At 62.7% G+C, this 57,671-nt stretch carries 45 protein-coding genes and 1 tRNA gene (1 of these 46 running past the window's edge); 22 read left to right on the forward strand and 24 right to left on the reverse strand.

The annotated features are described in order from the left end of the window. A partial coding sequence (locus ABI660_RS04075; protein ID WP_348065218.1) for an alkaline phosphatase D family protein occupies positions 1 to 920 on the forward strand: 920 nt, incomplete at its 5' end. A gap of 202 nt (positions 921 to 1,122) precedes the next feature. Here ABI660_RS04075 and ABI660_RS04080 read toward each other — a convergent pair. Continuing rightward, positions 1,123 to 2,058: a 2-dehydropantoate 2-reductase gene (locus ABI660_RS04080; RefSeq protein WP_348065220.1), complete on the reverse strand. Its 936-nt coding sequence runs from the start codon at positions 2,056 to 2,058 to the stop codon at positions 1,123 to 1,125. 160 nt (positions 2,059 to 2,218) lie between these two features. After that, complete coding sequence (locus ABI660_RS04085) at positions 2,219 to 3,400, reverse strand: PHB depolymerase family esterase (protein ID WP_348065222.1); 1,182 nt, start codon at positions 3,398 to 3,400, stop codon at positions 2,219 to 2,221. A 264-nt stretch (positions 3,401 to 3,664) separates the two neighbouring features. Here ABI660_RS04085 and ABI660_RS04090 point away from each other — a divergent pair, with 264 nt between their 5' ends. The 3 genes from ABI660_RS04090 to ABI660_RS04100 all read left to right on the forward strand — a co-directional run bounded on the left by ABI660_RS04090 (position 3,665) and on the right by ABI660_RS04100 (position 6,041). After that, positions 3,665 to 4,639: a rhodanese-related sulfurtransferase gene (locus ABI660_RS04090; RefSeq protein ID WP_348065224.1), complete on the forward strand. Its 975-nt coding sequence runs from the start codon at positions 3,665 to 3,667 to the stop codon at positions 4,637 to 4,639. After that, positions 4,639 to 5,289: a glutathione S-transferase gene (locus ABI660_RS04095; protein ID WP_348065226.1), complete on the forward strand. Its 651-nt coding sequence runs from the start codon at positions 4,639 to 4,641 to the stop codon at positions 5,287 to 5,289. The genes ABI660_RS04090 and ABI660_RS04095 overlap by 1 nt, the downstream gene beginning before the upstream one ends. A gap of 236 nt (positions 5,290 to 5,525) precedes the next feature. Beyond that, positions 5,526 to 6,041, forward strand: coding sequence for a hypothetical protein (locus ABI660_RS04100; RefSeq protein ID WP_348065228.1), 516 nt, complete (start codon positions 5,526 to 5,528; stop codon positions 6,039 to 6,041). Between the two features lie 77 nt (positions 6,042 to 6,118). Here ABI660_RS04100 and sbcB read toward each other — a convergent pair whose 3' ends face one another. From sbcB to icd, 4 genes are all read right to left on the reverse strand, one after another. Further along, complete coding sequence (gene sbcB / locus ABI660_RS04105) at positions 6,119 to 7,588, reverse strand: exodeoxyribonuclease I (RefSeq protein WP_348065230.1); 1,470 nt, start codon at positions 7,586 to 7,588, stop codon at positions 6,119 to 6,121. Positions 7,589 to 7,746: 158 nt separating this feature from the next. After that, entirely contained in the window at positions 7,747 to 10,083 is a 2,337-nt protein-coding gene (gene clpA, locus ABI660_RS04110) for an ATP-dependent Clp protease ATP-binding subunit ClpA (RefSeq protein WP_348065232.1), read from the reverse strand. Between the two features lie 82 nt (positions 10,084 to 10,165). Further along, positions 10,166 to 10,534 (reverse strand): ATP-dependent Clp protease adapter ClpS, encoded by a 369-nt coding sequence (gene clpS / locus ABI660_RS04115; RefSeq protein WP_348065234.1) that lies wholly within the window; start codon positions 10,532 to 10,534, stop codon positions 10,166 to 10,168. Between the two features lie 216 nt (positions 10,535 to 10,750). Beyond that, a complete protein-coding gene (icd, locus tag ABI660_RS04120; protein ID WP_348065236.1) occupies positions 10,751 to 12,004 on the reverse strand; it encodes an NADP-dependent isocitrate dehydrogenase in 1,254 nt (417 codons plus the stop codon). A gap of 205 nt (positions 12,005 to 12,209) precedes the next feature. On the opposite strand from icd, the gene ABI660_RS04125 reads away from it, so the two are divergent. Next, complete coding sequence (locus ABI660_RS04125) at positions 12,210 to 12,536, forward strand: cell envelope biogenesis protein TolA (RefSeq protein WP_348065238.1); 327 nt, start codon at positions 12,210 to 12,212, stop codon at positions 12,534 to 12,536. Positions 12,537 to 12,656: 120 nt separating this feature from the next. Further along, the gene (locus ABI660_RS04130) at positions 12,657 to 13,142 is read left to right on the forward strand and encodes a DUF192 domain-containing protein (RefSeq protein WP_348065239.1); all 486 of its coding nucleotides are present in this window, start codon (positions 12,657 to 12,659) and stop codon (positions 13,140 to 13,142) included. 65 nt (positions 13,143 to 13,207) lie between these two features. Here ABI660_RS04130 and ABI660_RS04135 read toward each other — a convergent pair whose 3' ends face one another. Both ABI660_RS04135 and xseA read right to left on the reverse strand, forming a co-directional pair. After that, complete coding sequence (locus ABI660_RS04135) at positions 13,208 to 13,789, reverse strand: Fe-Mn family superoxide dismutase (RefSeq protein WP_348065241.1); 582 nt, start codon at positions 13,787 to 13,789, stop codon at positions 13,208 to 13,210. A gap of 57 nt (positions 13,790 to 13,846) precedes the next feature. Next, entirely contained in the window at positions 13,847 to 15,142 is a 1,296-nt protein-coding gene (gene xseA, locus ABI660_RS04140) for an exodeoxyribonuclease VII large subunit (RefSeq protein WP_348065243.1), read from the reverse strand. Positions 15,143 to 15,483: 341 nt separating this feature from the next. On the opposite strand from xseA, the gene ABI660_RS04145 reads away from it, so the two are divergent. The 6 genes from ABI660_RS04145 to adk all read left to right on the forward strand — a co-directional run bounded on the left by ABI660_RS04145 (position 15,484) and on the right by adk (position 19,302). Continuing rightward, positions 15,484 to 16,125 carry a MotA/TolQ/ExbB proton channel family protein gene (locus tag ABI660_RS04145; RefSeq protein ID WP_348065245.1) on the forward strand — a complete coding sequence of 214 codons (642 nt, stop codon included), beginning with the start codon at positions 15,484 to 15,486 and terminating at the stop codon, positions 16,123 to 16,125. Then, complete coding sequence (locus ABI660_RS04150) at positions 16,122 to 16,550, forward strand: biopolymer transporter ExbD (protein ID WP_348065247.1); 429 nt, start codon at positions 16,122 to 16,124, stop codon at positions 16,548 to 16,550. The genes ABI660_RS04145 and ABI660_RS04150 overlap by 4 nt, the downstream gene beginning before the upstream one ends. Before the next feature lie 2 nt (positions 16,551 to 16,552). Continuing rightward, positions 16,553 to 17,593: a tetraacyldisaccharide 4'-kinase gene (lpxK, locus tag ABI660_RS04155; protein ID WP_348065249.1), complete on the forward strand. Its 1,041-nt coding sequence runs from the start codon at positions 16,553 to 16,555 to the stop codon at positions 17,591 to 17,593. After that, complete coding sequence (locus tag ABI660_RS04160; protein ID WP_348065251.1) at positions 17,574 to 17,756, forward strand: Trm112 family protein; 183 nt, start codon at positions 17,574 to 17,576, stop codon at positions 17,754 to 17,756. The genes lpxK and ABI660_RS04160 overlap by 20 nt, the downstream gene beginning before the upstream one ends. 13 nt (positions 17,757 to 17,769) lie before the next feature. Beyond that, on the forward strand, positions 17,770 to 18,537 hold the full coding sequence (gene kdsB, locus ABI660_RS04165; protein ID WP_348065252.1) for a 3-deoxy-manno-octulosonate cytidylyltransferase: 768 nt from the start codon (positions 17,770 to 17,772) through the stop codon (positions 18,535 to 18,537). A 108-nt stretch (positions 18,538 to 18,645) separates the two neighbouring features. Beyond that, the gene (adk, locus tag ABI660_RS04170; protein WP_348065254.1) at positions 18,646 to 19,302 is read left to right on the forward strand and encodes an adenylate kinase; all 657 of its coding nucleotides are present in this window, start codon (positions 18,646 to 18,648) and stop codon (positions 19,300 to 19,302) included. Between the two features lie 64 nt (positions 19,303 to 19,366). Here the strand turns inward: adk and ABI660_RS04175 are convergent, their stop codons facing one another. From ABI660_RS04175 to ABI660_RS04185, 3 genes are read right to left on the reverse strand one after another with little or no spacing between them, the layout of a single operon-like run. Then, positions 19,367 to 19,846 carry a DUF6152 family protein gene (locus tag ABI660_RS04175; protein ID WP_348065256.1) on the reverse strand — a complete coding sequence of 160 codons (480 nt, stop codon included), beginning with the start codon at positions 19,844 to 19,846 and terminating at the stop codon, positions 19,367 to 19,369. 31 nt (positions 19,847 to 19,877) lie between these two features. Further along, entirely contained in the window at positions 19,878 to 20,297 is a 420-nt protein-coding gene (locus ABI660_RS04180) for a hypothetical protein (protein ID WP_348065257.1), read from the reverse strand. Between the two features lie 3 nt (positions 20,298 to 20,300). After that, complete coding sequence (locus ABI660_RS04185) at positions 20,301 to 21,254, reverse strand: asparaginase (RefSeq protein ID WP_348065259.1); 954 nt, start codon at positions 21,252 to 21,254, stop codon at positions 20,301 to 20,303. A 135-nt stretch (positions 21,255 to 21,389) separates the two neighbouring features. On the opposite strand from ABI660_RS04185, the gene lexA reads away from it, so the two are divergent. From lexA to ABI660_RS04200, 3 genes are all read left to right on the forward strand, one after another. Then, on the forward strand, positions 21,390 to 22,082 hold the full coding sequence (gene lexA / locus ABI660_RS04190) for a transcriptional repressor LexA (protein ID WP_348065261.1): 693 nt from the start codon (positions 21,390 to 21,392) through the stop codon (positions 22,080 to 22,082). Between the two features lie 436 nt (positions 22,083 to 22,518). Beyond that, on the forward strand, positions 22,519 to 22,659 hold the full coding sequence (locus ABI660_RS04195) for a hypothetical protein (protein ID WP_348065263.1): 141 nt from the start codon (positions 22,519 to 22,521) through the stop codon (positions 22,657 to 22,659). 181 nt (positions 22,660 to 22,840) lie between these two features. Beyond that, positions 22,841 to 23,848 (forward strand): D-2-hydroxyacid dehydrogenase family protein, encoded by a 1,008-nt coding sequence (locus tag ABI660_RS04200; RefSeq protein ID WP_348065265.1) that lies wholly within the window; start codon positions 22,841 to 22,843, stop codon positions 23,846 to 23,848. Positions 23,849 to 24,005: 157 nt separating this feature from the next. Here the strand turns inward: ABI660_RS04200 and ABI660_RS04205 are convergent, their stop codons facing one another. Beyond that, entirely contained in the window at positions 24,006 to 26,024 is a 2,019-nt protein-coding gene (locus ABI660_RS04205; RefSeq protein ID WP_348065267.1) for a hypothetical protein, read from the reverse strand. A 181-nt stretch (positions 26,025 to 26,205) separates the two neighbouring features. Beyond that, on the reverse strand, positions 26,206 to 27,954 hold the full coding sequence (locus ABI660_RS04210; protein WP_348065269.1) for a hypothetical protein: 1,749 nt from the start codon (positions 27,952 to 27,954) through the stop codon (positions 26,206 to 26,208). A 256-nt stretch (positions 27,955 to 28,210) separates the two neighbouring features. Between ABI660_RS04210 and ABI660_RS04215 the strand changes: the two genes are divergently transcribed. From ABI660_RS04215 to ABI660_RS04235, 5 genes are all read left to right on the forward strand, one after another. Then, positions 28,211 to 29,731 carry a 3-hydroxyacyl-CoA dehydrogenase gene (locus ABI660_RS04215; RefSeq protein WP_348065271.1) on the forward strand — a complete coding sequence of 507 codons (1,521 nt, stop codon included), beginning with the start codon at positions 28,211 to 28,213 and terminating at the stop codon, positions 29,729 to 29,731. Positions 29,732 to 29,884: 153 nt separating this feature from the next. Continuing rightward, complete coding sequence (locus tag ABI660_RS04220) at positions 29,885 to 30,664, forward strand: enoyl-CoA hydratase (RefSeq protein ID WP_348065273.1); 780 nt, start codon at positions 29,885 to 29,887, stop codon at positions 30,662 to 30,664. 131 nt (positions 30,665 to 30,795) lie between these two features. Continuing rightward, positions 30,796 to 31,521, forward strand: a complete 726-nt coding sequence (locus ABI660_RS04225; RefSeq protein ID WP_348065275.1) for a Crp/Fnr family transcriptional regulator — start codon at positions 30,796 to 30,798, stop codon at positions 31,519 to 31,521. A 4-nt stretch (positions 31,522 to 31,525) separates the two neighbouring features. Beyond that, positions 31,526 to 32,626: a phosphotransferase gene (locus tag ABI660_RS04230; protein ID WP_348065277.1), complete on the forward strand. Its 1,101-nt coding sequence runs from the start codon at positions 31,526 to 31,528 to the stop codon at positions 32,624 to 32,626. Between the two features lie 46 nt (positions 32,627 to 32,672). Then, entirely contained in the window at positions 32,673 to 33,932 is a 1,260-nt protein-coding gene (locus tag ABI660_RS04235; protein ID WP_348065279.1) for an acyl-CoA dehydrogenase family protein, read from the forward strand. Between the two features lie 93 nt (positions 33,933 to 34,025). Here the strand turns inward: ABI660_RS04235 and ABI660_RS04240 are convergent, their stop codons facing one another. Then, positions 34,026 to 34,709 (reverse strand): hypothetical protein, encoded by a 684-nt coding sequence (locus ABI660_RS04240; protein ID WP_348065281.1) that lies wholly within the window; start codon positions 34,707 to 34,709, stop codon positions 34,026 to 34,028. Between the two features lie 302 nt (positions 34,710 to 35,011). Here ABI660_RS04240 and ABI660_RS04245 point away from each other — a divergent pair. Then, positions 35,012 to 35,088, forward strand: a tRNA-Pro gene (locus ABI660_RS04245). A gap of 255 nt (positions 35,089 to 35,343) precedes the next feature. On the opposite strand, the gene ABI660_RS04250 is transcribed toward ABI660_RS04245, so the two are convergent. The 6 genes from ABI660_RS04250 to ABI660_RS04275 form a co-directional block, all read right to left on the reverse strand. Further along, positions 35,344 to 35,832: a hypothetical protein gene (locus tag ABI660_RS04250; protein WP_348065283.1), complete on the reverse strand. Its 489-nt coding sequence runs from the start codon at positions 35,830 to 35,832 to the stop codon at positions 35,344 to 35,346. Next, on the reverse strand, positions 35,829 to 36,311 hold the full coding sequence (locus ABI660_RS04255) for a M15 family metallopeptidase (protein ID WP_348065285.1): 483 nt from the start codon (positions 36,309 to 36,311) through the stop codon (positions 35,829 to 35,831). Before ABI660_RS04255 ends, ABI660_RS04250 begins: the two co-directional genes overlap by 4 nt. After that, positions 36,308 to 36,592 carry a hypothetical protein gene (locus ABI660_RS04260; protein WP_348065287.1) on the reverse strand — a complete coding sequence of 95 codons (285 nt, stop codon included), beginning with the start codon at positions 36,590 to 36,592 and terminating at the stop codon, positions 36,308 to 36,310. Before ABI660_RS04260 ends, ABI660_RS04255 begins: the two co-directional genes overlap by 4 nt. Continuing rightward, positions 36,589 to 36,963 carry a hypothetical protein gene (locus tag ABI660_RS04265; protein ID WP_348065289.1) on the reverse strand — a complete coding sequence of 125 codons (375 nt, stop codon included), beginning with the start codon at positions 36,961 to 36,963 and terminating at the stop codon, positions 36,589 to 36,591. Before ABI660_RS04265 ends, ABI660_RS04260 begins: the two co-directional genes overlap by 4 nt. Before the next feature lie 89 nt (positions 36,964 to 37,052). Beyond that, complete coding sequence (locus ABI660_RS04270; protein WP_348065291.1) at positions 37,053 to 52,427, reverse strand: PLxRFG domain-containing protein; 15,375 nt, start codon at positions 52,425 to 52,427, stop codon at positions 37,053 to 37,055. A gap of 7 nt (positions 52,428 to 52,434) precedes the next feature. Beyond that, entirely contained in the window at positions 52,435 to 54,195 is a 1,761-nt protein-coding gene (locus ABI660_RS04275; protein WP_348065293.1) for a hypothetical protein, read from the reverse strand. A gap of 145 nt (positions 54,196 to 54,340) precedes the next feature. Here ABI660_RS04275 and ABI660_RS04280 point away from each other — a divergent pair, with 145 nt between their 5' ends. Continuing rightward, on the forward strand, positions 54,341 to 54,613 hold the full coding sequence (locus ABI660_RS04280) for a hypothetical protein (protein ID WP_348065294.1): 273 nt from the start codon (positions 54,341 to 54,343) through the stop codon (positions 54,611 to 54,613). Here ABI660_RS04280 and ABI660_RS04285 read toward each other — a convergent pair. The 4 genes in view from ABI660_RS04285 to ABI660_RS04300 are tightly spaced (at most 55 nt apart) and all read right to left on the reverse strand, a layout consistent with a single transcriptional unit that may run on beyond the window. Beyond that, entirely contained in the window at positions 54,610 to 55,992 is a 1,383-nt protein-coding gene (locus ABI660_RS04285) for a methyltransferase domain-containing protein (RefSeq protein ID WP_348065296.1), read from the reverse strand. The two genes, ABI660_RS04280 and ABI660_RS04285, sit on opposite strands and share 4 nt — an antisense overlap. Continuing rightward, positions 55,992 to 56,867, reverse strand: a complete 876-nt coding sequence (locus ABI660_RS04290; RefSeq protein WP_348065298.1) for a hypothetical protein — start codon at positions 56,865 to 56,867, stop codon at positions 55,992 to 55,994. Before ABI660_RS04290 ends, ABI660_RS04285 begins: the two co-directional genes overlap by 1 nt. A gap of 55 nt (positions 56,868 to 56,922) precedes the next feature. Then, positions 56,923 to 57,516: a hypothetical protein gene (locus tag ABI660_RS04295; protein ID WP_348065300.1), complete on the reverse strand. Its 594-nt coding sequence runs from the start codon at positions 57,514 to 57,516 to the stop codon at positions 56,923 to 56,925. 46 nt (positions 57,517 to 57,562) lie between these two features. Further along, positions 57,563 to 57,671, reverse strand: the 3' portion of a protein-coding gene (locus ABI660_RS04300) for a hypothetical protein (RefSeq protein ID WP_348065302.1). 92 nt of this gene lie beyond the right edge of the window; 109 of the gene's 201 nt are visible here — the last part of the coding sequence; its start codon lies off the right edge, out of view; it ends in the stop codon at positions 57,563 to 57,565.

The raw sequence follows: 57,671 nt of genomic DNA on the forward strand, positions 1-57,671 counted from the left end.
AGTACCGTGGCCGCTATCGCTACAACCTGATGGACGCCAATGTGCGCCGCATGGCAGCTGAAGTGCCGCAAATCTGGCAATGGGATGACCACGAGGTGGTCAACAACTGGTCTGACTCCAAAGACCTCGGTGCCGACAAACGTTACACCGAAAAAAATATGCCCTTGCTGGTGGCGCGCGCCACCCGGGCTTTTCATGAATTTGCGCCCCTGCGCCGTACCGCCGACATTGAGAGCGAGCGTGTGTACCGCCATTTGCCCCAAGGCCCCCTGCTGGACATGTTTGTGGTCGACATGCGCAGCTATCGGGGCCCCAACACCCATAACCTGCAAACCAGCGAGACTGAAGAAAGCGCCTTCATGGGTCGCCCTCAGATCGCCTGGTTGCTGGACGGCCTCAAACGCTCCACATCGGTCTGGAAAGTGATCGCCGCCGACATGCCCATCAGCCTGCATGTGGCCGATGGCAATGACGCCGACGGGCGCGATCGCTGGGAAGCCAGCGCCAACGGCGATGACGGCGCGCCCATGGGCCGCGAAATCGAAATTGCGCGCCTGCTGCGTGAGATCAAGCGCGCTGGCATCAAAAATGTGGTGTGGCTGACTGCCGATGTGCACTACACCGCTGCGCATTATTTTGACCCGGCCAAGGCCCGGTTCAGTGATTTTTCGCCTTTTTGGGAGTTTGTGTCCGGCCCGCTCAACGCCGGTGGTTTTGGGCCCAACAAAACCGACGCCTCCTTCGGCATGCAGGTGATGTACCAGAAAGCCCCGAACGAAGTGAATGCGCCGCCCACCAACGGCATGCAGTTTTTTGGTCAGGTGGACATTGATGCAAAAACCAGAGCCATGACGGTCACTTTGAAAGATCTGGCCGGCGCATCGCTTTACACCAGAACACTGGCTCCGCAGCGCGCCTGACCCGATGAAACACCGGGCCGCCTCAAGCCAGGGCGGCACAGTCGGCATGACCTCTCCAGGGCGTGGGGGGTCAGCAACTATTGAGACTTCCATAAATCAAGCAGGCAAGGTACGACCGTTCGCCCTGAGCCTGTCGAAGGGCTTCGACGGGCTCAGCCCGAACGGTGCGGCGTCATGAATGACGAAAACACCAACAGGTGCTTCACTTGCCTTCCAGCAGCTTTACCAAAGCCCACAGCACCCGGTTCGCCGGCACGGCCACATCCAGCGCTTCGCCGCGCTTGACGATCAGGCCATTGAGGTAATCAATCTCGCTGCGCTTGCCGCGTGCCAAGTCCTGCGCGGTTGATGAAAACTGGCTGGGCATGCTGGCGGCGAGCTTGTCGACCGCCAGGTGCATGTCACCCTGCACCTGCACGCCTTCGGCCTCTGCCACAGCCAGACATTCGGCCACCACGTCGCGCATCAGGTCTTGCACGCCCTCGCCGGCCACGGTTTTGCCATAGGGCAACTGGGTGATGGCCGAGACGGCGTTGTAGGCGCAGTTGAGAATCAGCTTCGCCCACAAAGCGCCGCGCACGTTGTCGGAGATCTCCGTCGGCACACCGGCGGCGATCAGCGCCTGCGCCACGGTCTGGCTGGCCGGGGACGGCTCGATCACCAGCTCGCCACGGCCGTGGTGTTTGACGTGGCCCGGGCCGGCCATTTCGGTGGCGACGTACACCACCGCAGCGGCCAGGGCATGCTGCGGCAGCACTGTGCGCAACCGGTCCGCGTTGTCCACGCCGTTTTGCAGGCACAGCACCAGCGCACTTGGCGCCAGGTACGGCCGGATCAGGGCGCCGGCGGATTCGGTGTCGGTGGATTTCACGCAAAACAGCACCAGGTCGGCGTCCTGCACGGCAGCGGGTTCGCTGCTGGCGGCCAGACGCACGTATTCGTCGAAGCTCCGGGTTTCCATGTGCAGGCCGTCGCGTTTGATGGCCGCCACATGCTGGGGCCGGGCGATCAGCGCCACGTCATGACCGGTGCGCGCCAGCATGCCGCCGTAATAAGAACCGACGGCACCTGCGCCCATGACGGCAACCCGGAGTCTGCTTTTGGCGGCTTGTTCTTCGGTGGACGGGATGGTGGCCATGCCAAGACTTTCGTGTGGTGACGGGAAAACGTATTCTAGGGAGGGCGCTGCTTTTTTGCCGGCGCGGAGAGGCCAGCAGCCGAAAAACGCATCAAAACAGGCCCCAGCCCTTGCCAATCGTGCGCAAGCAGCTATTGAAACCGTAGCAGACAAACCGCCACTAGGAAATTGCGGTGGGCACTTTTTGCCTGTTCTCGGAAGGCGTTTTCTCTGCCTTGACAGCGAGCCTTCGGTGGCGCGAGAAAAATGTCCACATCATCAGCGATGCGTCAGGGCCTTCCGGCGCGCTGAAAGACGCGTTGCCGTCCCCACCGCTCCAGGCATGGCCCAGACCGGCAATCTCGCAGGTCACGAGCTGTGGCTTTCGGCCGGCGTAGAGGCTTGTGCGCTGGTAGGCGTGGCGCGGACTGCGTCCCCCGGTACGCGCCGGGTAGCTGCGCAGCACCGGCTCGGCCTCGCCGAGAAATGGCGCGTTGAGGGTTTTCAACTGCTCCGACAGCTGGTCGGCGTTGACGCGCCGGACCACCGTGTCGCGCTCGCCATGCAGCACGATGGCAGGCAGGCCAGGGAACGGCGGCTGCGAGCGCAGCAATGCCTGGGCTGCGTCAATATGCGCATGGCTGGTGCCGTGCTGCATGGCCCGGTAGGCGCTCATGGCGGAGTCGGTGGTGCCGAACACCGGCGCCGAGTGCAGGCCCACCGCAGCAATCCTGTCGGGGTAATGCAGGGCCACCAGGGTGGCCATGGCAGCGCCGGCTGACAAGCCGGCCAGGTAGGTCCGCGAGGTGTCGAGCCCATGTTTGCCCTGAACATGCGCAATCATGTCGGCGATCAGCCGCACATCGCCTTGGCCCTGCTGCGTGGGCCGCTTGTACCAGTGCCAGCAGCGGTGCGCGTCGGCCGTGGTGGACTGCTGGGGATAGAGCACGGCGAAGCCCTTGCGCTCGGCCAGCTGGTTCATGCGGGTGGCGGCGGCAAACTCGGTGGCCGTCTGCTGGCAGCCGTGCAGCATGACCACCAGCGGCCAGGGTGCGGGGCTGGGACCGGCCGGCAGGTAAAGCCAGTACAGCATGCGCCGCGCGGGGGCGAGTTGGGCGGTGCCCGGCACTGAAAAATGCGCCTGCTTCCATCGCGCGGGTAAGCCCGACGCAGGACGTACCGGCCGCAAAGGCGGCTTGCGCAGGATCTGGCCGGCCTGGGCTTTGGCCGTTTTCACGGGCCGCGCGTGGCGCACTGCGGGTTGGGGCAACAGGCTCTGGAACAGCCTGCGGCCCTGCGCCTCCTGGGCCTTGCCCATGCGGCGCAGGCTCTTGAGCCAGAGGCTGCTGAGGCTCTTGTTCATCTTGCGGGACAAACGATGCTAGGAGGTGATGTCATCGGGTCAGGGGGTGTCGCGAAAGAAACTGAAACGCCATCTTTGCGCTTGTGATTAGTAAGCATACATTCATTTTGCTGCGACGCAGCAAAATGCTTTTGCCTTCCATCTTCCCTTGTGGACCGGCCGTCGTCAGGGCGTTTGATGCCGCGCAGCCTTCGTGCATGTGCCAGCCGTTACGATGGAGGGTCTGGTGCATTGCGCACCGTTTTTGCCCACTTTCCCCCAGCCATGCCCGATTTCCTGACCGCTGCCCTGTACAAATTTGTCGCCCTGCCGGACTTTGCCGACCTGCAGGCACCGCTGCAGGCTTTTTGCGAGGCGCAGGACGTGCGCGGCACGCTGCTGCTGGCCGGGGAAGGCATCAACGGCACGATTGCCGGGCCTGACGAAGGGGTGCAGGCGGTGCTGGCGCATCTTCGGCAAGACCCACGCCTGGCCGACCTGGCGCACAAGGAGTCGCGTGCCCACAAATTGCCCTTCTATCGCATGAAGGTGCGGCTCAAGCGCGAAATCGTCACGCTTGGCGTGCCCGGGATCAATCCGAACGAGATGGCCGGCCAGTATGTCAAACCGCAGGACTGGAACACGCTGATTGCCGAGCCCGGCGTGGTGGTGGTGGACACCCGCAACGACTACGAGGTGGGCATTGGCAGCTTCGAGGGCGCGGTCAACCCCCACACCAAAAGTTTTTCGGAGCTGCCTGCCTGGGTGGAAGCGCAGTCCGCCCCGGGCGGCCTGCTGGCCGAAAAGGATGGTAAGAAGCCGAAGGTGGCGATGTTTTGCACAGGCGGTATACGCTGCGAAAAATCCACCGCCTTCATGCGCACCCGGGGTTTTGACGAGGTCTACCACCTTGAAGGCGGCATCCTCAAATACCTGGAGACCGTGCCTGAGACCGACAGCCTCTGGAAAGGCGAGTGTTTTGTGTTTGACGAGCGCGTTTCAGTTGTGCATGGTCTGGCCACCGGCCACTATGGTCTGTGCCGCGCTTGCCGCGACCCGATCAGCGAAGCCGACATGGCTTCGCCGTTGTACGTGCCCGGCGTGAGCTGCCCGGCCTGCCACGACAAGAAAACCGAAGAACAGAAACGCGGCTTCATCGAGCGCCAGCGCCAAGTGGACTACGCGAATCGGCGCCGCCAGCCGCACATCGGCGCCAAGCTGCCCTCGTCGTCAAACGCAGAAGACAACGAAAGCTCCTGATGGGCGCCCTGCCCGTTCTGTATTCATTCCGGCGCTGCCCTTATGCGATGCGCGCACGGCTGGCGCTGAGCGCCAGTGGCCAGCCGGTAGAACACCGCGAAGTCGTGCTTCGAGCCAAACCCGCCGAAATGCTGGCCGCCTCGCCTAAGGGCACGGTGCCGGTGCTGGTGCTGCCCGGCGGCGAGGTGATTGACGAAAGCCTGGACATCATGCGCTGGGCGCTGGCCCGCAACGATCCCGCGCGGTGGCTGTCACCGCCGGGCGTGTCGTCCGAAGAAATCAATGCGCTGATCGCTGGGAACGACGGCGACTTCAAGCAGCACCTGGACCGCTACAAGTACCCGAACCGCTACCCGCAGGAATCCAGCGGCGATGATGCTGGATTTGCCCTGAAGCACCGCAGCGGCGCGGCAAGCTGGCTGGCGCAACTCGATGCGCGCCTGACGCAAGACTGGCTGTTCGGCGCTCAGGCCTGCCTCGCCGATATGGCCGTTCTTCCCTTCATCCGCCAATTTGCGCACACCGATGCCGACTGGTTTGCCGCCCAGCCCTGGCTGCGGCTGCAAGGCTGGCTCGCGGCCTTCGAGGAAAGCGCGCTGTACGCGGACGTGATGGAGAAATATGCCCCTTGGCGACCAGCGACATGTTGAGGTGCCGCACGCCACAACCCGCGCCGATAAGGCATCAAATCGGCCTCCAGCCCACGTCGAAACTGCGTAAACAGCTATTAAATACATAGCAGCTGACGGTAAGTACCGGTCGCCCCGTGATGTAAAGTGGAGGCCAGTCGCAAACTGACACTGCCGCATGAGCCGGAAGCCGCGCCTCGCTGGTAGCTGCCACCTGTTGCTAGTGTGCCGGGAAGCCATAGTATTGAAAGACCCAGATGGTTTCGCTAAATTTTCTTTTAAAGCTTGTGGTGATCGGCGGCTTTGTATCTTCGGTAGCACTCCATGCCAGCGAGAAAACCATGCAAGCCTGTATCCGTTCCAGCGCCGGTTCCGATCTGTGGAAATGCCTTGACCGGGAAAACGGAGTTCTGAAAAAAGAACAACGCAGACTGCTGTCGACCCTAAATACTGAACTGACAGCTTGTCGAATAAATTGGGTCGGCTATCACCCTGAAAGAGCTCTGGTTGAGCTGAAGCTTGCGCAAAAAAATTGGGACGCTTTCGCGATCCATGATTGCAGCTACGGTACAGAAACCTTCGGCCAGGGAAGTGCGGCTGGAAGCTCAGCCTTGCAGTGCCACATGGCCCACCTGCGAACGCGCAATGCGCGGCTGTCCCAGATACTGCAAGAGGTTCTTTCGACTCGACAGATGCTGATCGATTGGGATCGAGAACAACAATATCTCAATCAACAAAATCATCAGAAATTCGTGGAGTGTCCTGGCAAATGATTTTTGATCGTGGCAGGCAACAACCTGGAATCGTTGGATGTCCGCGCATCGGCGGCGCTGTGGCCAGCGCGCGTTAGCTAGACCTCCGGCGCCACGGTCTCCGCATACTCGTACAGCGCACCCAGCACCGCTTCCCCACGCTCATCCGCTGTTTCCGACAACACATCAAGCTGGGCCAGAAACGCATCCACATTGCGCGCCCCGCCCTCGCCTTCGAGCAGCCGCGCCGCGCGGTGCGCCTCCCAGCGCTCGGCGTCTTCGGGTGACAGCGTTTCGGGAAAGTTGCGCGCGCGGTAGCGAAACACCAGCTCCTCCAGCCTGTCGTCGTCGAAGCCCGTGCGGCTGTGTGCGAGTTCTGCCGGCGGCAGGCTGCGCAGCTTGTTGAGCCGGCGCCTGTCGTCGTTGTTGATGAAGCCGCCGTACAGGTCTTCGTCAACGTCGGGGATGCCCTCTTTGGGCCGCGCAAAGACTTCGGGCCAGATGGCACTCATGTCTGGCAGGCTGGCGGCTTTTTCGGCGTTGCGCAACGCGGCTTCGATGTCCACACCCCACTTGGCGGCCATTTCCGGGCTCAGGGTGGCCAGCTTGTGCACGACCATGGGCGACTTGTTCAGATGTACCGACTTGATGGGCAGCCGCGTCTTCCCTTCGGGCAAGTCAGCGCTTTTGCTGAACAGGCGCTGGCGCAGGGTTGCCACGTCGAGCAGGGGCAGCTCGCCCGGATCCTGCGCCAAGTCCCAGGCCAGCAGTTCGTTTTTGTTCGAGGGGTGCATGGTCAGCGGCCACATCACAGCCAGGCAACCGCGCTCGGGCGGGAACATGCCCGACACATGCAAAAACGGCTGCGCGGTCTGCGGGCTGGTGGGCAGGCCGAGCTCTGCGGCCACGCGGTCCTTCTTGTGTAGCCCCAGGCAGAAGTCGAACAGTTTGGGCTGGGCCGTGCGGATCAAGCGGGCCAGCGCAATCGTGGCGCGCACGTCGGACAGCGCATCGTGCGCTGCCTCGTGCAGCAGGCCATTGGCACGCGCCAGGTCTTCGAGCTTGAAGCTGGGGCGCAGCGCGCCGGCCTCGTCGGGCCGGCGCTCGTCCGGCTTCATCGGCCATTCAATGCCTTCGGGCCGCAAGGCATAGGCCATGCGCACCACGTCGAGCAGGTCCCAACGGCCGCAGCCGTTTTGCCACTCGCGCGCATAGGGGTCCATCAGGTTGCGCCAGAACAGGTGGCGCGTGACCTCGTCGTCGAAGCGGATGGTGTTGTAGCCCACGCCTATGGTGCCGGGCTCGCCCAGCACGGCTTCGATGCGGGCGGCGAATACATGCTCGGGCAGGCCGCGCTCCAGGCATAGCTGCGGAGTGATGCCGGTGACCAGGCAGGAGGACGGGTCAGGCAAATAGTCTCTGGCTGGCTGGCAGTAAACCATCAGCGGCTCGCCGATTTCGTTGAGTTCCGCGTCGGTGCGAACGCCGGCAAATTGCGCCGGTCGGTCGCGGCGCGTGTTCAGGCCGAAGGTTTCGTAGTCGTGCCAGAGAAAGGTGTGGGTTGCCATTGGTGAGGCCTGTCAGCCAGGTTTATGCATTAAATATGCCTCCAGCCCTTACCGGTCGGGCGCAAGCAGCTATGATTTCAGGAGCAAATCAAAAAGACAAAAAAAAGGCCGGTAGCGCGATGCTACCGGCCTTTTTGCCGAACGCCTGAATCCGGCGTTCAGTCGGCAGTCGCTTCTTCGGCCTCGGGTTTGGCCCGGCCTTCCTTCTTCGGCAGCGGCTGGATGTCGAGCTGCACTTCGCCGGTTTCCACGCCTTTGTCGTCGGTGGTGACTTTCATGTCCACCGTAAGACGACCGCCGTCGATCAGACGGCCAAACAGCAGTTCGTCGGCCAGTGCGCGGCGGATGGTGTCCTGGATCAGGCGCTGCATTGGCCGTGCGCCCATCAGCGGATCGAAGCCCTTCTTGCCGAGGTACTTGCGCAGCGTGTCGGTGAAGGTGACGTCCACCTTCTTCTCGGCCAGCTGCGTTTCGAGCTGCAGCAGGAACTTGTCGACCACGCGCAGGATGACGGTTTCGTCGAGTGCCTTGAAGCTCACGACCGCGTCAAGCCGGTTGCGGAACTCTGGCGTGAACAGGCGCTTGATATCGGCCATTTCGTCGCCCGCCTCGCGCGGGTTGGTGAAGCCAATGGTCGCCTTGTTCATGGTCTCGGCGCCCGCATTGGTCGTCATGACGATGATCACGTTGCGGAAGTCGGCCTTGCGCCCGTTGTTGTCCGTCAAGGTGCCGTGGTCCATGACCTGCAGCAGCACGTTGAAGATGTCCGGGTGTGCTTTCTCGATCTCGTCCAGCAGCAGCACCGCATGCGGCTTCTTGGTGATGGCTTCGGTCAGAAGGCCACCCTGGTCGAAACCAACGTAACCCGGAGGCGCGCCAATCAACCGGCTCACCGCATGGCGCTCCATGTACTCCGACATGTCGAAGCGGATCAGCTCGATGCCCATGATGTAGGCCAGTTGCTTGGCCGCCTCGGTCTTGCCGACACCCGTGGGGCCGGAAAACAGGAAGGAGCCAATCGGCTTGTCGTCCTTGCCCAGGCCCGAACGCGCCATCTTCACGGCGGACGCGAGCACGTCGAGCGCCTTGTCCTGGCCGAACACCACGCTCTTCAAATCGCGCTCCAGCGTCTTGAGCTTGCCGCGGTCGTCGTTGGACACATTGGCGGGTGGAATGCGCGCGATCTTGGCGACGATCTCCTCGACCTCGGCCTTGGTGATGGTTTTCTTGCGCTTGGACGGCGGCAAGATGCGTTGGGCAGCGCCGGCCTCGTCGATCACGTCAATCGCCTTGTCCGGCAGATGGCGGTCGTTGATGTACTTGGCGCTGAGCTCGGCCGCAGCCTGCAGGGCCGCCACCGCGTATTTGACGCTGTGGTGCTCTTCAAAACGCGACTTCAGGCCCTTGAGGATTTCCACGGTTTCCTGCACGGTCGGCTCGACCACGTCGACCTTCTGGAAGCGGCGTGACAGGGCTGCGTCTTTTTCGAAGATGCCGCGGTACTCGGTGAAGGTGGTGGCGCCAATGCATTTCAACTGCCCCGAGCTGAGCGCGGGTTTGAGCAGATTGGATGCGTCCAGCGTGCCGCCGGATGCGGCACCGGCACCGATCAGGGTGTGGATTTCGTCGATGAACAAAATGCCGTTGGGCTTGTCTTTCAGTGCCTTGAGCACGCCTTTGAGGCGCTGCTCGAAGTCACCGCGGTACTTGGTGCCGGCCAGCAAGGCGCCCATGTCCAGTGAATAGACCTGCGCTTCGGCCAAGATCTCCGGCACGTCTTTTTGCGTGATGCGCCAGGCCAGGCCCTCGGCAATCGCGGTCTTGCCCACGCCGGCTTCGCCCACCAGCAGCGGGTTGTTCTTGCGGCGGCGGCAAAGTATCTGGATGACGCGCTCGACTTCGTAGTGGCGACCGATCAGCGGATCGATCTTGCCGTCCTTGGCGAGTTGGTTCAGGTTCTGGGTGTACTGCTCCAGCGGTGAAGCTTTTTCGTTCTTCTCGCCGCCCTCTTCGTTCTCGGCTGCGCTCTCGCCAGCCTTGGTCGGCTCGGGCGGATCGCTTTTCTTGATGCCGTGCGCGATGAAATTCACCACGTCCAGGCGTGTCACGCCCTGCTGGTGCAGGTAATACACGGCATGCGAGTCTTTCTCGCCGAAGATGGCGACCAGCACATTCGCACCGGTGACTTCCTTCTTGCCATTGCCGGTGGACTGCACATGCATGATGGCGCGCTGGATCACGCGCTGGAAACCCAGCGTGGGCTGCGTGTCCACATCGTCGCTGCCGGCGACCTGCGGCGTGTTGTCCTTGATGAAATTGGCCAGCGCCTTGCGCAGGTCATCGATGTTGGCAGAGCATGCGCGCAGCACTTCGGCGGCGCTGGGGTTGTCAAGCAAAGCGAGCAACAGGTGTTCCACGGTGATGAACTCGTGGCGCTGTTGCCGGGCCTCGACGAAGGCCATGTGCAAGCTGACTTCTAGTTCCTGGGCAATCATTGCATTTCCTTTCGGCTTGCGGCTGGGGTATCTGATGTGATCATTGTGTAACTCTTCAAGCCGATATGGGCTGTTTTTTCCATTATTCAATGGGCTCGCACACACACTGCAGCGGATGGCCGTTCTTTCGCGCTGCTTCCGTGACCTGGTCCACCTTGGTGGTCGCCACGTCCTTGGAAAACACGCCGCACACGCCTTTGCCGTCCAGATGGATCTTCAGCATGATCTGCGTCGCGGTTTCCCTGTCCTTGTTGAAAAATTCCTGGATCACCACCACCACAAACTCCATGGGCGTGTAGTCGTCGTTCAGCAGCACGACCTGGTACATCTGCGGGGGCACGGTCTTCTGTGGTCGGCGCTCAAGGACGACCGAATCACCCCCATTGGCATCTTCGGGCTTGAAGACCGGTGCCTTGGGTGTTGCGGGAGTCTTGGGAGGTTTGCTGGCCATGGAATTCATTCTAGCGACCGGAATTGTCCAGTGCGCCTGACAGGGAAATTGGTGGCGGGAACGCGACAATCAAACGCGCGCAATTGACTTTTCGAAGGCAAGCCGAAAGCCCATGAAAAAACCGCCTCGGCCGAAGCCTGGGGCGGTTTTGCAGCTTTTTCTGCCTGTTTTTCCGGCAGTCCGGCAAGGTGCCGGCCAAAGCGGCCGGCGGACAGCTTACATGTGGTCGATCATCACCTGGCCAAAACCGGAACAGCTGACCTGGGTCGCACCCTCCATCAGGCGGGCAAAGTCATAGGTGACCTTCTTCGATTCGATCGATTTTTCCATCGAGCTGATGATCAGGTCGGCAGCCTTGGTCCAGCCCATGTGGCGCAGCATCATTTCGGCCGACAGGATTTCGGAACCGGGGTTCACATAGTCCTTGCCAGCGTATTTCGGTGCCGTGCCGTGCGTGGCTTCGAACATCGCGATGGTGTCGCTCAGGTTGGCGCCCGGTGCAATGCCGATGCCGCCCACCTGTGCCGCCAGCGCATCGGAAACATAGTCGCCATTCAGGTTCAGCGTGGCGATCACCGAGTATTCGGCTGGACGCAACAGGATCTGCTGCAGGAAAGCGTCGGCGATGGAGTCCTTGACGGTGATTTCCTTGCCGGTTTTCGGGTTCTTGAACTTCATCCACGGACCGCCGTCGATCAGCTCTGCACCGAATTCCTTGGCCGCCAGGGCATAAGCCCAGTCACGGAAGCCGCCTTCGGTGAACTTCATGATATTGCCCTTGTGGACAATCGTCAGGCTGGGTTTGTCATTGTCGATGGTGTACTGGATGGCCTTGCGCACCAGACGCTCCGTGCCTTCGCGCGAAACCGGCTTGATGCCTATGCCCGAGGTGTTGGGGAAGCGGATTTTCTTGACGCCCATCTCGTCCTGCAGGAACTTGATGAGCTTTTTGGCCTTGTCGGACTCGGCTTCGAACTCGATGCCGGCGTAGATGTCTTCCGAGTTCTCGCGGAAAATCACCATGTTGGTCTTGTGCGGCTCTTTCACGGGCGAAGGCACGCCGGCGAAGTACTGGATGGGGCGCAGGCAGACGTACAGGTCGAGTTCCTGACGCAGGGCAACGTTCAGCGAACGGATGCCGCCACCGACTGGCGTGGTCAGCGGGCCCTTGATGGAGACCACATAGTCCTTGACCGCATGCAGTGTTTCTTCAGGCAGCCAGACGTCGGGGCCGTAGACCTTGGTCGATTTTTCACCGGCATAAACTTCCATCCAGTGGATCTTTTTCTTGCCGCCGTAGGCTTTGGCCACAGCCGCATCGACCACCTTGAGCATGACCGGCGTGATGTCCGCCCCGGTACCGTCGCCTTCAATGAACGGAATGACCGGCTCGTCCGGGACATTCAGTGAATTGTCGGCATTGACAGTGATTTTTTGACCCTGGGCGGGCACCTTGATGTGCTGGTACATGTAGGAAAGTCTCCGGTAAGCGCTGGAAATTGCAGGGAAACTGCGGGGCGCGGGTTAGGTGATAACCCCTAAATTCTAGCCGCAAAACCTTCCGCGGAACTTTTAAGGGCCTGCATGTCAACCGTTTGCAAACCGGCTCCGTTACGGTGAGGCCTCTGAAAATTTCAGGGCCCTTTTCCAATAACGTCATTCACAGGAAATTCACATGAACAAAGTCATCGCTGCCTTGATCGCTGGTCTTTTCGCTGCTGGTGCTTTTGCACAGGCCGCAGCTCCTGCCACACCGGCTACCCCCGCAACCCCTGCTGTGACCGCTGCACCGGCAGCCGCACCAGCCATGAGCAAGGCTGACAAAGCCGCTGCCGCCAAAGCCGCCAAGGAAGAGAAAGCCGCCAAAGCCAAGGCTGCCAAAGAAGAAAAAGCAGCCAAGGCCAAAGCCGCCAAGGAAGAAAAGGCCGCCAAGGCCAAGGCTGCCAAAGAAGCCAAAGCGGCCAAAAAAGCTGCAGCAAAAACCGCAGCCAAAAAGGCCTGAGAAAGCGCCTGGGCCGGGAAGACATTTCCGGCCTTCCGGCTTTCCCACCCATGCCCGCATCGCGGGCATTTTTCATGGCTGTCGTTTATGCTGTCGGCCTGACCCATCTCCGGTGACCTCATGCCTCTACCACCTGATTCCGCCAAGCCGCGCAAGCGCGGACTGATGTACCTGTTGTCCAGCCTGGCGCTGGTGGCCAGTTGCGCCTTGGCGCAAGATGCGCCGCAAACCAATCTGCCCCGCGCCAAGCTGTCGGCAGGCATGCACCAGATCGACGCGCAGCTGGCATTGACACCCGAGCAGCGGCAGATCGGCCTGATGTTCCGGAAGGAAATGTCGCAGACCGAAGGCATGCTGTTTGTGTTCGAGCAGCCTGCGCAGCAGTGCTTCTGGATGAAAAACACCCTGCTGCCGCTGACCGCGGCTTTTGTCGCCGACGACGGCACCATCGTGAACCTGGCCGACATGAAGCCGCAGACCACAGACTCGCACTGCTCGGAAAAACCGGTGCGTTATGTGCTGGAAATGAATGCCGGCTGGTTTGCGAAGAAAGGCATCAAGGCCGGCAGCCGGCTGTCAGGCCAGCCCTTTGGCAAAACACCCTGAACGCGGTCTGCGGGCCACCAAAAAAAAGCCGACATGACGTCGGCTTTTTTTGTGCGCGTTCGAACTTATGCGAAGTTGGACTCGGCAAAAGACCAGTTCACCAGGTTGGACAGGAAGGTCTCGACAAACTTGGGACGCAGGTTGCGGTAGTCGATGTAGTAGGCATGTTCCCAGACGTCCACCGTCAGTAGCGCCTTGTCAGCGGTAGTCAGCGGTGTGCCGGCGGGGCCGGTGTTGACGATGTCAACCGAACCGTCGGCCTTCTTCACCAGCCAGGTCCAGCCCGAGCCGAAATTACCGACAGCCGACTTCACAAACGCTTCCTTGAAAGCCGCATAGGAGCCGAACTTGGCGTTGATGGCCGCGGCCAGCGCGCCTGATGGCTCACCGCCGCCGGCGGGCTTCATGCAGTTCCAGAAAAAGGTGTGGTTCCAGATCTGCGCAGCGTTGTTGTACACACCGCCGCTTGATTTCTTGATGATCTCTTCGAGCGTCATGGCCTCGAACTCGGTGCCCTTTTGCAGGTTGTTGAGGTTGACCACATAGGCGTTGTGGTGCTTGCCATGGTGGTACTCGAAAGCCTCCTGGCTGTAGTGCGGTGCCAGCGCATCAATGGGGTACGGGAGTGGGGGGAGCTTGTGTTCCATGTTTTTTTCCTCGTGAGGTGTTGTTGATAAAACGAAGGGCAACGGGCATTGTAAAAACTAAATCAACCGCGGTGCGGAAACGGTCAAATCGACCTCGCCGTCGGCAAGGGTAGCGCGCAGGGCCTGGCCGGGCCGGGTGGCGCGCACGCTAGTGATGGCCTGGCCCTGCATGTCTGCCAGCCAGGTGTACCCGCGCTGCAAAACAAGCTTCGGGTCCAGCGGCACCAGCCGCAGCCCGGCGCGTTCCAGCCTTCGCTGCTGCTGCTGCATCGCCCCGAACAGGGCTTGCGGATAGGCCTGCGTGAGGCCCTTCAGATGGCTTCTTTCGTGCTGAATGCCGGACTGCAACGCATGCCGCAGGCGCTGGGCCTGGCCGGCCAACCGGGCTTGCTGGCGCGTCACGAGGTGTGACGGCCGGCTCACGCGCGACGCGGCCCAGTCCAGCCGCTGGTTGTGAGCCTGCAGTTGCCGCTCAACACCATCCTGCATGCGGCCTAGCGCCAGTTCCAGGGCGCCCAGCCAGGCGGCCTGCGGCTGGGCGCACATTTCTGCGGCAGCTGTTGGCGTAGGTGCGCGCAGGTCGGCACAAAAATCGGCGATGGTGAAATCGGTCTCATGGCCCACCCCGCAGACCACGGGCATGGGCGACGCCACGATCAGGCGTGCCAGTTCCTCATCGTTGAAGGACCAGAGGTCTTCCATGGCGCCGCCGCCACGCACCAGCAGGAGCACGTCCACTTCGGCGCGCTGGCCGGCCAGGCGCAGGGCCTGGCGCAGCTCTTGCGGCGCCTGTGCGCCCTGCACAGTGGCCGGGTAAATAACGACGGGAACGTGCGGCACCCGGCGCCGCAGGGCCGTCACCACATCATGCAGTGCCGCAGCGCCGAGCGAGGTCACGACACCGATGGCACGGGGCAACAGCGGCAAGGGCCGCTTGCGGCCGGCTTCGAACAGGCCTTCGGTCTCCAGCTTGGCTTTGAGCAGCAAGAACTGCTCGAACAGCTTGCCCTGCCCGGCCTGCTGCATGGACTCGACCACCATCTGCAGCTCGCCGCGCGGCTCATAAACGCCCAGCCGGCCGCGCACCTCAACCAGTTGTCCGTCGCGCGGCGAAAAATCCAGCAGGCCAGCGGCGCGCCGGAACATCGCGCAGCGAATCTGGCCCTGTTCATCCTTCAGCGAAAAATAGCAATGCCCGCTCGCCGCCCGCGAAAACCCGCTGACCTCGCCCTGCACCGCAACCGGGTTGAAGCGGGCTTCCAGACTGTCGGCAATCGCACGCAACAGCGATCCGACCGGCCAGACCCGCACACCCGGTGAAACCCTGTCGGCCGTCCGGGAGGGTTCAAACACGGTCAAACCCCTTGATTTGCCGGGGGCAATACTCCACAGAGGCGCATGCTTGCAGGGTCAAACCCGTGGTTTGCCGGGAAGGCTTAGATAAATTCGTGTAACCCATTGATTTAAAACAACTTTATTCTGCTCATTTTTTCATCGTTTTGTCACAGTGCCCATTTGGCGCGGCCCGGCGGCCTGTCGCCCGCCACTTACTAACAAAGTTATCCACAAGATCTGTGAGTTAGGTCCTACAACTTACACGGTGCGCAAAAGGCGCTACTTCACAGCGGCATCCCAAGCCAGCCCCGCCGGGTGGGCCATAATCCACAGCACCTATTTGCCCGGGAGACCGTTCCTTGTTTTCGATCATACAAGCCGCAGGCTGGCCCATCTGGCCCTTGATTGCCTGCTCCATCCTTGCGCTGGCGCTGGTCATCGAGCGGTTTGCCAGCCTGAAAACCGCCAAAATTGCCCCGCCAAAGCTGCTGGACGAGGCCATCACCGTCTCGCGCAGCACGGTTCCGGCGCCCGACGTGGTGTCCCACCTGGAGCGGAATTCCCTGCTCGGCCAGGTGCTGGCCAGTGGTTTTCGCGCGCTGAACACCAACCCGCGCATCAGCGAGGACGACCTGCGTTCCACGCTGGAAGGTGCAGGCCGGCGCGCCGCCCACACGCTGGAGCGTTACCTGGCTGCGCTGGCCACCATTGCCTCGGCCGCTCCCTTGCTGGGCCTGCTGGGCACCGTCATCGGCATGATCGAGATTTTTGGCTCCCAAGCCGGCAGCGGCGGCGTGACCAACGCGGCCGGCGGCAACCCCGCACAACTGGCACAGGGCATTTCGATTGCGCTGTACAACACGGCCTTCGGCCTGATCGTGGCGATTCCCTCGTTGATCTTCTGGCGCTACTTCCGCGCGCGGGTAGACGGCTACCTGCTGACCATGGAAATTGCCGCCGAGCGTTTTGTGCGGCACCTCAACACCTTGCGCAAATCATGAGATTTCACGGCCCTTCGCGGGATGAGCCCGAGATCAACCTGATTCCCTTCATCGATGTCCTGTTGGTGGTGCTGATTTTCCTGATGCTGTCGACCACCTACAGCAAGTTCACCGAACTGCAGATCAAACTGCCTGTGGCCGACGCCGACCAGCAGCGCGACTATCCCAAGGAAGTGATCGTCGCCGTCAGCAGTGACGGCCGCTACATGGTCAGCAAGATGCCCGTTCCGGGGCGCAGCATCGAGGCGCTGAGCGCCGCCATCACGCAGGCAGCCAAGGCCGGCAAGGACAGCGTCATCATCATCAGCGCCGATGCCAGCGCCACGCACCAGTCGGTGATCACCGTGATGGAAGCGGCCCGGCGCAGCGGCCTGACGCAGATCACCTTTGCCACCCAGAGCGCGGCGCAGGCCGGCTCCCGGTAAAGGTGTCGCAGCGGCTGCAGCAGGCCTGGCTGCGGCGCGGCGTGCTGGCGCGCCTGCTCTGGCCCGTGGCCAAACTTCATGAGCTATTGGTGGAGCTGCGCAGGCAGGCCTTCCGGGCCGGCTATTTCAAATCCGCGCGCGTATCCGTTCCCGTGATCGTTGTCGGCAACGTGGTAGCCGGCGGCGCCGGCAAGACGCCGGTCGTCATTGCCCTGGTGCGGCATCTGCAGGCACGCGGCATACGCGCCGGTGTGGTGTCGCGCGGTTATGGGCGTGCCGGCCAGCACTGCCTGGAAGTCCTGCCGGGCACGCCGGTGGCCGAATCGGGGGATGAGCCGGCCCTGATCCGGCGCGCAACGCAGGCACCTGTTTTTGTTGCTGCCAGGCGCGCCGAGGCTGCGCGCGCCCTGCTCGCTGCGCATCCCGGCATACAGGCCATCATCTGTGACGACGGCCTGCAGCATTACGCAATACAGCGTGACATCGAGATTGCGGTGTTCGACGAGCGCGGTGTGGGCAATGGCTGGCTGCTGCCCGCCGGCCCCCTGCGTGAACCCTGGCCGGCCCGCCGAAAGCGCGGTGTGCGCGCCGGCGGCCGCGGCATCGACCTGGTGCTGCACACCGGCGAACACGCGGCCTTTGCCGGTTTCGGCTCGACACGGCGCCTGGCCGACCATGCGCTACGCGCCGACGGCAGCCGCGTGCCGCTGGAGAGCCTGGCCGGCCAGCCGCTGCTGGCACTGGCCGGCATTGCCAGGCCCGAGGCTTTTTTTGCGATGCTCAGGGCCTGCGGCCTGCAACTGGCGGAAACCCGGGCGCTCCCCGATCACTATGATTTTGATAGCTATCCGCGCACGGCGGATAAGGGCTACACCGTGATTTGCACCGAAAAAGACGCGGTCAAGCTGTTTCCCAGGCAAAGCAATGTACTGGCCGTGCCGCTGGAGTTTTCGCCAGATGCGGCATTTTTCACCGCCTTCGACGCCTTGCTGGCACCCCTGCTTTCTCCATTAACATCCTCCCATGGACACCAAACTGCTTGAACTGCTGGTCTGCCCCGTGACCAAGGGCCCGCTGGGCTATGACCGCGAAAAACAGGAGCTGGTCTCGCGCAGCGCACGCCTGGCCTACCCCATCCGCGACGGCTTGCCGGTGATGCTCGAGAGCGAGGCCCGCACCCTCACGGACGAGGAACTCGGCCTGTGAGACTGCGCCCGGCATGAGCTTTACCGTCCTCATTCCCGCGCGCCTCGCGTCCACCCGCCTGCCCAACAAACCGCTGGCCGACATCGCGGGCGTGCCCATGGTGGTTCGCGTGGCCCAGCGCGCGCTGCAAAGCGGCGCGGCACGCGCCGTGGTGGCGGCAGACAGCGCCCGGATCGTCGAAGCCTGCGCGGCTTTTGATGTGGCCGCAGTGCTGACGCGGCCCGACCACCCGAGCGGCAGCGACCGGCTGGCCGAGGCCTGCGAGCTGCTGGGCTTGGGCGACACGGACTGTGTGGTCAATGTGCAGGGGGACGAACCGCTCATGGCGCCGGCACTGATCGACGCAGTGGCCGCCCTGCTCATGCAGCGCAGCGACTGCGCCATGAGCACGGCCGCCCACGCCATCGACAGCGTGGAAGAACTGCTCAATCCGAATGTGGTCAAGGTGGTGCTCGACGCGCGCAGCACCGCGCTGTATTTCAGCCGCTCGCCGATTCCGGCCGCACGTGATTTTGCCGGCCAAGCCTGGTGGCGGGCGGATCGGGCAGCCGGTGCGCCGCCGCCGCCTTTGCGCCACGTGGGCATTTACGGCTACCGCGTCGGTTTCCTGCGGCAGTTTCCCACGCTGCCGCAGGCGCCGCTGGAGCAGCTCGAGCAGCTCGAGCAGTTGCGCGCGCTCTGGCACGGGCACCGCATTGCGGTCCATGTCACCACGCAGGCGCCGGGTCCCGGTGTCGATACGCCCGAAGACCTGGAGCGCGTGCGACAGCTGTTTGCGTAAGCTGCGCGCAGGGGGACGCGTGCTATCCTTCGACTCAAAATAATGTGAGGCTGGGGCCGGCGTCAGGCCACCAGTCCGCTGCCGAATTCATAAAATCCAAGGACATCCATGAGACTGATTTTGTTGGGCGCACCGGGCGCTGGCAAGGGGACACAGGCAACCTTCATCTGCCAGAAATACGGCATCCCCCAGATTTCCACCGGCGACATGCTGCGTGCCGCCGTCAAGGCCGGCACGCCCCTGGGTGTCGAGGCCAAAAAGGTCATGGATGCCGGCGCGCTGGTCAGCGACGACCTGATCATCAACCTGGTCAAGGAGCGCATTGCCCAGCCTGACTGCGCCCAGGGTTTTCTGTTCGATGGTTTTCCGCGCACCATTCCGCAGGCCGATGCCATGAAAGCGGCCGGTGTGAAGCTCGACTATGTGCTGGAGATCGACGTGCCTTTCGAAGCCATCATCGAGCGCATGAGCGGGCGCCGCTCGCACCCCGCGTCGGGCCGCACCTACCACGTCAAGTTCAACCCGTCCAAGGTCGAAGGCAAGGACGACGTGACCGGCGAGCCCTTGATCCAGCGCGAGGATGACAAGGAAGAAACCGTGCGCAAACGGCTCGAGGTCTACAGCGCGCAGACACGCCCGCTGGTGGACTACTACTCGAACTGGGCCAAGGCCACGCCGGATGCGGCACCCAAATACCGTGCCATCAGCGGCATGGGCAGTGTGGACGACATCACTACACGGGCGTTCAAGGCCCTGTCGAGCTGAGCGCTGCACGGGCACATGCCCCGACAAAAAAGCCGTCTGCCAGACGGTTTTTTTTTGTGCCAACTCAGGCCGGGCTGGACCTCAAACCGTACGCCTTGCCGCCAACAAACAGGTATTCGGCACGCAGCACCGCTTCGCCCTTCTCGCCCGCAAAGGTAAAGCCCAGCACCGACGCCTGGGTGCCGGGCCTGATCTCGGCAACCTTCCAGGCCTGCAGCCGCGTCAGGGGAGCCAGCTCGATTTCCCAGCGCTTGTCCTTGCGCTTGGGCAACACGGCTTTGGCCAGCAGGGCCTTGCCGTCCACCGGCGCGGTTTGTGCCGGCAAGGCACGCTGCGTCAGATCGGCTGGCAGCTTCAAGCCGTCCGGCAACTCGAGCTCAAGTTCAACATGCGGGTTCTGCCAGCGGGACTGGGTCACCCGGCCTTCGAGGTAAATGGGCCGGTCCTGATCGAAGCCGCTCCAGCCATGATGGGCCCGTACAAAAGGTGCCAGACTGGTGGCGGAGACGGCCAGCGTGGCTTTGACCAGATCACGTCGTTTCATGCATCAGCTCCTTGCTGCGTTGCCAAGATGGTCAGAGGTAAGCAATCCAGCGGCCGCACGCCAGCACGGCCAGCCAGATCAGGGTGGAAGCCATCATCTGCACCCGTGCAAAAACATCCAGCTTGGCAAGCGAGCCGCGTCCGTGGAACCACGCTGCATTACACGCTGCCGCCAATAACAGCAGCATCTTCAGGGTGAAAGCGCGGTTGGCCAGCAGCTCGGCCGGCTGGGATGCAAACATCAGTAGACCCGATGCAGCAGCAATGCTGAATCCGGTGAGAGCAAGGCCCAGGCTCAGGCGAGCCAGCTCTTTCACCGGCAAAGCCGCGCCCCAGCCGAACACCCGCAGTTCCAGCAGCACCAGGTTGCCCAGCAACAGCGCGATGCCGCCGATATGGACCATCTCCAGCGCGGGATAGGCCCACAGATGAGACTTCAGCGCGACAAACATGCGTCAGCCGATCAGCTGAAGCAGCATGTCCACGCGCGCCTTCACCGGGCTCAGGCCCTGCGAATCAGGGATGGCATCGCCGGCTTTGGGCAGAACCCGGCCCTCCAGACAGCGTGTGGCACGAACCACCCGCACGCCCGCGGCCTGCGCCTGCAGCAGGGCCGCTTCCAGCGCATGGTGCAGCGTGCCGTTGCCGGTCCCCGCCACCACCAGGCCCTGCACACCGCCGGCCACCAGCGCCTGGACCACGGCAGCGCCGGCGCCGGCGTAATTCATGACGATCTCGACGCGCGGCCAGTTTTTTCCAGCATCGTCAGATGCTATGTTTTTAATAGCTGACAGAGCATGTACAGAAAGGGCTTCCGGCCAATTTCTCAACAAGCGCAAGCGCCCCTCCTCGACATACCCCACCGGCCCGGCGTCGCCCGAGCTGAAGGCATCGAGCCGGTAGGTGTGCACCTTTTGGACGTCCCGCGCACTGTGGATGACACCAGCGCACACTGCCAGCACGCCGCGTGCGCCGGGATGCGAGGCAACGGCCACAGCGTCCAGCATGTTTTGCGGGCCATCAGGCGCCAGCGCCGTGGCCGGGCGCATGGCGCAAGTCAGCACCACGGGTTTGTCGGGGTTCAGCAGCGCCTGCAAAAACCAGGCGGTTTCCTCCAGCGTGTCCGTGCCGTGCGTGATGACCAGGCCCTGCACATCGGCCTGCGCCAGAAAATGCTTCATCCGCGCAGCCAGCCGGGCCCACACCGCAAAACTCATGTCCTTGCTGTCTACCTGGGCCACCTGTTCAGTGACCAGCTCACAGGCAGTGCCCGCAAAGGCCGGAACGGCGGCCACCAACTGGTCAATGCCCACTTGCGCTGCCGTGTAGCCCGTATGGTCGGAGGCGCTGGCGGCCGTACCCGCAATGGTGCCGCCGGTCCCGAGAATGACGATTTTTTTCTTTTTCATAAACGCTCGCTCTTGCCTCTTGCATTCTTTAAAAAACTGGATGAAAATACAGTTACTGGATATTAAGACAGCTCGCCAGGATTCCACCTCCCATTCTGGACGATGGAACACCCTGTTTTGCAAGGAGTCCCCGCCATGAGCAGCTTCAATGATTTTTCCGAAATGCCCAAACTCACTGCACGCCAGCAGCAAATTCTTGAACTGATTCAAAGCGCCATCGCCCGCACCGGTGCACCCCCGACGCGTGCTGAAATTGCCAATGAACTCGGTTTCAAGTCCGCCAACGCCGCCGAGGAGCATCTGCAGGCATTGGCCCGCAAAGGTGTGATCGAACTCGTCAGCGGCACCTCGCGCGGCATACGCCTGCGCAGTGACACCCTGCGCTCCATCAACGAATCCCGCATCAAACAGTTTTCCCTGCCGTTGCAAAGCCTGGCCCAACTCGCCCTGCCTCTGGTGGGGCGGGTTGCTGCTGGCAGCCCCATTCTCGCGCAGGAGCATGTGGACCATACCTACTATTTCGAAAGCAGCCTGTTCCAGCGCCAGCCCGACTACCTGCTCAAGGTGCGCGGCATGAGCATGCGTGATGCCGGCATCATGGACGGTGACCTGCTGGCCGTGCAGCAAGCCAAAGAAGCCAAAAACGGGCAGATTGTGGTGGCGCGCCTGGGTGACGAAGTCACCGTCAAGCGTTTTCGCCGGAGCAAGAACCTGATCGAACTCCTGCCTGAAAACCCGGACTTCAAAATCATCGTGGTAGAGCCCGGCGAGCCCTTCGAAATCGAGGGTCTGGCCGTTGGCCTGATCCGCAACACCATGCTGATGTAGCCCCACTGGGCGGCCCGTGGGCATGGGCCACCTCCCTCTTTCCGCGCAGCAGGTGGCGGGCGTTTGGTCGCGTGGACCAACACCCTGGTGCAGCGGATGTTCCGATGTGTTTGCAATCCTGCCTGTGTTTACCTCTACTCCAGGAGTTCTCATGGGAATCGCTGTTTTTTCACGTTCGCCTCTTCGGCCCCTTCGTTCACCGGAGCTTCGTTCATCGCTTTTGTCCGTGCTGCTATCGCCCCTACAGGCAATCGCCTCTTTCCTGCGGCCGGCACCGCCAGCAGTCGCCCTTCCCGCCTTTGTCGCCACCGCCCGACGCCCGGCCGCAGACCGCGCCGAAAATGCTACAAAAACAATAGCTTCCGGTGCCCGACATGCAACGGCTGCAAGCCAAAAACCTTGTCAAACCCTGGCTAAGGCCACATCCCCTCGCCGCTTGAAGATCGTTCGTGAACTGGAGGCCGGCGTCAACCCCTCATGTGCCGGCCGCATGGTTATCTCGGGCCGCATGGCCGATGTCTGTGCCGAGCTGGATCGCATGGCGCAAAGAGAAGCGGCCCTCCACGCCGCCTGCTAACGCAAGAGTACGACGCGGGGTTCGCCGCCGAGACGGCGCACCGGCGAGTTTTGCTGCTGTCCTGGCTTTCCTTGCGGCAGCCCGTGACAACCCAAGGCGGCAGCGTCCTTTCCAGGGCAAGTTCTTGGCCGCCACGCCCCTTGCGTCTCGTCGGCAGAGAACTTGCAGGCACAATATCGGCATGAATATTGTGATTCTGGACGACTACCAGGACGCGGTGCGCAAGCTGCCCTGCGCCGCCAAGCTCGATGCCTACCAAGCCAAGGTCTATACCAACACCGTGAAAGGCATTGGCCAGCTCTCGGTCCGGCTCAAGGATGCCGACGTGATTGTGCTGATCCGCGAACGCACACACCTGCAGCGCCAACTGATCGAAAAACTGCCCAAGCTCAAGATGATTGCGCAGACCGGCCGCGTGGGCAGCCATATCGATGTCGGTGCCTGTACCGAGCGCGGCATTGTCGTGGCTGAAGGCGTGGGATCACCGACAGCGCCGGCAGAGCTCACCTGGGCCCTCGTCATGGCCGCCACGCGCCGCATTCCGCACTATGTCTCGCACCTCAAACATGGCGCATGGCAGCAGGCAGGCCTGAAAAACGCCTCGATGCCGGCCAACTTCGGCATCGGCTCGGTACTCAAGGGCAAGACCCTGGGCATCTGGAGCTACGGCAAGATCGGCCAGATCGTCGCCGGTTACGGCCGGGCTTTCGGCATGCGGGTGCTGGTCTGGGGCAGCCAGGCCTCACGTGCCCGCGCGCAGGCCGACGGTTATGAGGTTGCCTCGTCGAAGGCAGAGTTTTTCGAAGACAGCGATGTGCTGAGCCTGCACCTGCGGCTGCACGATGACACCCGGGGCGCCGTCACACTGGACGACCTGCTGCGCATGAAGCCTACGTCCGTGCTGGTCAATACTTCACGCGCCGAACTGATCGAGCCCGAGGCACTGATCGCGGGGCTGAACCGCGGTCGCCCGGGGCTGGCGGCCATCGATGTGTTCGAGTCAGAACCCATCCTGCAGGGCCACGCGTTGTTGCGTCTGGAGAACTGCATCTGCACACCGCACATCGGTTATGTCGAGCAGGAAAGCTACGAAATGTACTTTGGCGCGGCCTTTGACAACGTCGTCAACTTCATCAAGGGCACGCCCACCAACATCGTCAATCCCGGCGCATTGCAGGTGCGGCGCTAGTGCAGTGTTGCATGCTTGATGGAACGAATAAAAGCGATGGATTTTGGGTCAGGGCAAGGCGTAAACCACAGCGATACCCAAGGTATCGCGCGGATTTGCAACGCTACCATGGCGCAAAAGACGCGCTTTTATGTTCCAGATAGCGTGCAACACTGCACTAGCGTTTGCGTCGGCTTGGCGTCAGACGCAGCGCACCAGGCACTGGCTGTAGTGAAGACCCGGACAGGTCAAAGTCAATCAGGTTGCCCTCTTGCGCCACTGCGGCATCTGCTACTACCTTTTCCTGCTGCGGAAGTAGCAGCGACACCGGCTCAGCCGGCAGCGTGACGTGGGCTTCGATCAGACCAGCACCCAGGGTACTCAGGTCAATATCGAGGACCGGCAGGCGCTGACCAGACGCCGACGAAACCCGCGGCAAGATCATCCTGCCAGCGGCCCGACCTGTTCCGCTGCTGCCGCGTGAATCTGCCGGCGCGACCATCGACGACGAAGGCAGATCGAAATCCAGCAGGCTTTCGCTGGGGGCGGGCTGCGTCTGGACGATTTCCTTGGCGATACCGTAGAGAAAAAGCAGTTCACGGTAGGCTTCGAGGCCAAACGGTTCAGCCTGCGCTCCCAGCTTGCGGAAAACCAATTCCTCGATCACCTGCAGCGCCCCGGGGGTCGGCCAGAGCGACACAATGCGCGACAGCACCGCCTCGTAGGACTCCAGGCCCAGGCTGGCCCCGGTGTACGCTTCAAAAGGAGGAATGTCGGCATTGAACAGGCGGTTGAATTCCCCGCGCAGCTCGTCAAAATCGGCGCGGCGCTTCAACTGGTGGTACAGGCCGAACAAATCCAGGTAAACCAGCGCACTGGTCTGAACGTCTTCGCCAATATGGTTGCGCAGCACTTCCACCGCTTGGTCATGGCGCCCCACGGACATGAAAAATTCAGCCTGATGCTGGACATCGAAAAGCTCCTCGGCTTTGACCGAGCGCGGCGTGTGGGGCATGCTCAGGGCGAAGTCCCCCCGGTCGCGACGCGACAGCGGCGGTGTCAACGTGCGGGACGGCTTGCGTGGGGTCGGCCCGACCGAGACTCTGCCACCCGAATACATCTGACTGTCCTGCGACGTCCCATAAAGCAGGTCGCTGTCCGCACGAAGGCTGTCTTCCCCTGGCCTGACAGGGCCTCCCATGCCGCTGGCGAGCCAGTCCATTTCAGCCGGATTTTTCCTGCGCCACCAGGGCTTGGCTGGTCCTTCCGAAGCATGCCCGGCAGGCCGCCGCTTCGCCAGGTAAAAGGCGGCTGCAACTGCCAGCGCCAATGCAAGGGCGACCGCATAGGTCCAACCCATCGCGTCGCGCTGCTGCCGGAGCTGCCCCTTGAGCTGGACCAGCGTCTCCCGGTTGGCCTTGGTGTCCACGCTCAGGCGTCGCAAGTCCGCTTCCATCGAACTCATCTTTTCCGCGTCCCGGAGCACGTCCTCCGGCTCAGCCGTCAGCGCCTTCCACATTGCAGCAGCCAGCGCGCGCTGGCTCGTGCTGGCTGGAGGTGGGCTTGGCAGTTCGCGGGAAATCCTGAGTTGCGGCGGCAGTTCCAATGTGAGGTCCAGCGGCTCCAGCGTGAGCCGTGCCAACGGTTTCGCTGGGGCGCGTGGCAAAGCCTTCGCGGCGGCTGGCATGGCAGCATCTGTCCTTCGGACCGGTTGCGCCAGGCGTTGTGGCATTGCCGGTCGAACCTTTTTTTCCGCGATTGACGGAAGGGCTTCACTGGCCGGCGGGCTAGCTGCGAGCCGTGCGGGCAGCGCGGGCGTGGTCATCTGTTGCGGCGCAGGATCCGCCAGCAACACATAACGTCTTTCCGTGCTGGTAGCGCAGCCGGCGCGCACATGCAGCGTGACCACCGGCTCGTCCACCACAGCGCTTGACCGGATGCGAATCAGGCTATCCCCATCTGGACCCACCTTTTCGAGGGAAACACGAACCCGGGAGTTTTCCACCCGGCTGTCCGAGTAGAAAACATCGGCGCGTACACACGTCGCCGGAAGCAATTCAGCATCGTCGAGCACCACGCGAATGGCAACATCCAGCGGTCGTCCCAGCAAGGCTAACCCCTCGCTGCGTCCCAGCGACAAGGCCATGCCGGCCGAACTTGCACTCGCCAGCAGCAGTGCCAGAAACAAGCGTGACACGGTCAAAAAATGAAGGGGAAAGTATGCATATTTACATTTTGACACATTGCATTGAATGCGAGGTGCAAGCCGGACGACGACTGGCCTGCAAAGCTTAATGAAACTAAAAAAAGCCAGGGAGGCCAGCCGGCCCCCGCCTCCATCAGCGTTCAGCGCAGACAGTGATCGGCCTGGTCGGCTTTCAGGAGCTGGATTTGTCGAAGTCATCGGGCCGATAGCCCGTGTCGTAGTCGTCAAAATCGACCAGCGAATCCAACCCGGTAGGTTTGGCGGAATCCGAAGGTCTGGACAACGGTGCGACAGCGGAAACTGCGTTCGCACGCGCGCTATCCCTCTGCCTGGCCGCATGGAGCAACTCGGCAAGGCTGGAAGCCGTGCCGGCACGCTCAGCTTCCGTCCGCCCCCCCGGGTCCCGCCCCGTCGACGACGCCCTGGTGGCGCGCGTGGCGCCGCCAGCAGGCAGGTTGGCGCCGTCGGTGAGCTTGCTCAGGTCGATATCCACCCCCAGTCGCGGCGAAGACCTGGGTTGCATGGCCAGCTCCGGCCACTGGGTGTCTCCGCTTGCCGTGTAACCGGAATCAAGCTCAATGACGTCACGCACCATGGCGTACAACAGCAGCAATTCCCGGTATTCCTCCAGCGCCAGCACCTCTGCAGCATCCCCGGGTTCCCGGAACAGCGCATCTTCAATGACTTTGAAAACCTGCCGCGTTGGCCATACGGCCTGAATCCGCAGCAAAACAGCGCCGTAGGTGGCCCCGCCGGTAGGGGCTGGCACGTATTGGCCAAAAGGTGCTATCCGGGTATTGAACACGCGGTTGAAGTCATCGCGCAGGGCCTCGTAGTCCTGTTCATTGCCCGCCTGGTGGTACAGGTCCAGCAGATCCAGGTAGACCAGGGCACTGGTCTTGACGTTGTTGACCAGGTGCTTGCGAAGCAACCCGATGGCTTGGGCCTGCTGTCCCTGTGAACTGAAAAAGTCCACCTGCTGCTGAAGGTCAAACAGCTCCGGCACCTTCACCGTGCGCGGCACGAATGGCACGCTGACCGAAAAACGGGGCCGGTCACGCGGCGGCAGAGACGAAACCGACTCAGCCGCCGGGCTGCGCGAAGCGCGCTTGAGGCTATCGAACAATGATTCGTTGGTGTCAAGGTCGCCAGCCCTGCTTGTCCCGAACGCGGGCATGAGTGTCGATGGGCCGGGGTCGGGGCCTAGTCCCCCTGGCCCGGATGCACCGCTGGAGGGCTCTATCCGCGAGATGGCACGCAGGTAGGAAATGAAGAGCACGCCGACGATTGCAATGGACAAAAGCGCAGCCAGGCCATACACAAGGATCTTGTCGTAACGTCCGCCGTCGACTTTTTCCAGCTGGACCCTGCTTTCGGCCAGGGCGGCCTGGTTTCTCTGCAAATCGGCACGCAGCTGGCGAAGCTCGGCTTCAAGGGACTGGACTTTTTCGGCACCCAATTCCGGCGCCGGCTGGGCATCGGGCGCAGGGAGTGAGGGCGTTCCCGTTGCCGCCAACGCTGCGGCCCGCGGACTGGATGCCGCCAGCACCACATACCGCCGCGAGGTTTTCTGCTGGCATCCGGCACTCAGATGAACCGTTACCACCGGGCCTTCGACGGGTGCAGCAGCGCGAACATGGACCAGCCAGTCCTGCGCACTGGAGGATTTTTCCATTGTCGCGTGCACGCTGTTTTTGGCCAATGACCGGTCCGCGTAAAAGACGTCCGCATCCAGGCAAAGGGCCTGCGGATTGTCTCCAGCTTCAAGCACCACCTGCATGCTCAGGTCCAGCGGCTGGCCCAGGACGGCGGAACGGGTGTTGGGTCCCAGCGTCACCGCCAGCGAGCTTGCAGCCGCGCACAGCCATAAACCGCCCACCAGAATGTGGCGGCTCCCGAGGAGGTGTAAAAAGATATTCACTGGGCAATTCTGGCACTGCCGGCACAAACCGGGCGAAGCTGCCGAGGCGTCCTGAGATGAAAAAGAGTCACTGCGCATGCTCCCGCAAAGTCTTTGGGATAGGTCCGGCTACCCCACAACAAATCTGCCGCACCCCTCTGGGTAACCGACGAAGAAGTCTAACGCCAGCGACCGGAGCGCGCAAACGCCCGCCACTGCGAGCGCCCTGAAAGCAGGACCCGGGAGCTCCGTCTGGCCTGCGGGATAATCCCTGTCCATGAAACCACTCTACAAAACTGTTGGCCTTGTTGGCACCGGCGCCATGGGCCGGGGTATCGCACAAATCGCAGTTCAGGCGGGCAGCGCCGTCAAGCTGTTTGACACCCAGGAAGGAGCCACTGGCAAGGCACAGGAAGCGCTGGGAGAGCAGTGGGACAAGCTGGTGGGCAAAGGCCGGCTGGACGCTGCACTGGCCGCCGACCACAAAACACGCTTGCTGCGCGCCGACACACTGGACGACCTGGCCGATTGCGACCTCGTGATCGAGGCTGTTGCAGAACGGCTGGATGTGAAGAAATCACTGTTTTTGTCCCTGGAAGGTGTTGTTTCCGGGCAAACAATTCTTGCCACCAATACCTCCTCGCTGTCCGTCACGGCCATCGCTGCCGGGCTGAGGCATCCGGAGCGTTTTGCCGGCTACCATTTCTTCAATCCCGTCCCTTTGATGAAAGTGGTCGAGGTCATCGCCGGTATCAAGACGGAGGCTGCGACCTGCAACGCCCTGGCCGAGTACGCGCGGCAGATGGGCCACACGCCAGTGCAGGCCCAGGACACCCCGGGCTTCATCGTGAACCACGCAGGGCGCGCGTATGGCACCGAGGCCCTGCGCATTGTCAGTGAAGGCATCGCCGATTTCGCCACCATAGACCGCATTCTCAGAGACCAGGCCGGTTTCAAGCTGGGGCCTTTCGAACTGATGGACCTGACGGCCCTCGACGTGTCGCATCCGGTGATGGAATCGGTCTACCACCAGTATTACGAGGAACCGCGCTATCGCCCCAGCGCGATCACCGCGCAGCGCCTGGCCGGCGGCCTGCTGGGCCGCAAGACCGGCGAAGGGTTTTACCGTTATGCCGATGGCGCCGCGCAAACGCCTGCCGAGCCAGCGGCTCCCGCTGTGGCCGAGATGCCACCGGTCTGGGTCTCGCCGCGCGCCGCGCGCCGCTCGGAACTGCTGCAGCTGCTGAAAAATCTCGGCGCCAGCATCGAAACCGGTGCCTCGCCGTCGATGAACGCGCTGGTGCTGGTTGCCCCCCTGGGCTTTGACATCACCACAGTGGCCGTGGTCGAGCGGCTCGACCCGGCACGCACCGTGGGCATTGACATGCTGATCGACGACGCCGCAACCAAGCGCCGCGTGCTGGCCACCAACCCTGCCACCCGCAGCGACATGCGTGACGCCGCGCATGCGCTGTTCGCGCGCGACGGCAAGGCCGTGAGCGTGGTGCGCGACAGCGGCGGCTTCGTCACCCAGCGGGTGGTCGCAGCCATCGTCAACATCGCCAGCGACATCTGCCAGCAGGGCATCTGCAGCCCGAAAGACCTGGAAACCGCGGTGACGCTCGGGCTGGGCTACCCGCTAGGCCCGCTCGCCATGGGTGACCGTTATGGCCCCACGAACATCCTGGAAGTGCTGTTCAACATGCAGACCGTGTACGGCGACCCGCGCTACCGCCCTTCCCCCTGGCTGCGCCGCCGCGGTGCCATCGGCCTGAGCTTGATGCACGAAGAAGATTGAAACACCCCCGTCGGATGCTCACCGCGTGTAGCACCTTCCCCCCTCAAGGGGGCGACGCCTGCGGCCTGGCGAAGCCAGTTCCGCGGCGTCTGCTTGCAGCAGAACCGCTCAGTGCGGCCCTTGTGGCCAGTTCACCCTCTCGAAAGAATTGACATGGCAGGCGCAATCAAAAGTACCAGTGAGGGCCAGACCCTTATCCTGACGATCAGCAATCCTGAATTCAGGAACGCGCTTGGGCCCGAGATTTATGCCCAGGGAGTGGAAGCGCTGAACGCTGCCGAAAACAACCCTGAAATCCGCAGTGTGGTCATCACCGGCGAAGGGGCCACATTTTGCGCCGGCGGGAACCTGCGCCGCCTGCAGGAAAATCGGGCGCTGCCGCCCGAGGTGCAGGCCCAGAGCATCAATGGCCTGCACAGCTGGATGGATTCGATACGCACCTTTCCGAAACCGGTGATAGCAGCGGTCGAAGGTGCTGCCGCCGGGGCCGGTTTTTCGCTGGCACTCGCCTGCGACTTCGTGGTCGCGGCCGAAAATGCCGTGTTTGTGATGGCCTACAGCAGTGTGGCTCTGTCGCCGGACGGCGGCGGCAGCTGGGCGCTCAGCCGCGCCCTGCCGCGCGCCCTGGTTACCGAACTGCTCATGTGCGGTGAACGCATAGGCACCCCACGCCTGCATGCGCTGGGCCTGGTCAACCGCAACGTGACCGCCGGTGACGCGCTCCACGAAGCGCTCAAGCTGGCCGACACGCTCAATGCGCGCGCGCCCAACGCGCTGGCCAGCATCAAGGAACTCATCAACGACGCGCAGGCCAATACCCTGAGCCAGCAAATGGACGCCGAACGCGCGCATTTTGTGCGCAACCTGCATCACCCCAATGGCGGCGAAGGTATCGCGGCGTTTCTCGACAAGCGCCCTCCCGCCTACGATTGAAGCAGGCGGCACGCGCCGCGCCTGCCTTCCGGCCACGTCTGAGCTGGGGACACCGATGCGACAGCCGGGCGCGCGCCGTGCCGTCGCTGGCGCGACAATAGAAGTCTTGTGAGTCACTCAAAAGACAGGCTATGGACGATCCCATTCTTACGATAGACGAAAGAGAGGCCATCAACGCTGGTCGCTGGTTTTCATCCCTATCCCCCTCACTCAGGCACGACATACTTCGATGCGCTTACGTCCAACGTTTCAAGGACGGCGAACTGATCGCCGCCCGCGGCGATCCGCCGGAACAATGGATTGCCTGCGCCAAGGGTGCGGTGCGCGTGAGCTCGACCTCGATCTCGGGCAAGCAGATCACGCTGACCTATGTGGAGCCCGGCATCTGGTTTGGCGACGTCGCGATCTTCGACGGCGACCGGCGAACGCACGACGCCTATGCCCACGGCGACACCACCATTCTTTGCGTGGCCAAGGCCGATTTCAGGAAGATCCTGGCAGCCCATGTGGAGCTGTACGAAGCCATGCTGCGCCTGCACGCGCGCCGTATCCGACAGCTCTACGGCCTGGTGGAAGACCTCAACACCCTGCCGCTGCGCGCGCGCCTGGCCAAACAGCTGCTGCATCTGGTGCGCAGCTACGGCGTGAGCAGCCTCAGCGACGGGCGCGAAGTGCGCATCGGCCTGCAGCTCGCGCAGGAAGAGCTGGCGCAATTGCTGGGCGCTTCACGCCAGCGTGTGAACCAGGAACTCAAGGCCATGGAGCGCGAGGATGCGATCCGCATCGAGCCGGGCGGCCTGGTGGTGCGCAACCGCGAAGCCCTGCTGCGCATCTCTGAAGCCGATCTGGAAAAATAAAACAATGAGCAATTTCGACCATTTCCTGGGCACCCGCGAGGTATCGGCCCAGCATGCTTTTGATGTCGCGGCGCTGAGTGCCTACCTCGAAAAAAACCTGCCGGATTTTGCGGGACCGCTGAGCGTGGAAATGTTCAAGGGTGGCCAGTCCAACCCCACCTACAAGCTGATCACACCGGCACGCGCCTACGTCATGCGCGCCAAGCCGGGGCCAGTGGCCAAGCTGCTGCCTTCGGCACACGCGGTCGAGCGCGAGTTCAAGGTCATGAGCGGCTTGCAGGGCACTGATGTACCGGTGGCCACAATGTATTGCCTGTGCGAAGACGAAGCGGTGATCGGCCGCGCCTTCTACGTGATGGAGTTTGTCGAAGGCCGTGTGCTCTGGGACCAGGCACTGCCCGGTATGACGACCACCCAGCGCGCTGAAATTTATACCGAGATGAACCGCGTGATTGCCGCGCTGCACAAGGTGAAGTTCGCCGAACGCGGCCTGGCCGACTACGGCAAACCGGGCAATTATTTCGAACGCCAGATCGGTCGCTGGAGCAAGCAGTACACTGCCTCCATCACCCAGCCCATCCCCGAGATGGACGCACTCATGAAGTGGTTGCCCGAGAACATTCCGGCCAGCGCGCGCGATGAAGCCATGGTATCCATCGTGCACGGCGACTTCCGGCTCGACAACCTGATGTTCCACCCGACCGAGCCGCGCGTGCTGGCTGTGCTGGACTGGGAACTATCGACCCTTGGCCATCCGCTGGCCGACTTCAGCTACCACTGCATGGCCTGGCACATACCGCCAGGCGCCTTCCGCGGCATAGGCGGGCTCGATGTCGCCAGCCTGGGCATTCCGCTGGAGTCCGACTACATCCGCCTGTACTGCGAACGCACCGGCTTTGCCAGCCCTGAGCTGATCAAGGCCGACTGGAATTTCTACCTCGCCTACAACCTGTTTCGCCTCGCCGCAATTTTGCAGGGCATTGCCAAACGCGTCGAGGCCGGCACAGCCGCCAGCGCCCAGGCCGTTGCCTCCGCCAAAGGCGCGCCGGCACTGGCCCGCATGGCCTGGGACTTTGCACAAAAAAGCCAAAAGCAGAAGCACTGACTTCACTTCCCCGATCAACGACACCCCTACATCCCAGGAGATATTGATGGATTTCAGCTACACCCCCAAGGTACAGGAACTGCAGGCCCGACTGCTGAAGTTCATGGACCAGCATATCTATCCGAACGAGGCACGTTTCTTCCGCGAGATTGCCGAAAACCGCGCCAAGGGCAACGCCTGGATCCCAACAACCCTGATCGAGGAACTCAAGCCCAAGGCCCGGGCTGCGGGCCTGTGGAACCTGTTTTTACCGCATTCCTCACGGGCACCCGAAGGCCTGTCCAATCTCGAATACGCGCCGCTGTGCGAAATCATGGGCCGCGTGGTTTTTGCTGCCGAGGTATTCAACTGCTCCGCGCCCGATACCGGCAACATGGAAACCATCGAGCGTTATGGCTCGGAAGCCAACAAGGACCGCTGGCTCGTACCCCTGCTCAAGGGCGAGATCCGCTCCGCCTTCCTGATGACCGAGCCCGAAGTGGCCTCGTCCGATGCGACCAACATCCAGTGCAGCATCGTCCGTGACGGCAACGACTATGTGCTCAACGGCCTGAAATGGTGGTCGTCGGGCGCCGGTGACCCACGCTGTGCCATTTACATCGTCATGGGCAAGACCAATCCGGAAGCGGGCCGCCACGAGCAGCAGTCCATGGTCCTGGTGCCGGCCAACACACCCGGCATCACCGTGGTCCGGCCGCTGAATGTTTTCGGTTACGACGACGCACCGCACGGCCACATGGAAGTGCGCCTGACCAATGTACGCGTGCCCGTAGGCAACATGCTACTGGGCGAAGGCCGCGGCTTCGAAATAGCACAAGGCCGCCTTGGCCCCGGGCGCATCCACCATTGCATGCGCAGCATAGGCATTGCCGAGCGCGCGCTTGAGCTGATGTGCAAGCGCCTGAACACCCGTGTCGCCTTTGGCAAGCCCATTGCAAGCCAGTCGGTCTGGCATGAGCGTATTGCAGAAGCGCGCTGCATGATCGACCAGGCGCGCCTGCTGACGCTCAAGGCCGCCTACATGATGGACACTGTCGGCAACAAGGTCGCCAAGGCCGAAATCGCCATGATCAAGGTGGTGGCGCCCAACATGGCCTGCCAGATCATCGACTGGGCCATCCAGGCCCATGGCGGCGGCGGCGTGTCGGACGACTTCCCGCTGGCCTATGCCTATGCGCACCAGCGCACCCTGCGCCTGGCCGACGGCCCGGACGAAGTGCACCGCGCTTCCCTGGCCAAACTGGAACTGGCCAAACACCTGGCCATGCCCGGCGCAGTCGAGATGCCGATCACGCGCGGCAGCTAAGGCGGCCTCTCAGGCGACGGCGCGCTATCCGCTATTAAAAGAGTAGCTGATGGCGCCCGTCCCTTATGGGCTGGCGCCTGATTTTGCTTGAAATTACAGGGGAATGTCGGTAGACAGGCCAGCCAGCGCCGCCTCACACGCGCTGGTGTACACAATGGCCGCATGCTGCAGCGTGGCGATGGTGGGCGGGCTGTGCTGCATGCGCAGGTAGGCCTTGCCGCGCAGCAGCATCAGGATGAATGGCGTTTGCGGATCCGGGCCGGGCTCGGGCCAGTGCAGCAGCATTTCCGCCAGGTTGTTGTCCACCCAAGCCAAGGCGTTGTCGCGCCGGTCTGCCAGCACCGCATAACGTTCCCAGAACTCGGGCACCACGCTGCTCCAGCCGAACTCCTCGTACATGGCGAGCCAGCGCATTTCTTCCGGAAGGCCAGGGGCTGCCGTGGTCTGCAGCGTGTCGGTATACATGCCGTAGGCGCGCTTTTCCAGCGATTCCTTGAGCGGCCGGTTCATGATCAGCACTGCGGCATCTTCGTTGATGCCCAGTGCAGCGCGTGCACGCAATTCCTCACCCACGATGTAGTCGCGTGTTGCCGCCCCGCTCTCAAGCTTCCAGGGTTTACCGCGCACCTTGCCTGTCAGTACAAAACCGGCTCCCTTGCCCTGGCTGGCGTAACTGAAGCCTTGCGTGCCCGCCCACTCCGACACCGCATCGGGAGGCACGGCTTGCGGCAGCGGCGTTTCGCTTCCTGCAAAGACTTTTTTCAGGCGCTCGAACATGGTTCCGGAATTTCTCTTAAGGTCCAGCAAACATCATAGGTTGAAGGCAACGCGATGATCAAGGTTTATTCTTGACCCACCCCGGACGGCGCATCTGAAAAATGGTTTGACCTGATCGCGGCCCGCCCAGCAGTGCAACGCGGCGTCAAGGTGCGCATCAACGACGACAAGGCGCGCGACACCCTGTTCGGCAGGACGCAGTACCCCAGAAGCCCTGAAACTCCGCCCCCGCTTGCGCCCGGTCAAATAATTCAGCAAGGCGCGCGGCAGGCTACCGGTTCGGGCTATAATCTTGGACTTGTCGGAGTGTGGCGCAGTCTGGTAGCGCACCTGGTTTGGGACCAGGGGGTCCAAGGTTCGAATCCTTGTACTCCGACCAAAGATTCATCCAAAAAAAGCTCACTGTGGTGGGCTTTTTTCACATCTGCGTTTACATTCGCCGTATCCGCTTTTCTGCCCGTAGCTCAGTTGGATAGAGCATCAGCCTTCTAAGCTGGCTATGAAATCCATATTCCATGCGGGTTGCGGCCTGATTCGCGCTCCGCAAAACTGGAATTATTACCAGCTATTTAGCCCGCATTCGGCCGTATCTCATGGTGCATTTGCGGAGCGGAAAACGCCCGTCGAGCACGCCCTATTTCAAGGCTTCCTGCACTCTCACCCATTCGCGCAGTCCGCTCAGGTTTTCAATGGCTGCGCGACAGGTTCCGTAATTTTCGGCGACGGTGCTGGCAGCGGTTTGAGCTGGTACTGGGGCAGCATCAGGGATGGCGGCGGGGTTGGGAACTTCGCCATTGGCAGCGGCGTCGTGGAGCACCCGGAAGCCGCCAGACATAGGGCAAGTATCAGCTTTGACATAAATCGGTACCTCTTTAATGATGGTTTCCGTTACCGTGCGGATCTTCGCTTGCGCGGCTTCCTGTTTGGCAACTATTGGCGGTGCGACGGCTGCGCGCTTGTCGTCAACGTCCTTGGCCTGCTTGGCGTATTCGGCGCGAGCCTTACCGTAGCCGATGTCCTGCTGGTGGTCGGCCCAGGCGAAGTAGCCCAAGGTCAGGGCGCCGGCCAGCGCCAGCAGCATCAGCCAGCGGCCGAGATTGAACCAGGCGAGGATGTCAGTCATGCAGGCACCCCGCGAAGGCGCATCTGCTCCATGCTCAGGCCGCCGGTGTACTGGAAGTGCGCGAACTCCTTGAACGTCCTCCATCGGCCGGCCCACTCCAGACCAGCGGCTTCACCATGGGCGGCCACGCGCTCCCACACCTCGAGGTCGTCGGTGTGGTCGTCGGTTGGGTCCTCATCGATACCGTCGCCCTTCGTTCCCCAGATGGCGATGCCATTGCGCAGCGGCACAACGTCGCCGGCACAGGCGAAGTTGTGCCAGCTGTAGCCCGCCTGGGCGTTGGTGACGATCTTGCCGGGTTTGGTCCGGCCCTGGGCGTACAGCGCGTTCTGGGATTCGCCGTCGCGCAAGGTGCTGGTCACCAGGACCGTGATGCCGTTCCGCACGAACCAAGGGTCGGCGGCGCATCGCGCCAGCATGGACTGGAACCGGAGTTTTGTTTCCGGGTTGAGGTCATCAAGGCTGCGGCTGTTTTTCATGTTGACTCCCTGAAGGCGTTGGGCAGGCCGCGCCGCCAGTAGTGGGCAGTCACGAATTGCACGCAGAACATGGCGGCCACGCCCACCGTGAGCAACAGGCCGGGCTCATACCCCCAGAAGGGCGAGAACAAGCAGGTCAGCGCGAATACCGCCAGAAAGGTGAAGGCCCAACGCACTGGTCGCTTTGTGTTGCGCTTCGATGTGTAGGCCAGCCTGCAAAAGCAGGTCACCAGCAGCGCCAGCGCGAAGGCCAGATAGACGTACAGGAGGTATTGCTTCATGGTCCATTTCCCTTCTTGTTGAAGAAGGCCAGCGCGCCATTGAGCACAGCCGTGAGCACCGCCCCCCAGCGATTGCCGACCCAGCCGATGAGAAACGCCACGATGGCCAGCAACTCCACGGCCGGCAGGCCGGTGTAGTGACCGATGAAGTAGCTCAGCCCAGAGGCCAGCGCCACCGCCATAGCGACGTATTTTGTGCAGTACCAAAGCGCAGCAAGTTTGCCGGCGGTTTGCACTTCACCCAGGCTGATGATTGCCCCCACCGATGCGGCAAAGAGCACGATCACCAGCGGGCTGTAGTTCTGCCCCACAAGGGCAGTGGTGATGGCAACGAGGGCAGAGCCCGCCGCGCCTGTATTCGTAAGGGTCATTTTGGTTCCTATGAAACAAAATGCCAAAGCGTGTGTGTGGGCCAATTAAGGCCCATCCACCCCCTGAATTCAAGGGGGGTCGAGCCCCCTCAATCCGCTTCGGCGGCCAGTTCCCGCCGCACTGACGCCCTGATTTCCTTCGGTGCCGTGCGTGCAATCCGGGTCGCCTTGTCCTCGCGCATCGCCTTCACCCGCTTGATGATCTGGGGCATCTGGATCTTGATGGGCGCCGTCGGGTTGGCCTCGTTCCAGCGCTTGAGCGCATTGCGGGCGCGCTCCACCTTGGCTGTGTCGCCCTCGAACACTCCTTGCGCCCACATGTCGGCAATCTCGGATTCGCGCATCTTGTTCTGGCCGACCATGTTTATCACCTGGCCGGTGGCCTCCTGCACGCGCGCCACGTCGTTCGGCTGGAACCCGATGGCCTTGGCCATCACGTCGTAAGCGTCCACGTCCAGCACCTTTTTGCCCTTCGTGTCGCGGTACAGGCCGGTGGTGGCCATGTCGTTGGCCTGGATCATGTTGCGCAGCGCGGTGGGCGACAGCGTGGCCACCGCGCCGGTGCGGCCAAGAATGTTGCCGTCGACCAGCTTGCCCGCGGCCTCCACGGTGCGTTTCGCCAAGTCGCCGGCAGGCCCTGCCAATTCCATCAGGTCGCGGCCGTGATCCTGTTTTTTGGTCAGCAGGCCGGTGCCGGGCAGCAGGTTGCCCATGCCCAGGCGGCCGGAGACATCGATGGGCACGCCCGCCAAGCCGGAGATACCTCGCTCCACGAACTGGGCGCCAGGCCGACCCATGAGGCCAATCAAAAACTCCTGCTTGGCCTGCTTGCTGCTGAAGTTGTAGCCCAGGCGCTGCATGAGCCCGTCGAGCACGTCCTCGATGTCCTCGGCAAACGGCAGGCCGCCGGCGCCGGACATCAGGAACAGCACGCCCAGGGCCAGCAATGCAGCCTTGCGGCCTTCCGGCCCGCTGGCCGCCATGCGGGACAGCATTTCCACGTAGTTGATGGAATAGGACTTGAAGGTGAACAGGATGCCGCCGACGGCGCCCCGGGCCCAGCGTGGCTTGGCGCCCTTGTTGTAGACGAACTGGGTTTCGTTCACAGCGCGCTCAGCGAAGGCGGCCGGATCTGCCATCTTCTGCTCCACGGCCGTGCGGTAGGCCGCGATGAACGTGGTCCGGCGGTTGAACTGCTCAGCCAAGCCAAATACCTTGCCCCATGCCAGCGACATCTTGGACAGCGCATTTTCGGCGGTGGCCACGGCGTCGCCCATGCGGGTGCCGTCGCCCGGCTTCAGCGTGGCCTTGCCCTGAGCCTGCGCCATCAGCTGGAACACCTCCTGCGGCGACACGATGCCGTCCTCTGCCGCCTTCTTGAGCGCCGCGTCCAGCGTGGCGTCACCGGTGGACTTTTTCAGCGCATCGGCTACCGCGTTCTTCATCTGGCCGGCCGCCTTGACGATGCCCCCGTGTTGGCTCAGCCACGGGAAAGTGACATTGACTGGCTGCATCAAGTTGACCATGGCTGAAGCGATGGAGCCGCCCAGGTACTGCGCGAACAGCAGGCCGCGGATTTTCTGCGCCTCTTCCTGGGGGTTTTTCACGTAGTCCATGAGCCGTACGGCCGCGTCCTTCAGTTCGCCCTGCCCTTTCGGGATGTCGCGCACAGCCTCGGATATGCCGCCCATGTGCAGCCCGCTGGAGGTCTGCCGCGCGTTCGAGTAGACGAACCCGGCCAGCACCCGGCCCGGGTCCTCGCTGAAGCCTGCAATGCCCTTGCGCTGGATCAGGCGCTTCATGGCGCTGCGGTTGGCCTTGGCCAGCTTCAGGTACTGCTGGAAGGCCTGGTTGGATGCTTCGCTGCCTTCGGACTCAAGCCCCAGCATTTCCCCGAACAGTTCGATGGTTTCAGGCGTCACGCCGGCGAAGAGTTTGTATTCCTCGTCGCTCATGGTGCCCTGATTGATCGTCGCCTTGGGGAAGTTGCCGCGCATCTGGCGCGCCATGCGGTTGGCCTCGGCCTTGGACTCGAACAGGCCGAAATACACGCGCTCGCCGTTCTGATCCACCACGTCCAGGGAGTAGGAGCCGAAGCGGGACAGCGGCGCATAGCCGCGGTCCATCAGGTCGCGGGCCTTGTCGGCTTTGTCGATCATCTTCTCGGCAGTGTCGACCAGCACGCCGGCACGCTCGCTGCCTTCAGCCTGGTCGAGCAGGTGGTCGCGCAGCAGCACCGCCGCGGCATCGACATCGCCCATAGCCAGCGCCTGGTCGCGCACGGCGGCCACATCGGCGCCGCCGAAGCGCACCATGTCGGCCACCGCCATGTTGGTCAGGCTCTTGTCGACCGCAGCCCGGAATTCGCCGTACAGCGCAATTTGCTGGTCGGTCAGCTTGTAGAGGTCGCGCAGTTCGGCCGGCGTGAACACAATGCCCGGCTTGAGCATGTCGCGCTCGTATTTGCCGTTCACCAGGGCCTCGTACTGCTCAATCGGCAGGCCGCGCCACATCTTCAGCACACCCTCGCTGATTTTGTCCTCGCGGAACAGGCGCTGCGCCTTGTCGTCGGCCGACATCGTGGCTGCCGCGGCTTCCACGTCGGCGGCAGGCACGGGCTTGCCCTTGGCGTCGCGCATCCACACCAGCGTTCCCTCGAAGATCGGCGCGGCGATGGCCTTGTTGTCGGCGGCCGTGATGGATGTTTTGGCGATGTCCTTCCAGGTTTCCAGCTTGGGCAGGATGGAGGGCGCCAGATCCGCGGCATCGGTCGCATAGAACGACACGTCGTTGATGAAGTCCTGCGTCCGGTCAAACACCTTCTTGAACACCGGGCTGCGCTGGGCCAGGTTGTACTGGGTGCCCACCGACTTGTGCCACCACGACAACTTGCCGTCGGCCTTGAAGAAGTCATGCACCACGTAGCCTGCTGGCAACTTGACGTCGTGGGCGCTGTTCATGGCGCTGGCCATGGCGGCCGGCAGGGAGCGGCTGAACCTGATGTCATCGCTGCCCGGATTGAAGTCGCCATTGTTATCAGTGGCACTCTTAATCTGTTTGGGGTCGAACACGGCAATCTGCTCACGATCATTCGACCATGCGCCATCTGCACCCGCGCGCTTCATGCGCGCTACCTCTTCCCCGTATAGACGCGATGCCTCGAAGAAGTCTAGGTCGACATCCATTTCCGGTTTCTGCACCGACAGGTATGCCTCAATCACACGGCCATCTTTTCCGGCGAGCTGTTCGGCATATTTGCGATCTGGTGAAAACATCACCATGCCGTTGCTCAATTTGAACTCGGTGAAATTTTTATTGGTGCCGTGGTACACCACCAGCGGCTTGCCGTCGGCGTCCACCACCTTGCTGTCGCTGAACCACTTCTTGAAGGCGGGTGTGCCGGTCTGTGCCGGCCGGCTTGATGCCGTCGCCAGACCCTGGGTCGCGCCATAAATCGGCGCAATGACCGCCCTAGCCGCCTCTACCTGCTCACGCCACTCTGGCGCAACGGTCGGGCCGTACACCTTGGCATCGAAAGGCGCGTCACTGTTCAGCCAGTCCAGGAATTCCCGCTTGCTGACGGTGACCTTGCCGCCGTTTTGTCCGCGCGATACAAAGCTGTCTCGGCCCGGGAAGCGCACGATTGTGTCGCGATCCTCGTTGAGCTCTGACTCGTTCCAGTTGAACAGCAGTCCGTCAACGTCCGGGCTTTGCTTAACCAGGGCGTTGAAGGCTTTGCCCACATCGCCATTGCTGCGGCTGAATGCCGTGGACATGTCCGGCGCTGCGGCATCAGCCCGGCCGCGCTCCACCCAGCCGCGCGCCGGCAGGATGTAGTTTTCAATGATGTCGGCGTCCGTCAGCTTCATGTTTTTGAAGCCCGGCACGTTCTTGCGCAGCCATGTGCGAATGATGGCAATGGCGCGCTTCACAAAGCCGATTTCAGGTGTCTGCTGTGCCATGACGGCCAGCACCTCCTCGGCGGCCTGCAGGCGCTGGGCCTCGTCGGCCATGTCCAGGCCGTATTCGGCGGCCTTGGCGGCAACGTCCTTGCGGCGCAATGCCGCAACCTGGGCCAGGATGGGCTTCAGTTCGTCGCCGAAGTTGCCGCGCAGGCCGGCATGGCCCAGGGCCTCATGGAAGAGCACGCGCGCCACGTCCTGCTGGCTCGCCACTTGTGAGGACATCAGGTAGGCGGTGCCCTTGAAGAAAAACCCTTCAGGCGTGCCGGTGGCGCCACCGCTTCGCTGCTTTTGATCCTGGGTGCGGACCCGCTCGGGAATCCGGGGGTCGTTCATGTCATAGGCGACTACGACATTCGGGCTGTTGGCCCAGCGGGACGTGATGCCCGCGACGATGCGCTCCACCTCGGCGGTGGCGCGCTGTGCCTCTACTGTTTGGCTGGCTCCGGCTTGGGCCGCAGTGATTCCATCAGCGCCAGATCCGCTTTGTCGTCCTCGGCTGAATACGGTCGAGCCCGGCTCGCTTCCCGATCCTTTCGCTCCTGCAGCACTGGTTCTGGCGTCATATGCACTCCTGTATTGGGCAGGCGTCAAAAACGCCTCCATATAGTCTTCCGACCTTGCAAACTTCGCGCCCATCTTATCCCAGAAGCCCACAGCCGTGGGCAGGATGTCGTGAACGTGCAGCTTGGCGGTTTCTGGCAGGGTTGCCATGATGGCGCCCACCACCTTTTCAGCCAGGCCGTCGCCGCGCTTCGATTCAAAAATCTCGATGTTCCGCAGGGACTTGAACTGCCCGCCTTTGTCCATGTCCATGGTCAAAATGCCGACCGTGGACTGTTCCCGGGCCGCTGCGGCCGCGGTGCCTGCCGCGCGCAGCTTGTCGAACAGCACGGGGTCGCGCAACTCGAAGTCGATGCGGGTGACCGCGCCGGCCGACGGCTGCTTGACGTTCAGGCGCGGCTTGCCGAACACCACCTCGTTGTTGTGGAAGGCGGTACCAGCTGGGGTCGGCGCCTGTTTCAGGGCTGCCGGCGGCATGGCGCTGCGGCTGAAGGCCACGTCGTCCTCTGCCGGCGCTGCCTGGGCAGCTGCGTCCTTCTGTTTCAGCTTACCCAGAATCTCCTTGTGAGCAGCGCGGGCGGCTTCCAGTTTGCCCTCTTCCGGCCACGCGCCAGCCTCGGCCACGCTCTCAAGGTCGGCGGCATCCTTCTTGGCGCGCGCGAGATTCCGCTCCAGGTAGTCGGCCTCATCGACCGCGCTGGCCAGCAAGTTTTCAACCACGCGGATCACGCGGTCGGGGGTATGCGCTATGTTCTCGGACACGATCTGCTTGGACAGCGCCACCTTGCCGCCTCGGCTCATGGTTACGTCCACCAGCATGCCGCCGTCTTTGATGACTTGGCCTTCGACCTCAACCGTGTACCCGGCAATGGTCCCCACCGGCTTTACAGTCTCGTCAGCGATGGAATCCACCACGCTCTGACGGATGGCCGTGGCGATCTTGGCCCGGCGCCGGTAGTCGGTGCCATTGAAGTTCCACAGGATGGGCTCAGCGTCACCGCGCACCTCGGAGAACATTTCGGCAACGGCAGCCCGGCTCTTGAACAGTTCGCCGTTGATTTCAATGGCGATCGGTGCCGCCTTCATGGTCTTTTCGCCTGCCAGGTCGATGGATTCCACCTTGGCGTCGGTCTTGTCACGCAGGTACTCTTGAGCCTCGTACACACCGGTATATGTCTTGCCGTCGATGTCCATGGTGAACGGTGGCGGGTTGTCCCGCAGGTCAGCAAAGTAGGCCTGAGCCTGCCCCGCCTCGGCGCGGGCGCGCTCCATCTTGACGGGCAGTTCGCGCAGGTTCTGCGCCACACGTTTTTTACGGGTGATGAGGTCGTTGCGCTGGGCCTCGAAGGACCGGCGCTTCTGCTCGAGCTTCTTCACGTCGCTGCGCAGCTGGATTTCATTCAGGAGGTTGATGTCTCCCGTCGCCGCGGCCTGCATTTCACCGGCCGACAACTCCATGTCCTCGAAGGCGTTGTCGATTTCCCGGCTGACCTTGCGGGTGCGCAGCTGGTTAATCATCTTCAGCTTGTTTTCCTGCACCTGCCACATGCGCATGTCGAGGGTGTCTTTGGTGACGTAGGCCAGGATTTCAATCTCGAAACCCGGGATCTCCGTCATCAGCACGTTGCCCTGCCGCTCGATGCGCCCCTCGCGCTGCTCCACATCCGACGGCCGCCACGGCACATCAAGGTGATGCTCTGCCACCAGACGCTCCTGCACGTTGGTGCCGGCGCCCAGCTTTTGGGTCGAGCCCAGCAGCACGCGGATATGCCCGGCGTTGACCTTGCGGAACAAGGTGGCCTTCTGGTCGTCGGTGTTGTAGTCGTGGATGAAGGCGATTTCACCGTCTGGCACGCCTTTTTCCACCAGTGCCGCCCGGAAGTCGTCGTACACGCTGAAGCCGCGCAGCGCGGCCTGCACCGCGCTCAGCCAGTCCTTGCCTTTGCCTTCCAGTTCGGCCTGTGCGGCTTCGACATCTTCCATGGTGTCGATGGCGGTTTCATCGCCCAGCGCTGCCCTTGCCACGGTGTCCTCATCGCCGGCCGCCACGCGCGCCTGCAGCGCCTCGTATTCCTTGAGTTCGGCCTTGGCATGCTTGATCGGCGTGCCCAGGTCGGAGAACACGATCTGCGTACCCTTCCACTTGTCGTATTTCTGGTACCGCTCCAGCACGCGGTCGGTGGCGGTGTCGATGCGCCCGCCCTTTTCGCGCTCGTTGACGGTCGAATCCACCAGCCGGATGTCCATGGCGGCCTTGCGGGCGTCGCCCATCACCACCAGGATGTTGTCGTCGCCCTTCTTGGGCGGGCCGCGGCGCTGCTCGATTTCCTTGGCGCGCTTGGCGATGTCCAGCATGTAGGCGTCCTGGGCCGGGCTCTTGTCCAGCGACACCGGCGTGCGCCTGCCGCCTTTCAGCTTGGGCAGCGGGAACTCGGCGCCGTCGTTTTCCTCGCTGTAGGCCTTCTTGATGTCGTCCATGGTCACGGTGTCGCTCACCTGGTCGAACATCTTCAGCAGTTCCGTGGTGTTCACGAAATTGCTCATGCGGTTGCTGGCCTTGAAGCCGTCGCCGCTCGGGGCCTGCATCCAAACCTGTTCCACGCTGGCAAAGGTGTTTGCCCAGGCGTCGAACGACTCGAAGCCCAGCGCCTTCATTTCCACGGGCATCAAGTACCGCATCATGTGATACATCTCTGCCAGCGAGTTGCTGACCGGTGTACCGGTGGCGAACACCACGCCTTGGCCCCTGCCGTTCTTGGCGTAAATCTGGTGTGCCTTGACGTACATGTCATAGGCGCGCTGACTGCCGGCGCTGTCGCCCAGGCCCTGAACCTGTTGCATCTTCGTGGAGAACATCAGGTTCTTGAACATGTGGGCTTCGTCAACGAACAGCTGGTCAACGCCAAGCTGCTCAAAGTCCAACAGGTCATCCATCGGCTTATCGCGCAGGGACCGGATACGGTTTTCCAGCTTCTCCTTCATGGCCTCGAGCTGCTTGATCGTCCGCTTTTTGGTCTGCTTTTCACCGTCGCTGTCGTCCACGGCCTTGATGGTGGCCATGATCTGCTGAACCTGTTCGGCGTTGAAGTCAGCCTCAAACTCGGGCGCCGGCCGGATGAAGCCGAAACTGCTGTGGGCGATGACAACAGCGTCCCAGTCACCGGTGGCGATGCGCGCGAGGAATTTCCGACGGTTGGCCTTCTCAAAGTCCTTTTTCGTCGCAGTCAGCACGTTGGCGCCGGGGTACAGGCGGTAGAAGTCGGCGGCCCACTGCTTCACCAGGTGATTGGGCACTGCAACCATGGGCTTGCGTGCTAGGCCGGTGCGCTTGAGCTCCATGGCTCCAGCGACCACCGTGAACGTCTTGCCGGCGCCGACAACGTGGTCGAGCAAGGCAGTCCGGTCTTGCACGATGCGCGCGATCGCATTGCGCTGGTGCTTGCGGAACCGGATGATGCTGTCGGGCACCTTGCCAAGAAAGGACATGTGCGAGCCGTCGTACACCCGGGTCACATAGTTGTTGTTTGTCTCGTTGTAGGCCTTGGTCAACAGCTCGGAACGGTCCGGATCGCTGAACAGCCAATCGGCAAACTTGTCCTTGATCTCCTGCGCCTTCGTGTTGGCCATTTCCGTGGCTTCGACGTCCGTGCGAGTGGCCTTCTTCTCGTCGGTGTAGGTCACCTTGATGGAGCGGTTGTTGAGCAAGGCGCCCAGCATCTTGTCGCCAGGGTATTGCGGCGTGCCCCATGTGTTGGTCAGCGCCACGGAACTGGCGTCGGTGACGTAAATCTGGTACGAACTGTTGGCCTTGAGGTAGGTCACCACCGCATTCGATTCTTCGCCGAATAGCGTCTGCGCGAAGTCTCGGTACACGCTGGTGGGCACCCACGGCGAGCCCAGACGGGCAACAATCTCATGGCTGGCCACCTCGGGCGGCTGCACGGCCTCCAGGGCGGTGACATTGCTGAACATGCCGGCCGCGTTGGCCTGGGCCAGCTTGGCGCGCACGTTGCCCGACAGGTAGGCGTCGCGCAGCACATATTCATCGGTGGCCGGGTCACGGAACAGCAGTGGCGCGGCGCCGCTGCTCAGTTCCTTCAGGACGGCTTCGGGCTCTTTGCCCAGCAGTTCACCGATGTAGCCCGCATCCAGCTTGCCGCGCTCGGCCATAGACACCTGCAGCGCGTCGGCCGGCGTGTCGACCTTTTGAACCTTCTGGCGCGCGGCCACCACGCGCTGACTGAAGATCGGGCCCTTCTTGGCCGTGGACTTCGTGGGCTTCACGCCCATGCGTTTGGCCGCGGCCAGGCCAATGCCCGGGGTGTAGCCGTGCTCGAGGCTGGCCAGCAGCGGGAAGTCAGGGTCATCCTCGAATACCCGGAGCGTGCTTGGGTCGTTGATGAGGCCGTGCGTGTCGCGGTAGGCGTCGTATTGCTGGTTCAGGGTGGCGCGCAGGTCCTTCATCGCTTTCGCGTCGTCGGCCATTTCGGCGGCGATCAGCCCGCGCACGCTGCCGCGCAGTCCGGCCAGCGCCTTGATGCGGTCGAACCCGGTGTCGCCCAACTTCGTTTTCTCGGTCCACTGGGTTTCTGGAGTGATCTGCACGCCGCGCGCTTCGCCCGCCAGATCTGGCAGGCGCTGCATCAGCTTGTCGCCATCCAGGAAATAACCACCCTCGGACACGGTAGGGCTACGCAGCGCTGTGATGGCAGCTTGGGTGTGCTCGGCGGTGCCGGTTTCGGCAATGCTCTTGTAGACGCCTTCAGGCAGTTTGCCGACGGCCTCCTTCAGCAGCGCCAGGGTGTCTTGTCCCGGACGGGCCACCAGTGCCGGGAAGTCAGGGCCATACATGCTGCCGTGGGCGCCGAAGTCGCCAAGCATCATGTCGGGGTTGTCGATGAAATACTGATTCAGCGCCACGGTCTTGCCGCGGGCGTCCTTGTGCTGGCCGATGGACAGCCAGCGCTTGGCGTCGGCGCGCGCGGCCCTGCCGCCGATTTCACTGTCCGGCAGCTTTTGCAGGAAAACGATGTCGGTGGTCACCTCAGTGTTGGCGTTCTTCGCAAACGCGCTGTTCGGCAGCCGGATGGCACCCAGCAGGCGCGTGCGCTCACCGATGTATTTCCGCGCCGTTTCCGTCTTGGCGTCCATGAAGGCGTTGGTGATGACCTGGGCCATGATGCCGCCCTCGCGCAGCATGTCGACGGACTTGGCGAAGAAGTAGTTGTGCAGGCTCAGGCCGGATAGGTGCTTGCGCCCGCTGCGGTCGGTCTGCGGGTCACTGGCAAACGGTGGATTGCCCACGGCCGCGTCGTAGTAGGCATCCGTGCCCCGGAACTCGGCAAAGTCGGCGCGCTGCACGTTCTGCTGTGGGTACAGCTGGCGGGCGATGGCGCTGGAGAACGGCTCACGCTCGATAGCGGTGAACCGGCCGGCGCTGCGCATGTCGGCAGGCATCAGGCCCATGAAGTTTCCGACACCGGCGCCGGCCTCCAGGGTCTTGCCGCCGTTGAAGCCAAAGCGGCGCATCGCGGCATAGATGCCGTCCACGATGATTTCGCGGCTGGTGTAGTGGGCGTAGCGTGTGGACTGGCGCGCATCAGCCAGTTCCTGCGGTGTCATCAGCGCCGTGATTTCCGCGTGTTCCTTGGCCCAGTCGGCATTGCCTGCGTCGAAGGCCTGCGGCAGGCCGCCCCAGCCGACGTACTTTGCCAGCACGGCCTGTTCTTCCGGGGTGGCCAAGCGCTCGGTTTTCTCAAGGTCAGCCAGCAGCCGGATGGCGGCCAGGTTGTTGCGGAATTTGGCCTTCTGCCCACCTTCGCCCAGGGCGAGCTCGTCGGTGATCGTGAAGTCCTCGGCTTTGACTTGCGGCGCGGCGATGGCCGGCGCATTGGGCGCAGGGTTCGCGCCACCTTCCGGGGTCAGTCCTCCGGCATCCCCAAAGAGCCCAGCCCCCGCATCAGGTCGCGGTGCGCGCGGAACCCTTGGCTTTTTGTCTGTTTTTCCTCCGGTGCCGGTTCCTCGGGCAGAAACAGGTACTGCTCCCGTACCTGCTCCCACGCCTCGGTCTGGGACGCGCCCTGTGTCGTCAGCGCGCGCATCCCCAAGGAGGTCGCTTCCGCTGCCTCCGTCAGTGCTGTTTCCAGCGTCCCGGCCTTCACCAGTTTGGCGAACATCTTGGGTCGATGCTCCTTCCAGTGCTGCCGGGCTTGTGCGATCCAGTTGCCGTGTTGCATTTCCGTCATCTTTCGGTCCTCCAGTATCGGCATCGCCGGTGAGTTTGTCCAGATCCACGGCCTCCATGGCCGACGGATCATCCATGCCTTCGAAGGCGGCTGCACGGGGGTCGTACTTGACGGCCATGTACCAACTCTTCAAGTAGGGCTTCACGCCGTCGCCCAGGTCGGCCAGCATGGCCTTGGCGTAGGCGGTAAAGGTGCGGGCGCCCTTTTCGATGTGGTAGCCCGCCAGTGTCAGCCCGGCCTGCAGCAATTCGGGGTCGATGCCGCTGTTCAGGGTGCCCGACAGCTTGGCCTTCAGGACGGCGCGCGCCTTGGTGGCGGCGTCCTCGGTAAAGATGGTGTTTGCGGCCGCACCCGTTTTCGCCTCAAGCTCTGCGACAGATTTCTCGTAGCTCACGCGCAGCGCAGGTTCTTTCCACCATGGGTTGCCGTTCGGGGCGTTGTCGCCTGCCAAGGAGTTTTTCAGCTGACGCAGGGTGTTTTTCAGGCTGGGGAGTTCCCTCGTGGGGGGAGCCTCAACCCGCGTCGCGGCCACGCGCTTTGCCATTTCAAGGCGCGCAGCGTTGATGCCATCGCGGGCGCGCTCGATGGCGGCAGTGATAGCGGGCGCTCCTTCAGCCTCCCGTGTGTCGTACACCTTGCCCATGTAGTCGGCCTTGATGGTCGCCTTGTTGGTGGCCGGGTCAAACTTCACCCATACATCGGCAAATTCATCCAGCGCCAGCTGCCAATTTGTATCTTTGAAGGTCGAATTCGATTTGGCGCCCAGCGCTGTCAGGGCCTTGGCCACGTCGGCGGGCGGCTTGTACCCGGCGTCTTTCTGCTGGTCGGCCTTAATTTCCGCATTCATCTGGCGGTTGGCGGCAAGGTCGGCTTCCGACTGGAAATCACCGGGGATGCGCGCCGGCAGCGTTTTCTTGCCCGCGGGTGGTGGCGCCGCGTCGATCAGGCCCTGGATGGCAGCGTTGCCGGCCTCGTCGTCCAGGTCCATGAAGTAGGGGTCATCCACCGCCTCGGAAATCTGCGCCTCGCTCACGCCGGCGTCGATGGCTTTGGCGATCAGTGCCGCGTCCAGCCGGTCGTATTTGTTCGCCACGGCCATGACCGGGTTGTCGATGGCGTTGTTGGCCATGAAAAACCCATAGCTGAAGCCTTCGGGCGTTTCGCTGCGGGCGTTCTTCGTCGCCATGCTCTTGCCGCCGTACAGCTTGTGCATCTTGGAGCCCTCGGTGGGCTCCACGGGCGCGATAGGCAGGTCGCCATTGAACCGGCCCCAGATGAGGGTTTTCTTGGTGTACGGGTCGCCCAGATGGTTGGGATTGAACGACAGGCGCCACGGTGGCAGGCCGCCCAGCTTCTCGATGCGCCCGACCGGGTTTTCCAGCCCCCACACAGCAGGCTTGAAATACTCAATCGCGGCCAGTGTCTGATGCACCAGCTTGACCGACGCGACGGTGCGGCCGTCGGCGTCTTTGGCGGCGAAGTGTCGCGCACCGCTCACTGCAAAGTCGGTACAAGGATTTGCCGCCAGAATGGCGTAGACGTCCTTCCCCTCGAAGTCCCCGAACCAGTCGCCGAAGAACTCCGACGAAAAGTTGTTGACGTCGCCCATGTTGGGATCAGCCTGAATGTCGAACCGGTACACCTGGTAGCCAGCCTCTTCCCATGGCTTTGACCATTCGCCCGACAGGTCAAACAGCGACAGCACGATCTTGTCAGCGTTGGCGCTGCGCGTGGCCGGGTCTGCGCCCTGGGCCTGCGCGTGCGCTTTCCATTTGGCAATCTCTGCTTTCGCCTCGGGCACGGTCATCCAGCCCTTGTCCTTCTGGTACACGCGGGTCTTGTCTTCCAGCCGGACCACTTCGCCCTTCTTGGGCGCGTCGAAGACGTGGGTTACCTGTTCCTCGTCGGTCAGCATGCTGGCCTGGGCGTCGTTGAACTCCTTGACGATCTGGCCCAGCTCGCGGTCGTCCACACCGGTGAACACCTGTTCTGGTGCGGTCGCGTTCGGCAATGCCGCGCCCTTGTCTGCTACTGTTTCGATAGCTACTGGCGCTTTACCTGCTTGGGCTGGAGCATCTTTTGGCTCCTTTTCCACGATGTCGAACCGGCCCGGCTTGGACTGCTTGAAGGTGTGCGTTTCCTTCAGCCCGTTCTTGGACAGGAAGGCGCGCGCCTTGGTCGAATCGCCGAACCATGCCTTGCCGGCGGCGATGCGGTCGAGCGCGGCAGCGCGCTTCTGCGGCACGCCGAAAAGGTGTTCAGCGTCCTCCTTGCTCAGGTTCTTGGGTGCTGGGCCTTTCTCGTTGCGCGCCAGGATGGCCGCCCGGATGTTGGCCTCGTCCTCGCCGTTTTGGCCGCTGCTGTTCGTTGCCTTGCGCCGGTCGATGATGGCCTTTACCTCTGCATCTACCCCATCGGCTTGTACGGCGGTGTCTCCGGCCTCGGCTCCGGCTGCGGGTCGTCCGCTTGCAGCAGCTGGCGCAGCTTCTCCCGTTTGGCCTGCAGCGGCCTGGGCTTGCGGTTTTTCATCGGCTCGTGCTGGTTCCGTTTGGGCATCGTCTGCTACCGTTTTAATAGCTGCTTGCGCTTGCGTGGCAAGGGCTGGGGGCTGATTTAGTGCAGCGTCTGGCTGCCCGGCGCGTAGGTCGCTCGCTCCAGTAGTGCCATCCGGGTTGGCAGGATTTGCAGCCGCTGCGCTTTCTGGCGCAGCGCTCGTGTCAACCTGGGCTGCTTTGGTTGGTTGCGATTCGGTGGTGGTTTGCGCACTGGGGAACTCCTTGACGGTTTCGATCAGCTGCTCGATGGGCGCGCCCAGGCGAATCACCTTGACGGGCTCATTGCCTTCGCGCTTTGCCATCCACTGGTGGTGGCCGTCGAGCACATGCCCGTCCGACGACACCAGGATGGAACGGTCGCCACCGATGAAGTCCTTGGCCTGTTTCACTTTCTCGGTGGAAAACTCGGCCTGGGTCGGCTTGAGCGTGTCGGCCGCCACTTCCTCCTGCTGGGCCGTGACGCCACGCGCCTCCAGGAAATTGACCATGGCGCCGCGGTGCTCGGCCTTGATCTGCGGCATGTCGGCGCGCGGAATACCTTTGGTTCCGGAGTCAGACGCAAAGGCCGTCCAGTCCTTGTCGATCTTGTCGCCGGCCAGTGCGTCGGCAGCCTTGGCGCGCACCACGAAGGCGCTGGTGCCCAACTTGATCGGCACATAGCCATCACCCAGCGCGGCGGCCGTTTTCTTGGCGGCGCCCATGTTGGTGAACGGCTTGTTCTGCGCGTTCAGGATGTCGCCGTCTTCCTGCTTGGGCGCGTCGGCTTGGCGCTGGTCGTAGGCGGTGGTGATTTCGCCGGTCTCGGGGTCGGTGACCTCAGTGACGGGCGCTATCTTTTTAGTAGCTGCCTGCGCAGTCCCTTCAAGGGCTGAAGGCTCTTTTTGTGCATTTTCTTGCGCGATCTCCACCTCGCCGGCAACCTTGTCCAGCAGCCCGTCCAGCAGCTTCTGGTTGTAGGACCGCACGCCCTTGGCTGCATCGGGGTTGTTGATGACGGCATAGGCGCGCAGGGCCTGCTCCCGAATGCCGTCCGGCAACGCCTGGATCGTATCGGCCACGGGGTCGTCAACCGGCTCAGGCAGCGGGCCGGCCATGGCTTCTGCGGTACCGGGAGCAACCGCGCCAGCGGCGCGCGCCAGCGGGCCGGCGGGCTCCACCGGGATCACGCCCGGCGCTGGCTGGCCGCCGAAACTGTTCAGGGCATTCGCACCACCACCCATGGCGGCGCCTGACAGCAGGCCCAGCACGGCGGCCTGGTTGACGCCTTCGTCCAGCGGACGGTTGAGCGCGATGTTTTGCAGGACTTGCTCGGACACCGACTGCGGCAGTTCCTCGAGGATGCCCTCGGCCGCGGCGCCTTCGAGCGCGCTGCGCACCACGCCCTTGCGCATGGCCGGGTAGGTGGATGCGCCGGCGAGCATGGTGTCGACGTCAGCCAGGCCCAGCTTCTTGGCGATCTTGCCGCCCAGCATGGAAAAGGCTGTAGTGGCGGCACCGGTGGCGCCAGCCAGCAGCGACTGCTTGCCGGTCAGCAGGCCGTCAGCGGTTTGCTGGCGGATCTGCTCGGCCGCTGAGCCTGTGGCCACAGCGCCCTCACCCAGCGCGGCCGCCGTGACGGCGCCCAACTTTGGAGCCAGCGCCAAGCCGCCGCGCGCCAACACACCGCCGGCGCCCATGGACGGCAGGGATTCAACAACCGAATGAGCGACAACCGAGGGATTCTGCACGGCAGTCATGAACGTGTCGCCCAAGCCATCGGCGGCCTGCACCTTGCGGAATGCCTCCTTTTGCTGGTCCGAGTAGCCCTCGTCCAGCATCGCCTTGGCTTCCTTCGGACGGAAACCCGCATCTTCGGCCAGTTTGCCGGCGCGCCCGCCCGTTGCAAGGTCAGCAACGCCCACAACCGCCTCGGGCACCGCGATTGCCCCCTTCAGCGCGGAAATGCCCACATCCCCGGCCACGCGTGCCATGCTGCGCGGCTCCACCAGCGCAGGCGCAGGCTTCACGCCCAGCGATTTGGCAACGTCTTCGCGGGGCATATCCCGGTAAAAGGCCTCATGCACCGCATCGACAACCTGGTCGTCGTCCAGGGCCGCAAGGTCGGGGTACTGCGTCTTGAGTTCAGCAATAGAAGGCATCGAAATCCTATGTGTTGTAGCCAGCGGCCTCGCGCACCTTGTCGGCTTGCGGTTTGTTCATGTCTTTCAGCAGAGCCTCGGCACCTGCCCGTGCGTCTGCCACCGCCTGGGCCAGCTTTTTGAGTTCTGCGGGGTCACCCTTCTTCGCGCCTGCTTTGAGTTCGTCCTTTGCCGCCTTGATCTTGTCGGCAGCCTCACGAATCGCTGGCACCTTGGCTGCGACGATCTTGTCGATGGCGCCGTTGCCGGATACTCCAAGGGCGGTAGTGATAGCCTTTTCACGCGCCGCCACGGGATCCGCCGGCTCCTTTGCAGCGGGTTTCGCTGCAGCAGGTGCAGGTGCTGGGGCAGACGCTGCCAGAACCGGGCCGGGCGCACTGGCTGGAGCGCGTGCGGCTGGTGTCGCGCCGCCTGACGCCATGTTCGCGGGCACCTTCTTTTCGGTGCGTGCGATTTCGCGCTTCAGGCCCTCAATATCACCTTGCGCGCGCGTGTCGCCAGTAGCCGCGCGTTTTTCGGCTTCCTTCAGTTCCTGCTTCAGGATGTCCAGGCTTTCCCCGTCGCGGGAGGCTTGCGTGGCCGGGGAAATCTTCGTGCTGCTCGGCCCAGCAGACGCCTGCGGCTTGCGCATGCCCAGCGGGTCGGGCGTGCCGTCGCTGGTTTCCCGGTATTTGCCGGCCACCTGGGATTCCTGCAGCGACAGGGCGGCCAGCTTTGTGGTCAGCAACTTGGAGTTTGGTGAAGCGGGGTCCCATGTTCCTTCGGCCTGAGCCTTGGTCATGGCTGTATTGATGGTGTCGCGCTGCTTGTTGATGCTCGTCAGCGTCGCTTTGTCCACCTCGGACATGCGATCCACCACCGCCTTCGGCGCCGCGCTGTCCTTTGCGTCCGCGGATGACCGGTAGTAGTCGGCCTGGGCGCCCTGCAGCCCGATTTTGGAATCGGTTTCCCGGCTCTCGCGGCCTTCCTTGGACACCTTCATTTGGGTATCGAGCCACTTCTCGTAGGGCATCAGACGCATTCCCAGGTCGTGGGAGTTGATCGTCTTGTCCACCACCACGCCATCGGCACCCTGCGCCTTGAATGTTGCGGTGAAGGTCGGGACGGCGCCAAGGCCGGGAATTTCGCGCACTTCCTGGGTCAGCACCGGCTCGCCCAGAATCTTGTATTGGCCGCCCTTGTTGAAGGCGGCAACCATGCCGGCGCCGTCACCCATGCGCAGGGACTTCAGCGCATCGATGGCGCCCTCGTCCTTCAGCTTTTTGGCGAAGGCTTCCTGTTCCTGATTGAATTTGATCGTGCCGCGCGCGCGATCCGTCTGCGTCTGCTCGGCGTCCAGCGCCTTCAGTGGGTCAATACCGGACATGGCGGCGATGACGCGCTTTGACCGCGCTTCAGGGGTGTTCTGGGCTGCGAGTTCGGTCTGGGCAGCGGCCGGGTCCGTGAAGGCTTTGCCGGCTACGCTGTAACCGCCGGTGTTGAGCCCTGCATTGGGCAGACCAGCGTTTTCCGGCAGCCCAACGTCGCGGTTGTCCATCGTGGCGGGCTTGACCATGCCACCAGCACCTTCCACCATTTCGATGGGTGCGCCTGCCTGGGCCATGTTCCGGTTGTCGGCAACGGTTTTCTTGGCTGCGTCGATCTGAAGCTGTTGGGCCTCGTTGCGCAGCTTGCGATCCTCGTCGTCCTTTTTTTGTTTTTTTTCTCTGCCAGTTTGGTCAACGTAGCCGGTAGCAATGCCGGTCAGGAATGCGAGAGCGCCACTCATAAAAATGCCTTTCAGTGTGATCCCGCAAGGGGGTGGATGCACGCGCACTGCGGACTTTGGATTCATCGATCATGCGCAGCGCAGGGGTGTGTTTTCAAGGGGGGTCGAATTGCGAATAAACTGCTGGTTTCAAACGGGGGATGTCATGCGGAAATTGCTCTTCATCGCTTTGGCGGCTGGTTTGGCTGGGTGTGCCGCGCCCAACACGGGCCCTATCGCGGTCGGCGACCAGTTCATGCTTTCCAAATTCGGCAGCATGACCACCTTCTCGGGGAGCCAAGTGAAGGCAGAGTTGTACGCAGATGCCACCGCGTTCTGTGCCAAAACCGGCAAGAAGCTGGTACCGGTTAGCTCCACGTCGGAGGACTCGGGCCTGGCAAAGTACGCATCGGCCGAGATCCAGTTCCGTTGCGCCTAATCGAGCGTCGCGTATTGCCGGTCGATTTCGATCCGGATGGTTTTCATGTTGGCGCTGTAGCGCTCAAACGCTTCGGGATGGTGGTCGCGCAGGTACACCGCCCGCCCTTCGTCCCACCACGCCGTACAACCCATGCACTCAGGCGCACGCCTGGCGCCGCGCTCGTAAAATGGTGCAATCGGGTGCCCGTTCTTCGTCAGGTAGGCTGAAACCTCGTCGCCGGTCCATGACTGGATCGGGTACAGCACCTCCATCCCGTCCTGCACATCGCCCGACCGCATGGGCTGGTTGGAATACTCTTCATCGCGCTGGCCGCGCACGATCAACGTGATGCCGTCGGCCTGGATTCGCTGCTGCAGGGGAGACATCAGCGCCCGCGCGCAGCACTCGTACCGGCCAATCAGCTTCACTTCCCGGCCAGACACCATTCGACCCACCGGCGTGTTGTCCACCGGCACCAGGTCAGACGCCAAGCCAAAATCACGGCGCACCGCTGCCACGTCACCCTCGATGACGGTCACCGGTCGGCCCATGTCGGCCTCCACGCGGCGCACCACCTCCCGGGTTTCGGGGAACTGGTCGCCGGTGTCCAGGTGATAGACCACCATGCGGTCCCAGTACGGGCGCAGCAGGTACAGCGCGGCCGTAGAGTCCCGCCCGCCGGAGAACTGGAAGCCGATGCGCTCGTGCCGGGCAAAGGCTGAAGCGATGGGGCCCAGGTCCGGGCGGCTGAAGCGCCACGTCGCGGGCTCCACGCCCTGGAACACCTGGTCATAGAGTTCCTGGGAATCGAACACCTCGCGCAGCCGCTGCACCACCGGGGTGTGAAAGTGCCCTTCCTCGAACACAAACCCCGCCCGCAAGGCGGCGTCCACCAGGTCGCCCGGCTGGTGGGCAGCCGCACCCAGCAGCTTCACCATCAGGTCGTTGTCCCCGCCGTCCCGGCTCATGTCGTTGATGAACAGTTCGCCGTCTGGTCGCAGCACCCGGCGGGCCTCGCGCAAAGCCTTGTCGATGTCGCCGGCGTGGCAGATTGCGTAATGGAACATCACGACGTCGACGGACTCGACGGCCAGCGGCACAGCCATGAAGTCGCCCTCTATGCGCTCCATGCCTTCGGGGCAGTCGTCCAGTTGCACGCGGCTGATGTTGAGCAGCACAAAGGACAGATCCGGGCGCTTGTCTTTCATGATGCGCGCCACCTCGCCCACACCGCACCCGGCATCCAGTACCACGGCGCCATGCTTCGGGTTCATAAGCTCGAGCAGGTAGGCCACATGGGCCTCTTCAGTCTCGGCGAACAGGTTGGCGTGCATCACGCGGATGCCTTGAGCCAGTAGGGCCGGCGTGGCTTCGTTCACGGCTTGCAGGTCCATCATCAGATGACCACCGCGATAGTGCCCACCGCCGCGCCCGCCGCGCCCATGCCGGCCGCGTTCGATGCGTTTGTCCCAGCCACTCCATTTGCGATGGACCCGAAGGTGCCGGCGGCGTTGGCCATCCCGCCTTGTGCACCGCCATACCCCTGGTTCAGCAATGTGGCGCCGGACTGAGCCACCTGCAGCGGCACCTGGGCGGTGGCCGTCGAATTGTTGCCCGCTGTCAACGCCAGGCTGGCGCTGGTGGCTTGGCTGCTGGCCAGCCCGCGTCCGAGGTTGGCGGCATCCATCTTGCGCGCTGCGCCGATGGTTTCCACGTTCTTGGCTGCCGCATTTCCTGCGCCAGCCTGTTGCGCGGCCTGCACGACGTCCAGCGTCCCCATCCGGGAAGCGAAGTTGCCTGAACTGGGGTCCACACCAGTCGCCGATGCGTCGCGCCGGGCTGCCCCGCGCGTCACGTCGAATTGCGCGCCCACCTTGGCCATTGCATCGGCCGATTCAGCGGCCCGGCGCTCAGGCGTATCGAAGGCGGCGGCATCAGCCACGATGCCTTGCTCCAGCGGTCGAAAGGTGTCTTTCTGGTAGTTGGCGTAGTCCTGCGCCATGTTGTTCTGCACATCCATCGACGCCAATTGAGCGTCGGATACAGCATTGGCGCGCTCGGTCGCTGCTGCGCGGTCTGGTGCAGTCTCAGCGTAAATCTCCTTAGCCCACTCCAGCTGTTCCTTGCTCATTTCCGCCTGCATTACAGCGGCAGCCTGTTGCCCGCTGGTGTCGGGTGCATCGGCGCACATCAGAATCATGCCGGTGCGGCACATGTGCGCGAAGAGCCGGCGGTAAAGCGGCTCGAACAGTGAAATTAGAAACATGCGCATGGCTACTCCTTGATCGGTGTAGCGCTCTTGCGCTTGGATGCCGGCTTAACCGGCGTCAGTCAGCAAATTTAACGAATTGCGTTGCCACAGGCTCGTACTTCAGATACTTCGCCATCTTGTCGGCCTTGTTAACCAGTTTGCTCGAAAACCGTGCTTCCTTGATGCCGATGGACAGACCCGCCCGCTCGGCAAACTGCCAAAGCCGGACGGCCATGAAGCCGCCACGGTGCTCCGGCACCACATAAAACGTGTCCTCGGTCGTGAAAAGCGTCTGCGTGTGCAGGCTGCGGCCGACAAAAATCCGCATGTTGCCGACCAACTCCCCTGTGTCTGTTCTTCGCGCCGTGAATTGCAGCAGCCCGCCGGCGCGCTCGCTGTCCTTCAATGCCTCGTAATGCATGTTCAACGGGATGCCTCGGCGGTACTTTTCCGTTTCGGCATAGTGCGCCTCGTGCAAAGGGTGCAACTCCGGCAGAATCTCGGACAGGCGTTCACAGCGGAAGGTGTAGCCCTTGTAGTCCTGCTGTCCGAACTGCTTGGGGTCATACGATCTGTCCGGGAACAGGTCGCGCAGAATCTCCACCGCCGTGTCCTTGGTGATCGTCTGCCCCATCCTGCGGGCCATAGCTAAACAAAGCAGTTCGCGCATCGTCAAAGCGTAGCTGTAGGGGCCTGCCGATTCAATGGGGGTCGGGTCAGCCCAGCAGGCGCTGGAGTATCTTGTTTTGCTGCGCAATGACCTCCTGCAGCGTTGCGGTTGCCGGCAATTCCTTCAGCACGGGCGCGTTTTTCTGCTGCCCCGTC

This window comes from Polaromonas sp., from assembly GCF_039930745.1.
Lineage (GTDB): Bacteria > Pseudomonadota > Gammaproteobacteria > Burkholderiales > Burkholderiaceae_C > Polaromonas.

Excerpts from the sequence above, each read along its gene's own strand:
- ABI660_RS04225 (WP_348065275.1), top strand. The coding sequence starts at position 30,796 with ATGGACGATCCCATTCTTACGATAGACGAAAGAGAGGCCATCAACGCT.
- ABI660_RS04215 (WP_348065271.1), top strand. The coding sequence starts at position 28,211 with ATGAAACCACTCTACAAAACTGTTGGCCTTGTTGGCACCGGCGCCATG.
- ABI660_RS04080 (WP_348065220.1), bottom strand. The coding sequence starts at position 2,058 with ATGGCCACCATCCCGTCCACCGAAGAACAAGCCGCCAAAAGCAGACTC.
- ABI660_RS04175 (WP_348065256.1), bottom strand. The coding sequence starts at position 19,846 with ATGAAACGACGTGATCTGGTCAAAGCCACGCTGGCCGTCTCCGCCACC.
- ABI660_RS04275 (WP_348065293.1), bottom strand. The coding sequence starts at position 54,195 with ATGAGTGGCGCTCTCGCATTCCTGACCGGCATTGCTACCGGCTACGTT.
- ABI660_RS04090 (WP_348065224.1), top strand. The coding sequence starts at position 3,665 with ATGCCCGATTTCCTGACCGCTGCCCTGTACAAATTTGTCGCCCTGCCG.
- ABI660_RS04185 (WP_348065259.1), bottom strand. The coding sequence starts at position 21,254 with ATGAAAAAGAAAAAAATCGTCATTCTCGGGACCGGCGGCACCATTGCG.
- ABI660_RS04130 (WP_348065239.1), top strand. The coding sequence starts at position 12,657 with ATGCCTCTACCACCTGATTCCGCCAAGCCGCGCAAGCGCGGACTGATG.
- ABI660_RS04240 (WP_348065281.1), bottom strand. The coding sequence starts at position 34,709 with ATGTTCGAGCGCCTGAAAAAAGTCTTTGCAGGAAGCGAAACGCCGCTG.
- icd (WP_348065236.1), bottom strand. The coding sequence starts at position 12,004 with ATGTACCAGCACATCAAGGTGCCCGCCCAGGGTCAAAAAATCACTGTC.
- ABI660_RS04280 (WP_348065294.1), top strand. The coding sequence starts at position 54,341 with ATGCGGAAATTGCTCTTCATCGCTTTGGCGGCTGGTTTGGCTGGGTGT.
- sbcB (WP_348065230.1), bottom strand. The coding sequence starts at position 7,588 with ATGGCAACCCACACCTTTCTCTGGCACGACTACGAAACCTTCGGCCTG.
- ABI660_RS04180 (WP_348065257.1), bottom strand. The coding sequence starts at position 20,297 with ATGTTTGTCGCGCTGAAGTCTCATCTGTGGGCCTATCCCGCGCTGGAG.
- ABI660_RS04100 (WP_348065228.1), top strand. The coding sequence starts at position 5,526 with ATGGTTTCGCTAAATTTTCTTTTAAAGCTTGTGGTGATCGGCGGCTTT.
- ABI660_RS04260 (WP_348065287.1), bottom strand. The coding sequence starts at position 36,592 with ATGAAGCAATACCTCCTGTACGTCTATCTGGCCTTCGCGCTGGCGCTG.
- adk (WP_348065254.1), top strand. The coding sequence starts at position 18,646 with ATGAGACTGATTTTGTTGGGCGCACCGGGCGCTGGCAAGGGGACACAG.
- ABI660_RS04230 (WP_348065277.1), top strand. The coding sequence starts at position 31,526 with ATGAGCAATTTCGACCATTTCCTGGGCACCCGCGAGGTATCGGCCCAG.
- kdsB (WP_348065252.1), top strand. The coding sequence starts at position 17,770 with ATGAGCTTTACCGTCCTCATTCCCGCGCGCCTCGCGTCCACCCGCCTG.
- clpS (WP_348065234.1), bottom strand. The coding sequence starts at position 10,534 with ATGGCCAGCAAACCTCCCAAGACTCCCGCAACACCCAAGGCACCGGTC.
- ABI660_RS04125 (WP_348065238.1), top strand. The coding sequence starts at position 12,210 with ATGAACAAAGTCATCGCTGCCTTGATCGCTGGTCTTTTCGCTGCTGGT.
- ABI660_RS04270 (WP_348065291.1), bottom strand. The coding sequence starts at position 52,427 with ATGCCTTCTATTGCTGAACTCAAGACGCAGTACCCCGACCTTGCGGCC.
- ABI660_RS04235 (WP_348065279.1), top strand. The coding sequence starts at position 32,673 with ATGGATTTCAGCTACACCCCCAAGGTACAGGAACTGCAGGCCCGACTG.
- lexA (WP_348065261.1), top strand. The coding sequence starts at position 21,390 with ATGAGCAGCTTCAATGATTTTTCCGAAATGCCCAAACTCACTGCACGC.
- clpA (WP_348065232.1), bottom strand. The coding sequence starts at position 10,083 with ATGATTGCCCAGGAACTAGAAGTCAGCTTGCACATGGCCTTCGTCGAG.
- ABI660_RS04220 (WP_348065273.1), top strand. The coding sequence starts at position 29,885 with ATGGCAGGCGCAATCAAAAGTACCAGTGAGGGCCAGACCCTTATCCTG.
- ABI660_RS04290 (WP_348065298.1), bottom strand. The coding sequence starts at position 56,867 with ATGCGCATGTTTCTAATTTCACTGTTCGAGCCGCTTTACCGCCGGCTC.
- ABI660_RS04295 (WP_348065300.1), bottom strand. The coding sequence starts at position 57,516 with ATGCGCGAACTGCTTTGTTTAGCTATGGCCCGCAGGATGGGGCAGACG.
- ABI660_RS04150 (WP_348065247.1), top strand. The coding sequence starts at position 16,122 with ATGAGATTTCACGGCCCTTCGCGGGATGAGCCCGAGATCAACCTGATT.
- ABI660_RS04095 (WP_348065226.1), top strand. The coding sequence starts at position 4,639 with ATGGGCGCCCTGCCCGTTCTGTATTCATTCCGGCGCTGCCCTTATGCG.
- ABI660_RS04160 (WP_348065251.1), top strand. The coding sequence starts at position 17,574 with ATGGACACCAAACTGCTTGAACTGCTGGTCTGCCCCGTGACCAAGGGC.
- ABI660_RS04085 (WP_348065222.1), bottom strand. The coding sequence starts at position 3,400 with ATGAACAAGAGCCTCAGCAGCCTCTGGCTCAAGAGCCTGCGCCGCATG.
- ABI660_RS04200 (WP_348065265.1), top strand. The coding sequence starts at position 22,841 with ATGAATATTGTGATTCTGGACGACTACCAGGACGCGGTGCGCAAGCTG.
- ABI660_RS04255 (WP_348065285.1), bottom strand. The coding sequence starts at position 36,311 with ATGAAAAACAGCCGCAGCCTTGATGACCTCAACCCGGAAACAAAACTC.
- ABI660_RS04250 (WP_348065283.1), bottom strand. The coding sequence starts at position 35,832 with ATGACTGACATCCTCGCCTGGTTCAATCTCGGCCGCTGGCTGATGCTG.
- ABI660_RS04265 (WP_348065289.1), bottom strand. The coding sequence starts at position 36,963 with ATGACCCTTACGAATACAGGCGCGGCGGGCTCTGCCCTCGTTGCCATC.
- ABI660_RS04285 (WP_348065296.1), bottom strand. The coding sequence starts at position 55,992 with ATGATGGACCTGCAAGCCGTGAACGAAGCCACGCCGGCCCTACTGGCT.
- ABI660_RS04135 (WP_348065241.1), bottom strand. The coding sequence starts at position 13,789 with ATGGAACACAAGCTCCCCCCACTCCCGTACCCCATTGATGCGCTGGCA.